Annotated in this window: 59 protein-coding genes (2 of these 59 only partly in view); 23 read left to right on the plus strand and 36 right to left on the minus strand. The window is 62.9% G+C overall.

Annotation, left to right across the window (positions count from 1 at the left end; all coding sequences use genetic code 11):
• The 8 genes in view from O0882_RS06060 to O0882_RS06095 are tightly spaced (at most 45 nt apart) and all read left to right on the plus strand, a layout consistent with a single transcriptional unit that may run on beyond the window.
• Positions 1–46: the 3' portion of a hypothetical protein gene (locus O0882_RS06060; RefSeq protein ID WP_289946131.1), read on the plus strand. The gene continues 497 nt to the left of window position 1, outside the view; the window shows 46 of its 543 coding nt (coding positions 498–543); its start codon lies beyond the left edge, outside the window; the stop codon is at positions 44–46.
• Complete coding sequence (gene pilO, locus O0882_RS06065; RefSeq protein ID WP_289946132.1) at positions 34–654, plus strand: type 4a pilus biogenesis protein PilO; 621 nt, start codon at positions 34–36, stop codon at positions 652–654. Before O0882_RS06060 ends, pilO begins: the two co-directional genes overlap by 13 nt.
• Positions 651–1187 carry a hypothetical protein gene (locus O0882_RS06070; protein ID WP_289946133.1) on the plus strand — a complete coding sequence of 179 codons (537 nt, stop codon included), beginning with the start codon at positions 651–653 and terminating at the stop codon, positions 1185–1187. The genes pilO and O0882_RS06070 overlap by 4 nt, the downstream gene beginning before the upstream one ends.
• Positions 1188–1204: 17 nt before the next feature.
• The gene (locus O0882_RS06075; RefSeq protein WP_289946134.1) at positions 1205–3085 is read left to right on the plus strand and encodes a secretin and TonB N-terminal domain-containing protein; all 1881 of its coding nucleotides are present in this window, start codon (positions 1205–1207) and stop codon (positions 3083–3085) included.
• Positions 3082–3564 (plus strand): type II secretion system protein, encoded by a 483-nt coding sequence (locus tag O0882_RS06080; protein WP_289946136.1) that lies wholly within the window; start codon positions 3082–3084, stop codon positions 3562–3564. Before O0882_RS06075 ends, O0882_RS06080 begins: the two co-directional genes overlap by 4 nt.
• A gap of 5 nt (positions 3565–3569) precedes the next feature.
• A complete protein-coding gene (locus O0882_RS06085) occupies positions 3570–3953 on the plus strand; it encodes a type II secretion system protein (RefSeq protein ID WP_289946138.1) in 384 nt (127 codons plus the stop codon).
• Positions 3940–4476 carry a type II secretion system protein gene (locus tag O0882_RS06090; protein ID WP_289946139.1) on the plus strand — a complete coding sequence of 179 codons (537 nt, stop codon included), beginning with the start codon at positions 3940–3942 and terminating at the stop codon, positions 4474–4476. The genes O0882_RS06085 and O0882_RS06090 overlap by 14 nt, the downstream gene beginning before the upstream one ends.
• 45 nt (positions 4477–4521) lie before the next feature.
• Complete coding sequence (locus O0882_RS06095) at positions 4522–5745, plus strand: Xaa-Pro peptidase family protein (RefSeq protein WP_289946141.1); 1224 nt, start codon at positions 4522–4524, stop codon at positions 5743–5745.
• On the opposite strand, the gene O0882_RS06100 is transcribed toward O0882_RS06095, so the two are convergent.
• From O0882_RS06100 to paaA, 20 genes are all read right to left on the minus strand, one after another.
• Positions 5742–7322, minus strand: a complete 1581-nt coding sequence (locus tag O0882_RS06100) for a methyl-accepting chemotaxis protein (protein WP_289946142.1) — start codon at positions 7320–7322, stop codon at positions 5742–5744. The two genes, O0882_RS06095 and O0882_RS06100, sit on opposite strands and share 4 nt — an antisense overlap.
• A gap of 61 nt (positions 7323–7383) precedes the next feature.
• Entirely contained in the window at positions 7384–7791 is a 408-nt protein-coding gene (locus tag O0882_RS06105; RefSeq protein ID WP_289946144.1) for a hypothetical protein, read from the minus strand.
• 10 nt (positions 7792–7801) lie between these two features.
• Positions 7802–9067 carry a hypothetical protein gene (locus tag O0882_RS06110; RefSeq protein ID WP_289946146.1) on the minus strand — a complete coding sequence of 422 codons (1266 nt, stop codon included), beginning with the start codon at positions 9065–9067 and terminating at the stop codon, positions 7802–7804.
• Positions 9068–9484: 417 nt separating this feature from the next.
• Positions 9485–11536, minus strand: a complete 2052-nt coding sequence (paaZ, locus tag O0882_RS06115; RefSeq protein WP_289946148.1) for a phenylacetic acid degradation bifunctional protein PaaZ — start codon at positions 11534–11536, stop codon at positions 9485–9487.
• A gap of 62 nt (positions 11537–11598) precedes the next feature.
• Entirely contained in the window at positions 11599–12213 is a 615-nt protein-coding gene (paaY, locus tag O0882_RS06120) for a phenylacetic acid degradation protein PaaY (RefSeq protein ID WP_289946149.1), read from the minus strand.
• Between the two features lie 100 nt (positions 12214–12313).
• Positions 12314–13045, minus strand: coding sequence for an ABC transporter ATP-binding protein (locus O0882_RS06125; RefSeq protein ID WP_289946859.1), 732 nt, complete (start codon positions 13043–13045; stop codon positions 12314–12316).
• Entirely contained in the window at positions 13045–13800 is a 756-nt protein-coding gene (locus O0882_RS06130; protein ID WP_086137156.1) for an ABC transporter ATP-binding protein, read from the minus strand. The genes O0882_RS06125 and O0882_RS06130 overlap by 1 nt, the downstream gene beginning before the upstream one ends.
• A gap of 1 nt (position 13801) precedes the next feature.
• The gene (locus O0882_RS06135) at positions 13802–14797 is read right to left on the minus strand and encodes a branched-chain amino acid ABC transporter permease (RefSeq protein ID WP_289946152.1); all 996 of its coding nucleotides are present in this window, start codon (positions 14795–14797) and stop codon (positions 13802–13804) included.
• Positions 14794–15672 carry a branched-chain amino acid ABC transporter permease gene (locus tag O0882_RS06140; RefSeq protein WP_289946154.1) on the minus strand — a complete coding sequence of 293 codons (879 nt, stop codon included), beginning with the start codon at positions 15670–15672 and terminating at the stop codon, positions 14794–14796. Before O0882_RS06140 ends, O0882_RS06135 begins: the two co-directional genes overlap by 4 nt.
• A 72-nt stretch (positions 15673–15744) precedes the next feature.
• The gene (locus O0882_RS06145; protein ID WP_289946155.1) at positions 15745–16896 is read right to left on the minus strand and encodes an ABC transporter substrate-binding protein; all 1152 of its coding nucleotides are present in this window, start codon (positions 16894–16896) and stop codon (positions 15745–15747) included.
• An 81-nt stretch (positions 16897–16977) separates the two neighbouring features.
• Positions 16978–18183 (minus strand): 3-oxoadipyl-CoA thiolase, encoded by a 1206-nt coding sequence (pcaF, locus tag O0882_RS06150; RefSeq protein WP_289946157.1) that lies wholly within the window; start codon positions 18181–18183, stop codon positions 16978–16980.
• 22 nt (positions 18184–18205) lie between these two features.
• On the minus strand, positions 18206–19534 hold the full coding sequence (gene paaK, locus O0882_RS06155; protein WP_289946860.1) for a phenylacetate--CoA ligase PaaK: 1329 nt from the start codon (positions 19532–19534) through the stop codon (positions 18206–18208).
• Between the two features lie 68 nt (positions 19535–19602).
• On the minus strand, positions 19603–20049 hold the full coding sequence (paaI, locus tag O0882_RS06160) for a hydroxyphenylacetyl-CoA thioesterase PaaI (RefSeq protein WP_289946158.1): 447 nt from the start codon (positions 20047–20049) through the stop codon (positions 19603–19605).
• A 1-nt stretch (position 20050) separates the two neighbouring features.
• Positions 20051–21631, minus strand: coding sequence for a 3-hydroxyacyl-CoA dehydrogenase PaaH (gene paaH / locus O0882_RS06165; RefSeq protein ID WP_289946159.1), 1581 nt, complete (start codon positions 21629–21631; stop codon positions 20051–20053).
• 1 nt (position 21632) lies between these two features.
• The gene (paaG, locus tag O0882_RS06170; protein ID WP_289946160.1) at positions 21633–22424 is read right to left on the minus strand and encodes a 2-(1,2-epoxy-1,2-dihydrophenyl)acetyl-CoA isomerase PaaG; all 792 of its coding nucleotides are present in this window, start codon (positions 22422–22424) and stop codon (positions 21633–21635) included.
• An 89-nt stretch (positions 22425–22513) separates the two neighbouring features.
• A complete protein-coding gene (gene paaE / locus O0882_RS06175) occupies positions 22514–23593 on the minus strand; it encodes a 1,2-phenylacetyl-CoA epoxidase subunit PaaE (RefSeq protein WP_096237922.1) in 1080 nt (359 codons plus the stop codon).
• A 40-nt stretch (positions 23594–23633) separates the two neighbouring features.
• Positions 23634–24161: a 1,2-phenylacetyl-CoA epoxidase subunit PaaD gene (gene paaD, locus O0882_RS06180; protein ID WP_289946861.1), complete on the minus strand. Its 528-nt coding sequence runs from the start codon at positions 24159–24161 to the stop codon at positions 23634–23636.
• Positions 24162–24172: 11 nt separating this feature from the next.
• Positions 24173–24940: a 1,2-phenylacetyl-CoA epoxidase subunit PaaC gene (paaC, locus tag O0882_RS06185; protein WP_289946163.1), complete on the minus strand. Its 768-nt coding sequence runs from the start codon at positions 24938–24940 to the stop codon at positions 24173–24175.
• Positions 24940–25224, minus strand: a complete 285-nt coding sequence (gene paaB / locus O0882_RS06190; protein ID WP_034746356.1) for a 1,2-phenylacetyl-CoA epoxidase subunit PaaB — start codon at positions 25222–25224, stop codon at positions 24940–24942. The genes paaC and paaB overlap by 1 nt, the downstream gene beginning before the upstream one ends.
• Positions 25225–25252: 28 nt before the next feature.
• Positions 25253–26242 (minus strand): 1,2-phenylacetyl-CoA epoxidase subunit PaaA, encoded by a 990-nt coding sequence (paaA, locus tag O0882_RS06195; RefSeq protein ID WP_071075427.1) that lies wholly within the window; start codon positions 26240–26242, stop codon positions 25253–25255.
• Between the two features lie 262 nt (positions 26243–26504).
• On the opposite strand from paaA, the gene paaX reads away from it, so the two are divergent.
• Positions 26505–27434: a phenylacetic acid degradation operon negative regulatory protein PaaX gene (gene paaX / locus O0882_RS06200; protein ID WP_289946164.1), complete on the plus strand. Its 930-nt coding sequence runs from the start codon at positions 26505–26507 to the stop codon at positions 27432–27434.
• A gap of 86 nt (positions 27435–27520) precedes the next feature.
• On the opposite strand, the gene O0882_RS06205 is transcribed toward paaX, so the two are convergent.
• A complete protein-coding gene (locus tag O0882_RS06205; protein WP_289946166.1) occupies positions 27521–27775 on the minus strand; it encodes a hypothetical protein in 255 nt (84 codons plus the stop codon).
• 141 nt (positions 27776–27916) lie between these two features.
• Between O0882_RS06205 and O0882_RS06210 the strand changes: the two genes are divergently transcribed.
• Together O0882_RS06210 and O0882_RS06215 are read left to right on the plus strand one after the other, a co-directional pair.
• Positions 27917–29041 carry a M14-type cytosolic carboxypeptidase gene (locus O0882_RS06210; protein WP_100874530.1) on the plus strand — a complete coding sequence of 375 codons (1125 nt, stop codon included), beginning with the start codon at positions 27917–27919 and terminating at the stop codon, positions 29039–29041.
• Positions 29042–29411: 370 nt separating this feature from the next.
• Entirely contained in the window at positions 29412–31142 is a 1731-nt protein-coding gene (locus tag O0882_RS06215) for a methyl-accepting chemotaxis protein (protein ID WP_289946169.1), read from the plus strand.
• A 62-nt stretch (positions 31143–31204) separates the two neighbouring features.
• Here O0882_RS06215 and pmbA read toward each other — a convergent pair whose 3' ends face one another.
• Complete coding sequence (pmbA, locus tag O0882_RS06220; protein ID WP_289946171.1) at positions 31205–32557, minus strand: metalloprotease PmbA; 1353 nt, start codon at positions 32555–32557, stop codon at positions 31205–31207.
• Between the two features lie 92 nt (positions 32558–32649).
• Here pmbA and yjgA point away from each other — a divergent pair, with 92 nt between their 5' ends.
• The 3 genes from yjgA (at position 32650) to O0882_RS06235 (ending at position 34652) form a co-directional block, all read left to right on the plus strand.
• Positions 32650–33246 carry a ribosome biogenesis factor YjgA gene (gene yjgA, locus O0882_RS06225; protein WP_289946173.1) on the plus strand — a complete coding sequence of 199 codons (597 nt, stop codon included), beginning with the start codon at positions 32650–32652 and terminating at the stop codon, positions 33244–33246.
• Positions 33247–33357: 111 nt separating this feature from the next.
• Complete coding sequence (gene mog, locus O0882_RS06230; RefSeq protein WP_289946177.1) at positions 33358–33987, plus strand: molybdopterin adenylyltransferase; 630 nt, start codon at positions 33358–33360, stop codon at positions 33985–33987.
• Positions 33984–34652 carry an alpha/beta hydrolase gene (locus O0882_RS06235; RefSeq protein WP_289946179.1) on the plus strand — a complete coding sequence of 223 codons (669 nt, stop codon included), beginning with the start codon at positions 33984–33986 and terminating at the stop codon, positions 34650–34652. The genes mog and O0882_RS06235 overlap by 4 nt, the downstream gene beginning before the upstream one ends.
• A gap of 56 nt (positions 34653–34708) precedes the next feature.
• Here O0882_RS06235 and O0882_RS06240 read toward each other — a convergent pair whose 3' ends face one another.
• The 5 genes from O0882_RS06240 to O0882_RS06260 all read right to left on the minus strand — a co-directional run bounded on the left by O0882_RS06240 (position 34709) and on the right by O0882_RS06260 (position 40430).
• Positions 34709–36262, minus strand: a complete 1554-nt coding sequence (locus O0882_RS06240; protein ID WP_289946181.1) for a S1C family serine protease — start codon at positions 36260–36262, stop codon at positions 34709–34711.
• A gap of 95 nt (positions 36263–36357) precedes the next feature.
• A complete protein-coding gene (locus O0882_RS06245) occupies positions 36358–36924 on the minus strand; it encodes a carboxymuconolactone decarboxylase family protein (protein ID WP_289946183.1) in 567 nt (188 codons plus the stop codon).
• Positions 36924–37772: a fumarylacetoacetate hydrolase family protein gene (locus O0882_RS06250; protein ID WP_289946184.1), complete on the minus strand. Its 849-nt coding sequence runs from the start codon at positions 37770–37772 to the stop codon at positions 36924–36926. Before O0882_RS06250 ends, O0882_RS06245 begins: the two co-directional genes overlap by 1 nt.
• On the minus strand, positions 37717–39063 hold the full coding sequence (locus tag O0882_RS06255; RefSeq protein ID WP_289946186.1) for an MFS transporter: 1347 nt from the start codon (positions 39061–39063) through the stop codon (positions 37717–37719). The genes O0882_RS06250 and O0882_RS06255 overlap by 56 nt, the downstream gene beginning before the upstream one ends.
• A 2-nt stretch (positions 39064–39065) precedes the next feature.
• Positions 39066–40430 carry a lysine 2,3-aminomutase gene (locus O0882_RS06260; RefSeq protein ID WP_289946189.1) on the minus strand — a complete coding sequence of 455 codons (1365 nt, stop codon included), beginning with the start codon at positions 40428–40430 and terminating at the stop codon, positions 39066–39068.
• A gap of 284 nt (positions 40431–40714) precedes the next feature.
• Here O0882_RS06260 and O0882_RS06265 point away from each other — a divergent pair, with 284 nt between their 5' ends.
• Complete coding sequence (locus O0882_RS06265; RefSeq protein ID WP_071075415.1) at positions 40715–41173, plus strand: cache domain-containing protein; 459 nt, start codon at positions 40715–40717, stop codon at positions 41171–41173.
• Between the two features lie 68 nt (positions 41174–41241).
• Positions 41242–42948, plus strand: a complete 1707-nt coding sequence (locus tag O0882_RS06270) for a methyl-accepting chemotaxis protein (protein WP_289946191.1) — start codon at positions 41242–41244, stop codon at positions 42946–42948.
• An 8-nt stretch (positions 42949–42956) separates the two neighbouring features.
• On the opposite strand, the gene O0882_RS06275 is transcribed toward O0882_RS06270, so the two are convergent.
• On the minus strand, positions 42957–43535 hold the full coding sequence (locus O0882_RS06275; protein WP_289946193.1) for a DNA-3-methyladenine glycosylase: 579 nt from the start codon (positions 43533–43535) through the stop codon (positions 42957–42959).
• 276 nt (positions 43536–43811) lie between these two features.
• On the opposite strand from O0882_RS06275, the gene O0882_RS06280 reads away from it, so the two are divergent.
• Together O0882_RS06280 and O0882_RS06285 are read left to right on the plus strand one after the other, a co-directional pair.
• A complete protein-coding gene (locus O0882_RS06280) occupies positions 43812–44678 on the plus strand; it encodes an HDOD domain-containing protein (RefSeq protein WP_100874542.1) in 867 nt (288 codons plus the stop codon).
• A 106-nt stretch (positions 44679–44784) separates the two neighbouring features.
• Positions 44785–45993: a hypothetical protein gene (locus tag O0882_RS06285; RefSeq protein ID WP_289946194.1), complete on the plus strand. Its 1209-nt coding sequence runs from the start codon at positions 44785–44787 to the stop codon at positions 45991–45993.
• A 14-nt stretch (positions 45994–46007) separates the two neighbouring features.
• Here the strand turns inward: O0882_RS06285 and O0882_RS06290 are convergent, their stop codons facing one another.
• Positions 46008–46550, minus strand: a complete 543-nt coding sequence (locus O0882_RS06290) for a DNA-deoxyinosine glycosylase (RefSeq protein ID WP_289946196.1) — start codon at positions 46548–46550, stop codon at positions 46008–46010.
• A gap of 91 nt (positions 46551–46641) precedes the next feature.
• Between O0882_RS06290 and O0882_RS06295 the strand changes: the two genes are divergently transcribed.
• From O0882_RS06295 to O0882_RS06310, 4 genes are all read left to right on the plus strand, one after another.
• Positions 46642–47070 carry an Mpo1-like protein gene (locus O0882_RS06295; RefSeq protein ID WP_289946198.1) on the plus strand — a complete coding sequence of 143 codons (429 nt, stop codon included), beginning with the start codon at positions 46642–46644 and terminating at the stop codon, positions 47068–47070.
• Positions 47071–47220: 150 nt separating this feature from the next.
• Positions 47221–47670: a glycine zipper 2TM domain-containing protein gene (locus O0882_RS06300; protein ID WP_046684332.1), complete on the plus strand. Its 450-nt coding sequence runs from the start codon at positions 47221–47223 to the stop codon at positions 47668–47670.
• Between the two features lie 321 nt (positions 47671–47991).
• The gene (locus tag O0882_RS06305) at positions 47992–48936 is read left to right on the plus strand and encodes an EamA family transporter (protein WP_289946201.1); all 945 of its coding nucleotides are present in this window, start codon (positions 47992–47994) and stop codon (positions 48934–48936) included.
• Positions 48933–49439 carry a GNAT family N-acetyltransferase gene (locus O0882_RS06310; RefSeq protein ID WP_289946202.1) on the plus strand — a complete coding sequence of 169 codons (507 nt, stop codon included), beginning with the start codon at positions 48933–48935 and terminating at the stop codon, positions 49437–49439. Before O0882_RS06305 ends, O0882_RS06310 begins: the two co-directional genes overlap by 4 nt.
• 295 nt (positions 49440–49734) lie before the next feature.
• On the opposite strand, the gene O0882_RS06315 is transcribed toward O0882_RS06310, so the two are convergent.
• Together O0882_RS06315 and O0882_RS06320 are read right to left on the minus strand one after the other, a co-directional pair.
• Complete coding sequence (locus tag O0882_RS06315) at positions 49735–49872, minus strand: hypothetical protein (protein ID WP_157751284.1); 138 nt, start codon at positions 49870–49872, stop codon at positions 49735–49737.
• A 28-nt stretch (positions 49873–49900) separates the two neighbouring features.
• Positions 49901–50104: a hypothetical protein gene (locus O0882_RS06320; RefSeq protein ID WP_289946205.1), complete on the minus strand. Its 204-nt coding sequence runs from the start codon at positions 50102–50104 to the stop codon at positions 49901–49903.
• Between O0882_RS06320 and O0882_RS06325 the strand changes: the two genes are divergently transcribed.
• Entirely contained in the window at positions 50103–50282 is a 180-nt protein-coding gene (locus O0882_RS06325; RefSeq protein ID WP_034746290.1) for a hypothetical protein, read from the plus strand. The two genes, O0882_RS06320 and O0882_RS06325, sit on opposite strands and share 2 nt — an antisense overlap.
• Before the next feature lie 11 nt (positions 50283–50293).
• On the opposite strand, the gene O0882_RS06330 is transcribed toward O0882_RS06325, so the two are convergent.
• The 5 genes from O0882_RS06330 to hutG all read right to left on the minus strand — a co-directional run.
• Positions 50294–51739: a glycine betaine ABC transporter substrate-binding protein gene (locus tag O0882_RS06330; protein ID WP_289946865.1), complete on the minus strand. Its 1446-nt coding sequence runs from the start codon at positions 51737–51739 to the stop codon at positions 50294–50296.
• 75 nt (positions 51740–51814) lie between these two features.
• The gene (hutI, locus tag O0882_RS06335) at positions 51815–53041 is read right to left on the minus strand and encodes an imidazolonepropionase (RefSeq protein WP_289946206.1); all 1227 of its coding nucleotides are present in this window, start codon (positions 53039–53041) and stop codon (positions 51815–51817) included.
• Between the two features lie 13 nt (positions 53042–53054).
• The gene (locus O0882_RS06340) at positions 53055–53630 is read right to left on the minus strand and encodes a HutD family protein (protein ID WP_289946208.1); all 576 of its coding nucleotides are present in this window, start codon (positions 53628–53630) and stop codon (positions 53055–53057) included.
• Positions 53630–55018 (minus strand): formimidoylglutamate deiminase, encoded by a 1389-nt coding sequence (locus O0882_RS06345; RefSeq protein WP_289946209.1) that lies wholly within the window; start codon positions 55016–55018, stop codon positions 53630–53632. Before O0882_RS06345 ends, O0882_RS06340 begins: the two co-directional genes overlap by 1 nt.
• Positions 55003–55499: the 3' portion of an N-formylglutamate deformylase gene (gene hutG / locus O0882_RS06350; RefSeq protein ID WP_289946212.1), read on the minus strand. The gene runs 292 nt beyond the window's last position; the window shows 497 of its 789 coding nt (coding positions 293–789); its start codon lies beyond the right edge, outside the window; its stop codon occupies positions 55003–55005. Before hutG ends, O0882_RS06345 begins: the two co-directional genes overlap by 16 nt.

Genomic DNA, 55499 nt, shown 5'->3' on the forward strand with positions numbered 1-55499 from the left:
GGAACACCCGTATCGTTTTCAGCTGGAGGCGCAATGGCGGCAATAAAACCGGCACTAAAAGCCAGCGCGCCCGTGGCCCGTCCACGCCTGCAGCTGCGCATGCCGCCGCGCCTGCAGTGGAAAGCGCAGCGGCTGTGGCATACGCTGGGCTGGCCTTGCGCCATCGGCGCGGCCTGCCTGGCGCTGGCCGCCTTCGCCGTGCAGCAAGGCGACGCGCTGGCCGCACACCAGCAGCAATTGACGGCGCAACTGGCCGCTGCTGCCAGACAGTCGGCGCTGCCGCCGGCGGCCATCACGCTCGATGCCGATGCCGACAGCCTGGCCGCCTTTCACGCTTACCTGCCCACGCATGACAGCATTCCCGAACAGTTGAAGGCCTTGCTGGAGGTGGCGCAAAAGAGTGGCGTCACCCTGGCCAAGGCCGACTACAAGCCGCAGGAAGACGGTAACACGGCCTTTTTGCGCTACCAGATCACCCTGCCCGTACACGCTGAATACGCGCAGTTGCAAGCCTTTATCGTCGACGCCCTGCAGGTGCTGCCCACCCTGACGCTCGACTCCGTGCTCTTCAAGCGCGAGCAGATCGAAGCGGGCGAGATCGACGCGCGCATCCAGTTCATCCTGCTGGTGAAAAAGGCGGAGGTACGCCGATGAAAAAGGCCGTACTGGGAGCCGCCGCCGTAGCGACCTTGCTGGCCGCCCTCTTCGCGCCCGAGGATGAAGGCAGCATCGTGGGGCCGGCCACAGCCACGCCGCGCCAGGTGGAACGGGTGGCGGTCGCGCCGCTCGCCGCAGTCGCCGCGCCGCAGACCAATCGCGCGCTGGCCATCCATCCGCGCCGGGCGCTGGAGGACGAGGAAGCGGCCACCCTGTTCGCCAAGCAAAGCTGGCAACCGGAGACGCCGAAAAAGATCATGCTCGACCAACAGGCGGCCCGCGCGGCACTCCCCGCCGCCAGCGTCGATGCGAACGCGCCGCCACCGCTGCCCTTTCAATTCCTTGGCCGCTTTGTCGATGAAGGCAAGGCGGCCTACTTCCTGCAGGCGGGCGAACGCAACGTGGTGGCGTGGCCCGGCGACACGCTCGAAGAGCGCTACCGCTTCGACGGCGTGGTGCAGGGCGCCCTGCAATTTACCTATCTGCCGCTCAACCTGAAACAGACACTCGCCGTAGGGGACCTCAATTGAAACGACGCGCCGCACGTATGTCTCGTACTCTCCTCACCCTGCTGCCGATGCTATCCCTGCTGGCCGCCTGTGCCGGCAACCAGGCCTATACCGATGGCCAGGCCATGCTGGGCGCGGGCCGCACGGAACAGGGCCTGGCCCTGCTGGAACAGGCGGCGCAAGCCGAGCCGACCAACGCCAAGTACCGCATCGCCGTCACGAATGGCAGGATGCGCGCGCTGAACAAGCTGAATGGCGCTGCGGAAGCGCTACGCCAGCAGGGCAACCTAGCCGGGGCGCAAGCGCTGTACCGGCAGGCACTGGCGCTGGACGCCAGCAACGACGTGGCGCAGCGGGGCCTGGCCGGCGTGGAGCAGGATGAACGGCACCGCAAGCTGGTGCAGGAAGCGCAGGCCAGCTATCAGCGCGGCGGCGAAGCGAATATCGCCCAGGCGCAGGAAGCCTTGCGCCAGGTGCTGCAGGAACGCCCCGCGCAGCGCGAAGCGCTGGCCCTGAAAAGCCGCATCGGCGACGCGCAGGCCAGCGCCCGGCCGGCCGGCGGCAAGCTCGCGGCCGCCTACCGCAAACCCGTGACGCTGGAATTTCGCGACGCGCCCCTGCGCTCCGTGTTTGACTTTATCAGCAAGGTGTCGGGCCTGAACTTCGTCTTCGACAAGGAAGTCGACCCGGCCCTGCGCGCCACCATTTCCGTGCGCGACACCAGCATCGAAGAAGCGATTGCCATGCTGCTGGGCGCCAACCAGCTGGAACAAAGCGTCACTAGCGACAAGTCGATCACGATTTACCCGAACACGCCGCAAAAGGTGAAGGATTACCAGCAACTCGTGGTACGCACCTTCTTCCTCGCCAATGCGGACGTCAAGACGGTGGCGTTTTCCATCAAGACCCTGCTCAAGGCCAAGGATGTCGTCACCGACGAGCGCCTGGGCATCATCATGCTGCGCGATACGCCGGAAATGGTGCGCATGGCCGAACGCATCATCAACGTGCAGGACCTGGCCGACCCGGAAGTGATGCTGGAAGTCGAGGTGCTGGAAGTCAAGCGCACGCGCCTGATGGAGCTGGGCGTGCGCTGGCCCGACCAGGCCAACCTGACACTGGCTGGCATCGCAGGTAGCACGGGAGGCTTGGGCGGCCTGAAGGTGGCGGACCTGCGCCGCATCAATGGCGACAATATCAACCTGGGCATCGGCGGCGTCACCCTGAACGCCAACAAGACCGATAGCGACAGCAATATCCTCGCCAACCCGCGCATCCGCGTGCGCAACAAGGAAAAGGCCAAGATCCTCATCGGCGACCGCGTGCCCGTGATCACCGTCACGACGAACAACGGCGTCAGTTCCGACAGCGTCAACTACATCGAGGTGGGCCTGAAGCTCGACGTCGAACCGAACGTCTACCTGGACGACGAGGTGGCCATCAAGATCAACCTGGAAGTGTCGAACGTCGTCAAGGAAGTGATCAGCAAGACGGGCACGCAGGCTTACCAGATCGGCACGCGCAGCGCCTCCACCGTGCTGCGCCTGAAGGATGGCGAGACGCAGGTGCTGGCAGGGCTGATCAGCGACGAGGACAGGGGCACGGCCAACAAGGTGCCCGGCGTGGGCGAACTGCCCATGTTGAACCGCCTGTTCGGCAGCCAGAAGGATGACGCCATGCGCAGCGAGATCGTACTGTCGATCACGCCGCGCCTGCTGCGCAGCATCCGCCGCCCGGACCTGCTGACGGCCGAATTCAATTCGGGCACCGAGGCAGCGGTGGGCGGCCGCGCCAGTGTGGGCGGCACGCTTGACGCCATCGCCGCGCCCGAGCAGGCCGCGCCGCGTACCGGCTCGCCCATGACGGGCGGCGACGAAGCGCCCGCCGCCGGCGACAAGGCAGGCAAAGGTGGCCAATGAGGTGGCCAGTGAAACAGCAAGGCTTTACCTTCATCGAGCTGATGATCACCCTGGCCATCATGGCGACCCTGGCCACGGTGGCCGTGCCGATGGCGCAGGTGGCCTTGCAACGGGCGAAGGAGCAGGAATTGCGCAGCGCCCTGATCGAGATACGCGAAGCCATCGATACCTACAAGCGCGCCTCGGACAATGGCCGCATCAAGCTGTCGCTGGGCGCCTCCGGCTATCCGAAAAAACTGGAGGAACTGGTCGAGGGCGTGCCCGACCAGCGCAGTCCCTCGAAGCAGAACATCTATTTTTTGCGCCGCCTGCCGCGCGACCCATTCCAGCCCAGGGAAGAAGGCAGCGCCGCCGACAGCTGGAGCAAGCGCGCCTATGCCTCGCCGCCAGACAATCCCAGCGAAGGCGAGGACGTATTCGACGTCGCCTCGCGCTCGACCAAGGCAGGCCTGAACGGCGTGCCGCTCAATCAATGGTGATCCCCATGCCCTGTTCATCCCCGCGGCGCGGCTTTACCCTGGTCGAATTGCTGGTGGTGCTGGCGATCATCTCGCTGCTGCTGACGATTGCCATTCCCCGCTATTTCGGCTCGGTGGAAAAATCCAAGGAAGTCGCGCTGAAGGAAAACCTGCAAGTGCTCAGGAGTGGTCTCGATAAATACTACGCCGACAAGGGAGAATATCCGGCCGCGCTGGCCGACCTGGTGACCCACCATTACTTCCGCAGCGTGCCGCTGGACCCCGTCACGGAGTCCGCCGCCACCTGGCAGCTGATCCCTTCTCCGAATGGCGAGATCGGCGGCGTGGCCGACGTGCGCAGCGGCGCCAAGGGCAAGACGCGTGAGGGCATCCCCTTTGAGCAGCTCTGATTTTCAACGCCGCGCGCGGGGCTTCGCGTATATCTGGACCCTGATGCTGGTCGCCTTCATGGGTGTCGGTCTGGTGTTGGCCAGCGAATTGCATGCCACGGCCGCGCGGCGCGAGAAGGAACGCGAGCTGCTGTTCATCGGCCATGAATTCCGCAATGCGCTGGGCCGCTACTACGACAGCACGCCGGGCGACGGGCGGCCCCGCTATCCCTTGACCTTGCAGGAGCTACTGCGCGATCCGCGCTTTGCCAACGCCCGGCGGCACTTGCGCCGCCTGTATGCGGACCCCGTCACCGGCAAAGCGGAGTGGGGCCTGCTGCGGCAGGAGGGGCGCATCGTCGGCATCCATTCGCTGTCGCCTCAACTCCCCATCAAGCAGGACAATTTTCTCGACGAAGACGCCAGCCTGCGCCGCAAGCAGCGCTACGCGGACTGGCAATTTACCTATCCGCACGACCTGGTGCTGGCGCCGCCCGATGCCGCCGGCGGCGCGCCGGGACTCAAGCCGAAAGGCGCAAACTGATATCATGCATCCTTTCCGTATCACGCATCGAACAAAGGAGCAGGCATGAGCATAGGTGGCACTTCCATCGAACAGGCATTGGCATCGTTGTCGGACATGACGGGCGGCATGGTCGCCATCGGCAAGGCCGAACATGCGCAACGCATCGCCAGGGCGCAGGCCTTCATGCGCGAACAGGGCATCGCCGCGATCTACCTGAACGCTGGCGCCAACCTCACCTATTTCACGGGTACCAAATGGTATGCCAGCGAACGCATGGTGGGCGCCATCCTGCCGGCCAGCGGCGAGATCGAATACATCGCCCCCGCCTTCGAGGAAAGCACCTTGACGGGCTTCATGCTCATCGAGGGCAAGGTCAATTGCTGGGAAGAACATGAAAGCCCTTACCAGCTGTTCGTCGACGTGCTGACGCGCATGGGGATAGCCCAGGATGCGGCTGCGCCGCCGCGCGTGGGCATCTGCGAAAGCGCCGCCTTCTTCATCTATGACGGCATCCGGCCGCTGGCTCCCGGCTACGCGCTGGAAAATGCGCGCGCCGTCACGGCGTACTGCCGCAGCCGCAAGTCACCGGCGGAAATCGCCCTGATGCAGCGCGTGATGGACATGACCCTGGCCGTGCACGTGGCCACGGCCAGCATGCTGGTCGAAGGCATCACGACCGTGGAAGTGGAAGAATTCATCCAGCGCGCGCACCGCAAGGTGGGTGCGCCCCGCTCGTATTTTTGCATCGTGCTGTTCGGCGAAGCGACGGCCTATCCGCATGGTGTGAATTACGTGCAGACACTGAAGGCGGGCGACACGGTGCTGATCGACACGGGTTGCCAGGTGATGAACTACATCTCCGACATCACGCGCACCTATGTGTTTGGGGCTATCAACGCGCGCCAGCGCAGCGTGTGGAACAGCGAAAAGGCGGCGCAGGCCGCCGCATTCGCCGCCGCGCAGCTGGGCGTCCCCTGCGGCGACGTGGACCGCGCCGCGCGCGTCTCGCTGGAGGCAGACGGCTTCGGCCCAGGCTACAAGCTGCCGGGCCTGCCGCACCGCACGGGCCACGGCATCGGCCTCGATATCCACGAATGGCCTTACCTGGTGGGCAACGACACGACGCCGCTCGACGTGGGCATGTGCTTCTCGAACGAGCCGATGATCTGCATCCCCGGCGAATTCGGCATCCGCCACGAAGACCATTTTTACATGACGGAAAACGGCCCGCGCTGGTTCACCGAACCAGCGCACAGCATCGACGATCCGTTCGGGCTGAAGGTTTAAGCCGCCTTCGTCAACGCCAGCCGCCGTGCCGCTGGCACGGCGGTGATCGCCGGCGTGCTTCCCTGCGCCAGCTTGAACACGGCCAGCGCCGCGCCCAGTTGCACGGCCTGTTCCTGCAGCGATTTGGCGGCCGCCGACGCCTCTTCCACCAGCGCGGAATTTTGCTGCGTCATCTGGTCCATGCTGCCGATGGCCACGCCGATGTCGCCGATGCCGGCGCTCTGCGCCTGGCTTGCGGCGCTGATCTCGGCCATGATGTCGGCCACTTTTTTCACGGAATCGACGATCTGCCCCATGGTCAGCCCCGCCTCGTCGACCAGCTTCGAGCCCACGTTGACTTTGGCCACCGAATCGCCGATCAATTGCTTGATCTCGCGCGCCGCTGCCGCGCTGCGCTGCGCCAGATTGCGCACTTCGGATGCCACCACGGCAAAACCGCGTCCCTGCTCGCCCGCGCGCGCCGCCTCCACGGCCGCATTCAAGGCCAGGATATTCGTCTGGAAAGCGATGCCGTCGATGACGCCGATGATGTCGACAATGCGTTTCGATGAGTCGTTGATCTCGCCCATGGTGGTGACCACCTGGCTGACCACTTGCCCCCCCTTCACGGCCACCGAGGATGCCGACAGCACCAGTGCATGCGCCTGGCCCGCATTGGCGGCGTTGTCGCGCACGGTGTTTGTAAGGCTATCCATGCTGCGCGCCGTCTGATCCAGGCTGCCCGCCTGCGACTCCGTGCGCGCGGCCAGGTCCGCATTGCCTTGCGCGATTTCGGCGCTGGCCACCTGGATGGTTTCGGCGGAAGCCTTGATGCCGGACACCATGCCGGCCAGCCGGCCGCGCATCTCCTTCAGCGCCGCCAGCAGACTGGCCTGGTCGCCCGCCTCCGTCTCGATGTGCATCGAGAGGTCGCCATCGGCCACGGCGCGCGCGATCTGGCGCGCGTATTCGGGTTCTCCGCCCAATTGCTGCCAGATGGCGCGCACGACAAAGTGCGACACGGCCGCCAGGCAAACAATGACGGCCAGCGCCACGGCGATGCTGGTATTGAGCGCATTGCGCACGTTGGCAGCACTGCGTTCTATGCCTTGCTTGAACTGCAATTGCGCTTGTTCGTTGGTCTTGGCCAGGTCCGTATTGAGCACCGCCAGCGCGCCCTGCATGCGGGCCACGGTCGCTTGCGGGTCGCCCTGCTCCATCTCCAGCATGATGCGCGCCGCACTCATGGCCGGCGCATAGTAGGCATCGAACTCCTTCGCCAATTGCATGCCGTGCTCGCGCTGGCCGGGAATAGCGGCAAAGGCGGCCAGCTTGGCGCGCAGCTTGACGGCCTGGCCATCGACTTGCCCGATGCGCTCCTTGTCGCCTTCGCTGACGGCATCGCGCAAGCCGTCGCCGACGGCGGCCACGTCCAGCGTCAGCGACTTGGCCAGGTCGAGCACGGGATAGTCGGTGCTTTCGGTGGCGTGAATGGAATTGAGCGCGGCCGTAGACAGGTAGGCACTGACGGCCAGTCCCAAGCCAAAGATCACGGCCGAGACGACGGGCAGCGCCCATATCTTGCGTTTGATGCTCATTGCTGTCTCCTGATTCTGATGAATTATCGGGCCGCCGCATGGCGCGCGGCCCGAGCCGGCTTTATGGCGCCGTCAGCACTACTTTGACGGTGCCGTCGACGGCACTCTTTTCGATGTAGCCGATGGCTTTCGGATCGGCGGCCACGGCCTTTTTCACGTCGGCGCTATTGGCCACCTCTTTCGGCAAGGTCGCCTTGCCCGTGAAAACCAGCTTGGACCACAGGGCCTTCGCCTGCGATGGTTCCTTGTCCGTCACCTTCTTGTAGAACTCGGCGCGCACGGGGGCGCTTTCCGGCTGGTCGATCGGCGTCATGGCCGTCGATTTGCCGAGGAAAAATTGCGCTACCTGTTCATTCGTCATCGCGCCGGCGGCGCTCTTCGGATTGACCACCACGACCACTTCGGCCATGACCGGCACGCTAATCGACAGCGCCAGCAAGGCAGCCACATTCACAATCAATGGTTTCATGCGGCGCTCCTTAGAAAACGAAATCGATGGCGGCGGCAGCCACCGTGACGGGGCCATGGAAGCCTGGCCTGGATTGCACGAACAGGCCCGGGCCATTCCTCGGCTTGATGCGGTCGATCTGCACTTTCAGCGCGGCCGAACGGTGGAAGTCCCAGCGCACGCCGATGCTGTCCGTCGATTGTTCGAGCTGGTTGCGCATATAGGCGAGGGTGTCGACGCCGGCCGACAGGGCGCGCAGGGTCGGCGTGCAGGCGGCTGGATAGCCGGCAGGGCAAGATGCGGGCACGGTGTTGTTCACGCGGCCATCGGCCTTCAGGCTGGCGTGGCTGTAGTACGGCAGGAAAGCGCCGATGCGGTAGCCCCCCATCACATACCACGACGTGCTGTCGCTGACATAGCTGTCCGTCTTGCGCTTGGCATATTCGGACTGCAGCAGCACATTGTTCCAGTCCAGGCCCAGGCCCACGGACGTGAAGGATGCCTTCTTGTCCTTGACTTCCAGCGCATCAGCCAGAGCGCCCAGTTGGGCGATCCGGTAGCCGCTGCCGGCCGCGCGCAAGCTGCCCATCAAGGTATTCAGGCTGGGCGAATCATTGATCGTCAGCTTGGTCTCGGCGCGGCCGAAACGCACGGTGAAGGGGCCATGTTCGGCCACCACGTTGAGGGCGACGATGGACTTGCCTTCCACCTGCACGGTCGAAGCGGGACCCGTGGCCAGGGTGGCTTTGGTGCGGCCCAGCGCCAGCTGCGTGGTGATGCTGGTGTCGCCCGCGCTGAACTGGTAGGTGCCATCGATGCCGTCGATGCTGTTCAGGGGCACCTGCGAATACATTTCGCCCGGTGGGCGCAGCATGGTATTGGCATAGCCCACGTTACGGTAATCGGAAATCATGAAGACGGGCAGACCCATGCGGCCAACGCGCACACTGAAGCTGTCCGACACCTTGGCCTTGGCGAAGGCCCACGCCAGTTCGGCGCCGAAATCATCCTCGCCATCCTTGCGCGCCAGGCCCTGCACGGTGGCCGACAACCAGGGATTGACGGTGACATTGGCCTGCAGTCCCAGGTTGGAATCGACACCCGTTCGGGCAGTACGACCCGCACCGGCAGCCTGGTTCGGGCGCGCGAACTGCGCGTTGTCGGTATCGGCCACAGTCAGCGCGGCGGTGCCGAAACCGCTGATCTTGACGGTCGGGCCACTGGCGACATCTTCGGCGTAGGCGTGGCTGATGGCCAGGGGTATGGCCATCAGAAAAATCAGGACGTGTTTATTCATAGTAATTAAATACCCGTAGCGGTGAACATTAATCGTGGAGTGGGCTCGAGGTCGATGGCTCACCGGCCGTAAAAGGCCGGGTCCGTTTTTTCGCGCCACCAGCGCGTCGTGGAGCGTGCTTGGCAGCGTGACCAGTGAGTAAAACCATGCTACAGAGAAAAGGTTTTACGTTGGAAAGTTTTCTTGAGGCAATGAGCGAATTCGCCCCTTTTCACGAAAAAAGCACGCGTTCTAGAGGGGTTTATCTAAATAGCACGCGGTGCAAAACCACACTTTCGCTATACTTTTCATACACTTATGGATAATTCAAGAGCGAAATGATTGGCCTGCCATTAAACCGCGCGGCGCCCATAAAAAAGGCGCCACCCGTGCGAAGATCGCGGGCAGCGCCGTTCAAACCGGTCCTGCAGGAGATGCTTATTCGCGCTTCGACACCAGGGTCAAAATATCGTAGCTGGCTACCAGTTCCTCGTTCTGGTTGGTCACCTGCACGTCCCACGCCACCACGCCCTGGCCCACGCCAAAGACGTCCTTGCGGTTGCGGTCGACCTTGCGCTTGCAGGTCAGGCGCGCGCGGATGGTGTCGCCGATGGCGACGGGGGCGACGAAGCGCAGGTTATCCAGGCCATAGTTGGCCAGCACGGGACCGACGCCAGGCGAGACGAACAAGCCGGCGGCGGCCGACAGCACGAAGTAGCCGTGGGCGATGCGCTTGCCGAACTGCGATTCCCTGGCAGCGATTTCGTCGAAGTGCATGTAGAAGAAATCGCCCGAGATGCCGCCAAAGGCGACGATATCCGCTTCGCTGACAGTGCGGCGGTGCGTGAGCAGCGAATCGCCCGTCTTCAGGTCCTCGAAGTGCTTGCGGAACGGATGGATCGGGCTTTCGTTGACATCCGCGCCGCGCACATATTCGCCCGTGATCGCCGCCAGCATGGTCGGTGAGCCTTGCACAGCCGCCCGTTGCAAGTAGTGGCGCACGGCGCGCACCCCGCCCAGTTCTTCGCCGCCGCCCGCGCGGCCAGGGCCGCCGTGCTTCAGTTGCGGCAGGGGCGAGCCATGGCCCGTCGAATCGACGGAGGCCACGCGCTCGAGCACATGCACGCGGCCATGCGTGGCCGCCACCTGCGGCACCACGCGCGCGGCGATCTTCGGATCGCGCGTCACCAGGGTACTCACCAGGCTGCCCTTGCCGCGCGCGGCCAGCGCCAGCGCCTCGTCGATATCCTTGTAGCCCATCATGGTGCTGACGGGGCCGAATGCTTCCACGTCATGCACGGCGTCGTTGCCGAAGGCGTCGCGGCACAGCAGCAAGGTCGGCGAGAAGAAGCTGCCGTCAAGGGCGCCATCGCCCAGCGGACTAAAACCGTCGGCCGCCCCGAACACCACTTCGTTACCCTGCGACAGCGTGGCGACCCGCTCCGCCACGTCGTTCTGCTGTTCCTTCGAGGCCAGCGCGCCCATGCGCACGCCTTCGATGGACGGGTCGCCCACCACCACCTTGGCCAGGCGCTCGCGCAGGCGCGTACCGACGGCATCCATCAAGTGCTCGGACACGATGATGCGGCGAATCGCCGTGCACTTCTGGCCCGACTTGCCCGTCATTTCGCGCACCACTTCCTTGACGAACAGGTCGAATTCCACGTCGTCGGGCGTGACGTCCGGCGCCAGGATGGCGCAGTTGAGCGAATCGGCTTCGCCGTTGAACGGCACGGACTGGGCGATCAGGTTCGGATTCGTGCGCAGCTTGGCCGCCGTGGCGGCCGACCCTGTAAACGTGACGAAATCCTGGCCATTCAAACGGTCCAGCAAGTCGCCCGTGGAACCGATCACCAGTTGCAAACTACCGGCCGGCAGCAAGCCCGATTCATGCATCATGCGCACGACAGCCTGCGTCAGGTAGCTCGTCGCCGTGGCCGGCTTGGCGATGCAGGGCATGGCAGCGAGAAAACTCGGCGCGAATTTTTCCAGCAGACCCCAGATGGGGAAGTTGAAGGCGTTGATGTGCACGGCCAGGCCGCCGCGCGGCACCAGGATGTGCGTGCCGGCGAAGCCGCCTTTTTTACCCAGCGCGATGGCAGGGCCTTCGTGCAGCACGTTCGACGACGGCAGCTCGTTGCTGCCCATGCTGGCGTAGGCGAACAGGGTGCCCGTGCCGCCCTCGATATCGACCCAGCTGTCGGCGCGCGTGGCGCCCGACAGGTGCGAGATCGCATACAGCTCTTCCTTGCGCTCGACCAGGTACAGGGCCAATGCCTTCAGGCGTGCGGCGCGCTGCTGGAAGTCCAGCGCCATCAGGCCCGGCACGCCCGTCTTGCGGGCATACGTGACGGCTTCGTCGAAGTCGATCTTCTCGGCATGCGTGTGATAGATCACGCGGTTGTTCAAGGCGCTGTGCAGGGGCACGGCGGCGCTTTCGCCCAGCCAGCGGCCAGCGATCAGGCTTTGCAGGGTGGATATTTGAGCCATGTGGTTTCTCCGTTAGGGGTCAGACCCGTCGGGTCTGACCCCAGCATTTAAAGGGTTAAAGGTTATTGCGCCGCAGCGTTCTTGTGCAAGTGCAGCGGCAAGGCGGATTCAAAATTGAGGCGCTGGCGGTTCGCCTCGACTTGCGTCAGGGCGTCCACTTCGCGCATCGTCTGCATGGAGCGCACGGCCAGTTCGTGGTACTGGCTGGTGCCCGAGCTTTTCCATTTGATTTCATCGTCGGTCAGCGACCGTATCACCTTGGCGGGCGTGCCCACCACCATGCTGCGCGGCGCGACGATCATGCCCGCCTTGACGAAACTCATGGCAGCGACGATGGATTCCGCGCCGATGATGGCGTTGTCCATCACCACGGCATTCATGCCCACCAGTGCATTGCGGCCGATGCGGCAGCCATGCAGCACGGCGCCATGGCCGATATGGCCGTCGACTTCGACCACCGTGTCGCAACCGGGGAAGCCGTGCATGACGCAGGTATCCTGCAGATTGGCGCCCTCTTCCAGGATCAAACGGCCGAAGTCGCCGCGGATCGAGGCCAGCGGGCCGATATAGCAGCGCGGGCCGACGATCACGTCGCCGATCAACACGGCGGACGGGTGCACATAGGCGCTGGGGTGGACGACGGGGGTGATGCCGTTGATTTCGTAGACTTTGACCATAAAAACTCCTATATGCCTTGAGATAAAGCGTGCTTTCAGCCCAAGACCTCAACTGCCGGGGTCGGCCCCTCAGGGTCCGACCCCAGTCTCTGCTCTTGGGTTACATGCCCAGATACGCGCTTTGTACCTGCTCGTTGTGCAGCAATTCGGGACCGGGGCCGGACAGCGTGATGGCGCCCGTCTCGATCACGTAACCCACGTCAGCAATCGACAGGGCCGCGTGCGCGTTCTGCTCGACGAAGAAGATGGTGATGCCTTGGTCGCGCAGTTCGGCCACGATGCGGAAGATTTCCGCGATCAATAGCGGCGCCAGGCCCATGCTGGGTTCATCGAGCAGCAGCAGTTGCGGACGGCCCATCAGCGCGCGCGCCATGGCCAGCATCTGCTGCTGCCCACCGGACAAGGTCCCGGCCAGCAGCAAGCGCTTTTCCTTCAGGATGGGGAACAGCCCATACATGCGCTCCATGTCGCCCGCCACGTCCTGCGCAGGGCGCGTAAAGGCGCCCAGGCGCAGATTGTCTTCCACCGTCATGGGGCCGAACACTTGCCGCCCTTCCGGCACCTGGCAAATGCCGCTGCGCACGCGCTTGTCGGCGCTCATGCGGCTGACGTCCTGGCCGGCGAAGGCGATGCTGCCCGCGCTGATCGGCTGCACGCCGGAAATGGCCCGCAGCAGGGTCGTCTTGCCGGCGCCATTCGCGCCCACCAGCGCCACCAGCTGCCCCTGGCGCACCTGCAGGTCGATGCCGTGCAGGGCTTGGATGCGGCCGTAATGGCTGGTCAAGCCGGCAATATCGAGCACCAGCGGAGTTTGAGGTTTTTCCATCTTCATCATGCCGCCACTCCCAGATACGCGGCCACCACGTCGGGATTAGCGCGCACTTCGGCGGCGGTTCCCTCGGCCAGCTTCTTGCCATAGTCGAGCACCAGGATATGGTCCGACAGATTCATCACCAGTTTCATGTCATGCTCGACCAGCACCACCGTCACGCCAGATTGCGCCACCTTGCGTATCAAGGCTTCGATCTCGCCCGTCTCTGTATGGTTCAGACCCGCGGCCGGCTCATCGAGCAGCAGCACCTTCGGCTTGGCCGCCAGCGCGCGCGCGATTTCCAGGCGTTTTAATGCGCCATACGACATCTGCCCCGCCTCGTCATCGATATGCCGCCCCACGCCGACAAACTCCATCAGGCCCGCCGCCTCGTCGCGACAGGCCGCGTCGGCACGGCGCACGGACGGCAAACGCAGCATGGAGGCGAACAGGTTCTGGTTCAGGCGCAAATGCGCGCCCACCATGACATTATCGATGGCCGTCATGTTCATGCACACTTGCAGGTTCTGGAAGGTGCGGCTCATGCCGCGCCGCGCCAGCGCATCGGGCGGCATGGCGGCCACGTTCTCGCCATTCAGCAAAATCTCGCCCCTGGTCGGCGTGTACACACCCGTGATCAAATTGAACAAGGTCGTCTTGCCTGCGCCGTTCGGCCCGATCACGGAGTGGATATTGCCTTCCTTGACGGTGAAACTCACATCCTGCACCGCGTGCACGCCGCCGAAGCTCTTGCTCAGATTGTTAATCGTCAGCATCTCACACCTCCTGTGCCGGTGGTTTATTTGATGCGGCGGGCGCCTTGGGCACCCCTGCCCGCTTGCGCGAACGGCTGGCCAGGCTCGGTACGAGCCCCTTGGGCATGAAGATCATGGTGGCCATCAAAATCACGCCGAAGACCACCGTTTCCCAGCCTTCAAAACTGGACAACAGTTGCGGCAGGATCGTCAGCAGGGCCGCGCCGATGATGGAGCCGAAGATCGATGCCATGCCGCCCACCACCACCATCGTCACCAGCTCGATCGAGTGGAAGAAGCCGGCCAGGTTGGGGGTAATAAAACCGATGTAGTGGGCGCTGATGCTGCCCGCGATACTGGCAATGACGGCCGACAGCACGAACACGCGCACCTTGAAGCGGGTCGTATCGACGCCGACCACGCGGGCCGCCACTTCCGAGCCATGGATCGCCTGCAGCGCGCGGCCGACGGGCGAATCGATCAGGTTCAGCGCCAGCCAGGTGACGAGCAACAGCAGCACGGCGCACACCAGGTACCACGATTTTTCACCGGCGATTTCCAGGCCGCCCAAGGTGAAGGCGGACACTCCGATGCCGTCCGGGCCGCCCGTCCATTGCGTCTCGTTGTTGATGACGATGGAAATGATGATGCCCAGGCCCAGGGTCGCCATGGCCAGGGTATGGCCCTTGAGTTTTAGCACGGGACGCGCCAGCAGCAGCGCCAGCAAGCCGGTGGCGACGGCACCGGCGGCCAGGGCGGCGAGCGGCGGCCAGCCGTAGTGCGTGGTCAGCACGGCCGACGCATACGCACCCAGGCCATAGAAACCCGCGTGACCCAGGCTGATCTGGCCCGTGTAGCCCATCAACAGGTTCAGGCCGATGACGACGATGGCGTTCAGGGCGATGCGGATCGCCACGTCATAGTAGAACGCATTGGTGAGGAACAGCGGCAGGATCGCCAGCACCAGTGCCAGCACCAGCAAGCCACCGTGACGCGAGCGTGTGAAAAAGTTGGTCATACACGCTCCGAATTTTTAGCGCCAAACAAGCCTTGCGGCAGGAAGAACAGGATCAACAAGATCAGCACGAACGGCACGGCGTCCTTGTAGGCCGAGGAGATGTAGCCGGCCGTCATGGCTTCGGCGATGCCGAGGATCAGGCCACCGGCAATCGCACCGGCGCCACCGCCCAGGCCACCGAGGACGGCGGCGACAAAGCCTTTCAGGCCCAGCATGATGCCCGCGTCATACGAGGTATACGTGATCGGCGCGACGAGAATGCCGCCCGCCGCGCCCAGCAGGGCCGACAAACCGAACGAAAACAGCAGCACCTTGCGCGTGTTGATGCCCACCAGTTGCGCCGCCAGCTTGTTGTGCGAGGTGGCCAGCATGGCCTTGCCCATCAGGGTGCGGCCGAAGAACCAGCCCAGCACCAGCACGATGACGACCGTCACGCCCAGCACCCACAGGCTTTGCGGCAGCAGGCTGGCGCCCAGAAATTCGATCGGCGCGTCGCCGGAAAAGGCTGGCAGTGTATGCGTATCCTTGCCCAGCCAGATTTGCACCAGGCCGCGCAGCACCAGCGAGGCGCCGATGGTGATGATCAACAGGGTAATGACCTGCGCGTTTTGCGCCGGTTCGATCACGGTTTTTTCCATCAACAGGCCAACGATACCGGTGGCGATGACGGCCAGGATGATGGCCAGCGGCAGCGGCACGCCGGCGGCCGACATCACGGCGGCCAGCATCCCGCCCAGCATGATGAATTCGCCCTGGGCGAAGTTGATCACGCCGCTGGTGTTGTAGATGATGGTAAAGCCCAGCGCCGCCAGCGCGTAGGCGGAACCGACCGTCATCCCGGAATACAGAAATTGTAGAAATTGAGCGACTTCCATGGTGTCTCCATTATGTTCGGCTGCGCGCGGACCGCCTTCGAGGGCCGCCCGCGCAGGTACTTCTGGCTTACATTATTTCGACAATTGCCATTCGCCGTTCTTCACTTCCACCATGCGGAACGCCGACAGGTCCAGGCCCATGTGGTCTTTGGCCGACATGTTGAAAACGCCGGTCGTGCCCACAAAACCCTTGGTCGTTTCCAGCGCCGTGCGCACTTTTTCGCGGTCCGTGCCCCCGGCGCGCTTGATGGCGTCGACCGACAGGTTCAGGGCATCGAGTGCATAGCCGCCAAAGGTCGACGGATCGATCTTGTAGCGCTCTTTATACGTCTTGTCGTAGCCGACCACGGTGGCCTTTTGCGCGTCGCTGTCCGGCAGCATGGCGCCGATCAAGAGGGCTGGCGTTGGCAGGCGCACGCCTTCGGCGGCTTTGCCCGACAGCTTCAGATACTCGTCCGACGCCACGCCGTGCGACTGGTACAGCGGCAGCGCGGACATGCCCAGCTGGCCGTAGTTTTTGGTCACCACGGCCGGACCCTGGCCCAGGCCGAAGACGAATACTGCTTGCACGCCGTTTGTATTCTTGATGCGCGTCAGCTGCGCCGTGATGTCCGTGTCTTTCGGGCCGTAGGTTTCATCGGCCACCAGCGTGATGCCATATTTCGAGGCGACGATCTGCGATTCCTTGCGTCCCGAGGCGCCGAAGCCGCTCGTTTCCGACAGCAGGCCCACCTTGCTGATGCCTCGCTTCTTCATGTCCTCGAACACCTTCTCGGCCGCCATGCGGTCCGTATGCGGCGTCTTGAACACCCATTTCTTGACCGGATCGATGATGACCACGGCGCCTGCCAGCGAAATGAACGGCATGCTGGCGCGCTCCACCAGCGGCGCCATCGCCATCGTCGCGCCGGTGGTGGTGCCGCCGATCAGCACGTCGACCTTGTCCGACTCGATCAGGCGTTTCGTGAAACCGTTGGCCTTGGCCGCATCGCTGCCGTCGTCGTAGTGCACCAGTTCCAGCTTTCGTCCCAGCACGCCGCCGGCCGCATTGATTTTCTCGATATACAGCTGCAGGGTTTTCAGTTCAGGGTCGCCCAGGAAGGCGGCAGGTCCCGTGACGGACAGCACGGAACCGATCTTGATGTTCTCGGCCGCATACGCGCCCGCGGCGGACATGGCCAGTACGCCGGCGATCAGGGTTTTCTTGAAAATATTGGCAATCATTGTGGTCTCCACCAGGTTGGCACTACGGTCAATTTTGGTTGGCGCTTTTTTACCAGCCTGCGCCTTTTTTGTTTTACTTTGTTATACGCGTTCAATCACGACGGCAATACCCTGCCCCACGCCGATGCACATAGTGCACAGCGCATAGCGCCCGCCTGTACGTTCCAGCTGGTTCAAGGCGGCCATCACCAGGCGCGCGCCCGACGCGCCCAGCGGATGGCCGATGGCAATCGCGCCGCCATTCGGGTTCACGTGGGCCGCGTCGTCCGCCAGGCCCAGGTCGCGCGTGACGGCCAGCGCCTGCGCCGCAAACGCTTCATTGAGCTCGATCACATCCATCTGCTCGATGCTCAATCCCGTCTGCGCCAGCACCTTGCGCGACGCTGGCGAAGGTCCAAAGCCCATGATGCGCGGCGCCAGGCCGGCCGTGGCCATGCCCAGCACTTTTGCGCGCGGCGTCAATTTGTATTTATCCACGGCGGCGGCGGACGCCAGCAGGATGGCGCAGGCGCCGTCGTTCAAGCCAGAGGCATTGCCAGCCGTGACCGTGCCATCCGCTTTGACCACACCTTTCAATTTCGCCAGCATCTCGAACGAGGTATCGGGACGCGGATGTTCATCCATCGTCACCATCTTCGGCTCGCCTTTTTTCTGTGGCACGGCGACGGGCACGATTTCGCGATCGAAAACGCCAGCCGCGTTAGCGGCAGCCCAGCGCTGCTGGCTGCGCAGGGCTAGCGCATCCTGGTCGGCACGGCTGATGCCAAATTCCACGGCCACGTTTTCCGCCGTTTCCGGCATGGTGTCGATGCCATACTGCGTTTTCATCTTGCCGTTGACGAAGCGCCAGCCCAGGGTCGTGTCTTCAATTTTCGCAGCGCGCGAGAATGCGCCGTCAGCCTTGCCCATCACGAAAGGCGCGCGCGTCATGCTTTCCACGCCACCGGCAATGATCAACTCCGCCTCGCCCGCCTTGATGGAGCGGGCCGCCATGCCGACGGCATCCAGGCTGGAGCCGCACAGGCGGTTGATGGTATTGGCCGGTACTGCCGCCGGCAAGCCGGCCAGCAGCGCAGCCATGCGGCCCACGTTGCGGTTGTCTTCGCCCGCCTGGTTGGCGCAGCCGTAAAACACGTCGTCGATGGCGGACCAGTCGACGGAAGGATTGCGGGCGATCAGCGCGGCAATCGGCAGCGCGCCCAGGTCGTCCGCGCGCACGCTGGAGAGTGCACCGCCATAGCGGCCAAAGGGAGTGCGCACGGCATCACAGATAAAGGCTTCGTTCATGTTTGCTTCCTTGTTCGGGCTATCAGGGGAAAAGCTTCGGGCGCTGGTCGACCACGCGGCGGGCCTTGCCCGTCAGGGTGCGTTCGATGCCGGCGGCGGCCACCAGGCGCACGCGCGTGCTCACGCCCACATGCGTCTTGATGCGGTGTTCCAGCTCGCGCGCCAGACCATCGGTCTCGCTGGCCGAGATGGTGGCGGTGAGATCGATACGCAGCTCGGCGATCACTTCGAGCTTGTCGAGGTGACCGTCGCGCGTGACCACCAGCTGGTATTGCGGCGCCAGCTTCGGCATCTTCAAAATCAGCTCTTCTATCTGGGTGGGGAAGACGTTCACGCCGCGGATGATCAGCATGTCGTCCGAGCGGCCAGTGATCTTGCCGATGCGGCGCATCGAACGCGAGGTGGGCGGCAGCAAGCGGGTCAGGTCACGCGTGCGGTAGCGGATGACGGGCAGCGCCTCCTTCGACAGCGAGGTGAAGACCAGTTCGCCCTCCTCGCCATCGGGCAGCACTTCGCCCGTTTCCGGATCGATGATTTCGGGATAAAAATGGTCTTCCCAGATGACGGGACCGTCCTTGCTTTCGATGCATTCCGACGCCACGCCAGGTCCCATGACTTCGGACAGGCCATAGATGTCGACGGCGTCGATGCCGGCGCGCGCTTCGATTTCCGCACGCATGGCGTCCGTCCACGGCTCGGCGCCGAAGATGCCCACCTTCAGCGACGATTCAGCCGGATCGAGACCCTGGCGCGTGAATTCCTCGATGATGTTGAGCATGTACGACGGCGTAACCATGATGATCGATGGCTTGAAATCCTGGATCAGTTGCACCTGCTTTTCCGTCTGGCCGCCCGACATCGGGATGACCGTGCAGCCCAGGCGTTCGGCGCCATAGTGCGCGCCCAGGCCGCCCGTGAACAGGCCGTAGCCATAGGAGATATGCACCATGTCGCCCGCGCGGCCGCCGCCGGCGCGAATCGAGCGCGCCACCACATTGGCCCAGGTATCGATGTCGTTCTGCGTGTAGCCAACCACCGTGGCCTTGCCCGTAGTGCCGCTCGATGCGTGGATGCGCACCACTTGCTCGCGCGGCACGGCAAACAGGCCGAAGGGATAATTGTCGCGCAAGACTTTTTTATCGGTGAACGGGAATTTCGACAGATCGGCCAGCGACTTCAGGTCGTCCGGATGCACGCCCGCTTCGTCAAAAGCGGCGCGGTAATGGGGCACGTTGTCATAGGCGTGCTTGAGCGTCCATTTCATGCGTTCGAGCTGCAGCGCCTGCAATTCATCCTTGCTGGCGCGCTCGATCGGCTCGAGGTCATTGGGGGCGGGAATTCGTTGGACCATCATTGTCTCCTAATTGGTTCTTTAACTATTTAAAGCTGCGGCGGCAGTTCAAGCCTGCTCTTGTCACTTCAATTGCTGATGACTTCACCGGCCACGCGTATCGACTTGCCGCGAAACAGCGCGATGGCGCGGCCATCCTGGTTGCTGACCTTGACGTCGTAGACGCCGCTTTTTCCCGCCAGCGCCTGCTCGACGGCGTCGGCCGTGAGCACGTCACCTTCGCGGCCCGGCGCCAGGTAATCGATGGTGCAGCCGGCGCCCACGGTATTCATGTTGTAGCTGTTGCAGGCAAACGCGAAGGCGCTGTCGGCCAGGGCAAAGATAAAGCCGCCGTGGCAGGTCTGGTGGCCGTTGAGCATGTCTGGGCGCACCGTCATCGTCATGCGCGCATGGCCGGGTCCCACCTCGGCCAGGGCGATGCCCATGGCAGCGGTGGCGTTATCGCGCGACAGCATCGAGGCGGCGGCCGCTTCGGCCAGAGATTGCGCGCTCATGTTGTGGTCCTTATTTGACATATCATTCGGCATGAAACGTCGCTCCAGTGGCAAGTTTGCGGCGCAGCAGCGGCGAGACACGGTAGCGGTCTTCGCCATAGCCATGCGCCAGGTGGTGCAGCACGGTCACGATGTGCGCGACGCCCACCACATCGGCCCAGGCCAGCGGTCCGCGCGGATAGTTGACGCCCTTCTGCATGGCGATATCGACGGCAGCCACCGTGCATACACCCTGGTTGACGGCGTCGGCCGCCTCGTTGGCCAGCATGGCCACCGTGCGCATGACGGCCAGGCCAGGCACGTCGTCCAGGCGCGTGACGATGAAACCGGCCGCCTGGAACAGGCCGACGACAGCCGCGTAGGCGGCATCGCTGCACTGGTCCGCACGCGCCACGGCAATGCGCTTGGCACTGGCGTAATCGAGCGCCAGGTCGAACAGCACCGTATCCGGATGCTGGTTGTCGTGCGCGCGCTGGGTGGCGCTGCGCCCATCGGTCAGATAAATCGCGGCGCCGTTGCAATGCAGGGCCGGCGCCTCGTCATGCGTCTGGCCTTCCTGCGTGACGCGGCGGCTGACGGTGATGCCCGCCTGCTCCAGGCGCTGCACCAGGCTGCGAATGACGCCGCTGTGGCCACGGCCATCGCTGCCGATGGCAGCCGACAGGGCGACGAATTCCGGGGTCGCTTGTGCGCCTTCCGCCTGCGCCACGGGGGCAGCCGCGCCTTCGCCATAAAGGTAGAAGCCACGGCCCGATTTGCGGCCCAGGAAACCGGCGTTGACCATTTCCTGCTGCAGCACGGATGGCGTGAAACGGGGGTCGTTGAAATAGGCGCCGAACACGGATTGGGTGACGGAGAAATTGACGTCATGGCCGATCAGGTCCATCAACTCGAATGGGCCCATGCGGAAACCGCCCGCTTCGCGCAGCACCGCGTCGATGGTGGCGGCGTCGCCTGCCTGTTCATTGAGCAGGCGCCAGCCTTCCGCGTAAAACGGACGGGCGACACGGTTGACGATGAAGCCGGGCGTCGATTTCGCATGCACGGGGTTCTTGCCCCAGGCGATAGACGTGTCATACACGGTGGCGGCCACTTGCTCGCTGGTGGCCAGGCCACTGATCACTTCGACCAGCGCCATCAGGGGCACAGGATTAAAGAAGTGCATGCCGACCAGGCGTTCCGGACGGCGCAACTTGGCGGCGATGGCCGTGACGGAAATCGACGAGGTATTCGTCGCCAGGATGCAGTCGTCGCTGACTAACGCTTCGAGTTCGGCGAACAGGCCGCGCTTGACGTCGAGGTTTTCCACGATGGCTTCCACCACCAGAGAAGCGTCGCTCACGTCGGCCAGGCTGCCGGCCGCCTGCAGGCGCGCCGTGGCGGCCGTGGCTTCGTCAGCCGTCATGCGGCCCTTTTCGGCCAGCTTCGCATACATCTTGCCGATATCGAGCAAAGCCTTGCTCACGGCTTCCGCGCGCGTGTCGTACAGTTTGACTGTGTAACCGGCGGCCGCGGCCACCTGTGCGATGCCGGCGCCCATGGCGCCGCTGCCGATGACGGCGACGATACTGTTGTTTGCCAGTTTGTTTGCCAATTCGGTCATATCAGTGTCCCTTGAATTGCGGTGCGCGCTTTTCCATGAAGGCGGCCACGCCTTCGCGATAATCGTCGCTGTGACCGAGATCGCTCATCATGCGCGCTTCCAGCGCCAGCTGCTGCGGCAGGGTATTGGCGCCGCTGGCGGCCAGCGCCTGCTTGGTGTAGGCCAGGCCCTTCGTCGGCGCCGTGGAAAAGTGTACGGCCAGCTTGCGCGTCTCTTCCGCCAGCTGCGCATCGTCCACGCATTTCCAGATCAGGCCCCAGTCCTCGGCCTTTTCCGCCGTCAGCTTTTCACCGAGCATGGCCAGGCCCATGGCGCGTGCCGAACCGATCAGGCGTGGCAGGAAGAAGGTGCCACCCGTGTCCGGAATCAGGCCCAGTTTGCAGAACACTTCCACGAAACTGGCCGACTTACCGGCGATGACGATATCGCAGGCCAGCGCAAGATTGGCGCCCGCGCCGGCAGCCACGCCGTTGACGGCGCAAATCACGGGCATAGCCAAGGCTTTCAGGGCCAGCACCAGCGGCGCATAGTTTTTTTCCACCGACTCGCCCAGGTCCACGCCCTTCGAGCCCGGTTCGACGGCGCGGTCGGACAGATCCTGGCCCGCGCAAAAGCCGCGCCCCGCGCCCGTCAGCACGAACACGCGCACGGCGCTGTCGGCGTTCACTTTCGCAAGCGCATCGCGCACTTCCTCGTGCATGGCTTGCGTAAAACTATTGAGCTTGTCGGGACGGTTCAGGGTCAGCGTGGCGATGCCCTGCTCGATGGTGAAGAGGATGTTTTGGTAGGTCATGGCGTCTCGCTTCAATTTTTTAAACCCAGATGCAAGTGCCGGGGTCGGACCCTGAGGGTCCGACCCCAGTCTTCGCTTGGGGTCTGATGTTATTCAGCCTGATCGAAGTCGACGACGACCTTGTCGGTCAGCGGAAAACTCTGGCAGCTGAGGACGAAGCCACGCGCCACTTCGTAGTCTTCCAGCGCGTAATTGACGTCCATTTCGACCTTGCCGTCGAGGATCTTGCAGCGGCAGGTCGAGCATACGCCGCCCTTGCACGAGTAGCGCATGTCCAGCCCCGCTCGCAGGCCCGCGTCGAGGATGGATTCCTTGTCCTTGTCCATCGTGAAGGTGGTGTGGTTGCCATCCATGATGACGGTCACTTCCGTTTCCTGCACTGCGCCCGCGTCGAACTGGGCGCGCGGTTTGTGGGCGTTTTTCGGGATGCTGGCGGCGAACAGTTCGATCTTGATATTCTGCTTGGGCATGCCGGCCGCCTGCAGCGCGGCGGAGACGCCCAGCATCATGTCTTCCGGGCCGCAGATGAAGGCGTTGTCGTAATCTTCTACCTTGATCCAGTGCTGCAGGAATTGCTCGCATTTTTCCTGCGTGATGCGGCCGTTGAACAGTTCGATATCCTGCTGCTCGCGGCTCATCACGTACACCAGGTTCAAACGCTCCAGGTACACGTCCTTCAAGTCCGTCAATTCTTCCTTGAAGATGACGGACGACGAGGCGCGGTTACCGTAGAACAGCGTGAAGCGGCTCAGGGGTTCCGTCAGCAATGTCGTCTTGATGATGGAGAGGATGGGCGTGATGCCGCTGCCGGCCGCAAACGCCAGATAGTGCTTGCGGTTGACGCAGTCGAGCGGCACGTTGAAATGGCCCATGGGCGGCATCACCTCGATGGTGGCGCCGGCCTTGAGCGTATCGTTCGCCCAGGTAGAGAAAGCGCCGCCCGGCGTGCGCTTGATGGCCACGCGCAGGGTGCCGTCCTGCACCGCCGAACAGATGGAATACGAGCGGCGCACGTCTTCCGCATTGATATTGGCGCGCAGGGTCAGGTGCTGGCCCTGCTGGAAGCGGAACTGCTGCTGCAGTTCCGCTGGCACGTCGAACGTGACGGCGATGGTGTCGCGCGTTTCATTGCGCACGTTCGCCACGCACAGCGGATAAAATTTACTCATGCTTCATCTCCAGTTTCTTCGGAACGTGTGCCTGATTTTTTTAGTGGCACTTGAAGTAATCAAACGGTTCGCGGCAAGCCAGGCATTTGTACAGGGCCTTGCATGGCGTGGAGCCAAACTGGCTGGTCAGCTGCGTATGCGTGGAACCGCAATTCGGGCAGATCACCTCCAGCGTCGGCATGGGCTGGCGCTTGACACCGCCTGCTGTTGCGCTACGAAGGCCGCTGATGTCGATCACCTGCTGCTGCGGCGGGGCGATGCCATAGCCTTTCAGCTTGGCCTTGCCCGCCTCGCTCATCCAGTCCGTGGTCCAGGCGGGCGCCAGCTGGTTCACCAGCGTTACCTTGGCCACGCCATGGCTGCGCAAGGCCTCCGTGACGGCATCGGCGATCACCTGCATGGCCGGGCAGCCCGAATAGGTGGGCGTGATCGTCACGATGCACTCTTCGCTGCTGACCACATCGACGGCGCGCACGATGCCCAGGTCCACCACCGAAATGACGGGGATTTCCGGGTCCGGCACGTCGCCCAGCCAGGCCCAGACCTGGGCCGCGTCCAGCGCTACCATGGGCGTGTTCACTACCACTCCGCCCCGGGATAGGCGCGCTGCAGGAACTGCATCTCGGCCAGGATGAATCCCAGGTGTTCCGTGTGCGTGCCCTGCTTGCCGCCCTTTTGCATCCAGGCGTCGGGCGCCGGCATGCTCAAGGTGGCTTCGGCAAAGATCTCGGCCACGTGTTCGAGGAAAGCCCGGCGCAACACGTCCGATGGCGGCGCGATGCCGGCGGCAAGCATGGCCTGATCGACGGCGTCGTACGTGAACATCTCGCCCGTGTACATCCACAGCTTGTCGGCCGCCGCCTGCGTCTTGGCATGGCTGTCCGCCGTGCCGTCGCCGAGACGCACGATCAGGTCACCGCTGCGGCGCAGATGATAGGTGACTTCCTTGATCGATTTCTGTGCCACTTCGACGATGCGTGGGTCGCTGCATTTCGCCAGTTCCAGCAACTGGAAGTAGTGCCAGGTGTCGAAGAAGAACTGGCGCATCATCGTATCGGCGTAATTGCCGTTCGGCTGCTCCAGCAGCAAGCAATTCTTGAAGTCGTGGGCGTCGCGCAAAAAGGCGATGTCGTCTTCGTCGCGGCCCGCGTTTTCCAGTTCGGCCGCATAGCTGAACCACAAACGCGTCTGGCCCAGGAGATCGAGCGCCACGTTGGTCAGCGCCATGTCTTCTTCCAGCGCGGGCCCCTTGCCGCACAGCTGCGACAGCTGCTGGCTGAGGATCAGGGCGTTGTCGCCCAGGCGCAGCAAGTAGTTAACCTTGTCATCCATTGCAGGCGCTCCCATCACAGGTTCTTGACTTCTTCCGGCATCGGGAAGAAGGTGGGATGGCGGTACACCTTGCTGTTCGACGGTTCGAACAGGGCGCCCTTGTCACCAGGGCTGCTGGCGACGATATCGGCCGCGCGCACCACCCAGATGCTCACGCCTTCATTGCGCCGCGTGTAGACGTCGCGCGCATGGTTGACCGCCATGGTGGCGTCGGACGCGTGCAGGCTGCCCACATGCTTGTGCGCCAGGCCGTGCTGGCTGCGGATGAAAACTTCCCACAATGGCCATTCTTTGCTCATGTTGCTCTCCCCTATCTGTCTTGTGTATTTACGCTGCCGCTTTATTAGCGGCTTGCTTGTCTGCATACGCGAGCAAGGCATCGCGGAACCACTCGCCGTCTTCATACGCTTTCACCCGCGTTTGCAGGCGCTCGCGGTTGCACGGACCATTGCCCTTCAACACATTGTTGAACTCGGACCAGTCGATCTCGCCGAATTCATAATGGCCCGTTTCCGCATTGAACTTCAGGTCGGGATCGGGCACGGTCAGGCCCAGGTACTCGATTTGCGGCACGGTCTGGTCAACCATGCGCTGGCGCAATTCGTCATTCGAGAACAGCTTGATGCGCCATTGCGCCGACTGTGCGCTGTTGACGGAGGCGGCATCGGACGGACCGAACATCATCAAGGATGGCCACCACCAGCGGTTCAGCGCATCCTGTGCCATGGCTTTCTGTTCTGGCGTGCCCTTGCACAGCGACATCATGATGTCGTAACCCTGGCGTGCATGGAATGATTCTTCCTTGCAGACGCGGATCATGGCGCGCGCATACGGGCCATACGAGCAGCGGCACAGCGGGATCTGGTTGATGATGGCCGAGCCGTCAACCAGCCAGCCGATGGCGCCCATGTCGGCCCACGACAGGGTGGGATAGTTAAAGATGCTGGAATACTTGGCTTTGCCCGAGTGCAAGGCAGCGAGCAGATCGTCGCGCGACACGCCCAGGGTTTCCGCAGCGCTGTACAGGTACAGGCCGTGACCGGCTTCGTCCTGGATCTTCGCCAGCAGAATGGACTTGCGTTTCAAGGTCGGTGCGCGCGTGACCCAGTTACCTTCGGGCAATTGACCGACGATTTCCGAATGCGCATGCTGCGAAATCTGGCGGATCAGGGTCTTGCGGTAAGCATCCGGCATCCAGTCCTTGGCCTCGATCTTGATGCCTTCGTCGATGCGCGCCTGAAAAGCGCGCTCTTCCTGGCCCATGTCGTCGATGGAGCGGACGTTCTTGAGGCCGGTTTCAACCATTTGTGCGTACATGATCTGTCTCCCATGTCTTTGATTTTGCGCAGCAACGCGGTGCGATGAACAGATAATACGATACAAAAAACGATTTGCATACACTTGATGTGAGTCATTTTAAAAATTCGTATCTTGTGCGGTTGTGCGTATGATATTGCATATGAGAAAACACTACGAAGCGCCACCCGCGCTTCCGGCAAATTATTGACGCGCTACCCGCGCAGCCAAGTAAACTGCTGCTTTTATTGAATCGACCGCAACACGGCCAGACCGGAACCACATGAAGAACACCCGCTGCACGGCATGGATAGCCGATTTCCTGGAAAGCGACCCACCGCGCTCAAAGTCCCTGGTGATGACGATTTTCGGCGACGCCATCGTGCCGCGCGGCGGCGCCATCTGGCTGGGCAGCCTGATCGAACTGCTGGCACCGTTTGGCGTGAATGACCGCTTGCTGCGCACCAGCGTGTTCCGCCTGGCGCAGGAGGGCTGGCTCAGCTCGCAGCGCGACGGCCGCCGCAGCGCCTATACCATACGCCCGGAGGCGCTGGCCCGCTTCGAACGCGCCTATCGCCGCATCTATGCGCCACTGGTCGTGCACTGGGATGGCAGCTGGACCCTGGTGATCGGGCCGGCCGGCAGCATCGGCGCCGCCGAGCGGGGCGCGCTGCGCAAGGAATTATTGTGGGCTGGCTATGGCTTGATCTCTCCTGGCATCTTTGGCCATCCAGCCAGCAATTCGGAGGCGCTGGAAGACATCCTCGTGCGCAACGAGGTACAGGGCAAGCTGTATGTCTGCCACACTACGGAGTTGCCGGATGTCAGCACACGCCCGCTGCGCGACATGGTGGGCGAATGCTGGGACTTGTCGGAAGTGATGGCCGGCTACGAAAAATTCATCGCCAGCTTCCAGCCGCTGCTGACCTTGCTGCAAGAAGCGCCCGTGTTCGATGCCGAGCAAGCCTTCGTCATCCGCTCGCTGCTGACGCACGCCTACCGCCGCGTGCAGTTGCACGACCCGCAACTGCCCGTCGAGCTGCTGCCCGAACCGTGGCCCGGCACGCAAGCGTATGCACTGGCGCGCGACCTGTACCGCATCACCCATGCGGCGGCCGAGGAACATATCCTGACCACCCTGCGGCGCGAGGATGAGCAGGCGGCTTCTGTCGAGCCGTGGTTCTACGAACGTTTTGGCGGCCTGACTACTTGAACCCAACGGCTTAATACCGGGGTCGGACCCTGAGGGTCCGACCCCAGCCTCTGCGTTTGGGGTGAAAATATTAAAACCAACTCAACCTACTGCTTCGCCACCACCTGCTTCGCCCCCGCCAGCAAATCCTGCCCCAGCTTTTCCAGCGCATTGGCCTGCACCAGCATGGTGTCGAGGATGGCGACGTTGAAGGTGAATTCCGCCGGCGTCGTATAGCCGGGAAAACGTATGATGCGCAGTAATTCCTGCAAGGTGGTGCCTTTGCCCAGGTGCGCCAGGGCGTCGCTGAGGGCGCTGACTTTCTTTTCCAGTTCGCGTATGTGCTTGCCGTTGTCGTCCATGATGCTCTCCCCGTGTTGGAGCTATCACGTTAGCAAAGCATGTCCGTCGTCGTTTGCGCCAGCACAAATGCGCGGCTAAAACAGGTATCATCGCGCCATTGCACACGATGCAAAACCCATACGTTTTTATCAGGAACACTCATGACCATTAAAATCAGCCAGCAATTCGACGCCGGCGCGATCGAGGTGCTGCGCGCCGACGATGCCCACTCCATCGAGCTGAACATCCGCAAGGATTCCCACGCCGACATCACGCAGTGGTTTTATTTCCGCCTGCAAGGCGCGCAAGGCGAGGCGTGCACAATCCGCTTCATGAATGCCGGCAAGTCGGCCTACCCGGACGGCTGGAAAGACTACCAGGCCGTGGCGAGCTATGACCGCGAAACGTGGTTCCGCGTGCCAACCAGCTTCGACGGCACGGTGATGACCATCGAACATACGCCCGAAGAAGAAAGCGTGTACTACGCCTACTTCGAGCCGTACCCATGGGATCGCCACCTGGCCCTGATCGACAGCGCGCAAGCATCGCCGCTGGTGCGCCTGATCGACCTGGGCAGCACGGTGGAAGGGCGCGACATGAATCTGCTGGTGGTCGGTGACGCCGATGCCGAGAAGAAAGTCTGGGTCATCGCGCGCCAGCATCCGGGCGAAACGATGGCGGAATGGTTTGTCGAAGGCATGCTCGAAGCCTTGCTGGACCAGGCCAATCCGTTTGCCCGCCAGTGCCTGCAAGACGCCGTCTTCTACGTGGTGCCGAACATGAATCCGGACGGTTCCGTGCATGGCAACCTGCGCACCAACGCGGCCGGCGCCAACCTGAACCGTGAATGGATGACGCCGACGATGGAACGCAGCCCGGAAGTATTCCTGGTGAAACAGAAAATGCATGAAATCGGCTGCGACCTGTTCCTCGACGTACATGGCGACGAAGGTCTGCCTTACGTGTTCGTGGCCGGCAGCGATGCGCTGGAAAATTTCACGCCAGCACAAAAAGCCGAGCAAGACCGCTTCATCGCCGACTTCAAGGTGGCCAGCCCCGACTTCCAGGATGAGCACGGCTATGAAGACGGCCCGTTCACGCCGGAAGTTCTGACCATGGGTTCGCCCCACATCACGCACGCCTTCGGCTGCCTGGCACTGACCCTGGAACTGCCGTTCAAGGACAATGCCAACGATCCCGACCCACAAACGGGCTGGAGCGGCGCCCGCAGCGCCGCCCTGGGCGCGGCCGTCCTGCAGCCGATCCTGTCCACCTTGCGCGCCTGAGCATCAGGGCCGGACCGGCCCGCGTGAGCCCGATGCCCCGCACGCCGGGGCATTTTTTTGACCGCACGGCAAGCGTTGCTGGTCGAATGGTTTTTTTCGCAAACATCTTGCCTGCCAGAAATTATCGTCCTACACTATTCATCAGAATCGGGCCGTGCCACGCTGCGCGGCCCCGCAAGAATATACGGCCGGGCAGGTCGCCACGACTTCCCGCCACCGGAAATACGCATCCACGGCCCTATCCCTGCCGAGCTAGCATTCTGTATCGCAAACTGACCGCATCAGCATCGTCATGCACGGACGCCGCTTGTCCTCTAGAAGATGCCCAGCGCACGCTTTCTTTCCGCTTTTCGCCGAGGATGACCGCCCCATGTCTAAGCTCAAAATCAGTACCCGCCTGGCCTTCAGTTTCGGCCTGATCATTATCCTGCTTGCCATGGTGGCATTTGTTTCCGTGAGCCGCATCCGCAACATCAATGCCTCGACGGAAAAAATCCTCAATGACCGCTATGTCAAGGTCATGCTGTCCAATACCATCCAGTCCGAGATCAATATCCAGGCCCGCCTGCTGGGCAACGCCATCATCGGCGCCAACGATCCCGACGAAGTCAGCAGTGCCGTGACCAAGATTCAGGCGTCGGTAAAAAAGAACGTGGAACTGCTGGCGCGCCTGAAAAGCCTGATCAACACGCCCAAGGGCCAGGAACTGTTCCAGGCCGTGATGACCAGCCGCGAAAGCTATGCCAGGACGCGCGATGCGAATATCAAACTGTTGCAAGAGGGGAAAACCGAAACGGCCGGCATCTTCCTGCTGACGCAGCTGCGCTATCCGCAGGAAAAATTCTTGACGGCGCTGGCGGCCATGGCCGGCTTCCAGGAATCGCTGATGGCAGCCGACGGCAAGCAAGCCCTCGCCGACGGGCGCCTGGCCATCATCCTGACCCTGTCCCTGTCGATTGCCGCGACGCTCATTGCCATCGTCCTGGCCATCCTGATCAGCCGCTCCATCAGCCGGCCCATAGGCGAAGCTGTCAAAGTGGCGCAACGCGTGGCATCCGGCGACCTGTCGGGCAGCATCGACGCGCGCGGCACCGATGAAACGGGCCTGCTGCTGCGTGCCCTGAAAGAAATGAACGACAATCTGCAAGGCATCGTGGCCCGCGTGCGTCATGGCACGGATGCCATCGCCCATGGCTCGCGTGAAATCGCCTCCGGCAATATGGACTTGTCCTCGCGCACGGAGCAACAAGCCAGCTCGCTGGAAGAAACGGCATCGTCGATGGAAGAACTGACGTCGACCGTCAAGCAGAATGGCGAAAACGCACGCCAGGCCAACCAGATGGCGCAATCGGCCTCCAGCGTGGCCAGCAAAGGCGGCCAGGTGGTGGCGGAAGTGATCACGACCATGGATACGATCAATGCCTCGTCGAAGAAAATCGTCGACATCATCGGCGTCATCGATGGGATTGCCTTCCAGACCAATATCCTGGCCCTGAATGCGGCCGTGGAAGCGGCCAGGGCGGGCGAACAGGGCCGCGGCTTTGCCGTGGTGGCCACGGAAGTGCGCAACCTGGCTCACCGCTCCGCCGCCGCCGCCAAGGAAATCAAGATCCTCATCGACGACTCCGTGCAGCAGGTTAATCTCGGCAGCAACCTGGTGAACCAGGCCGGCAGCACCATGCAAGAGATCGTCAGCAGCGTGCGGCGCGTTACGGACATCATGGCCGAGATCACGTCCGCCAGCAACGAGCAGGAAACGGGGATTGAACAGATCAACCAGGCCATCACGGAAATGGATGCTGTGACACAGCAAAATGCCGCCCTCGTGGAAGAAGCGGCAGCCGCGTCCGAAGCGTTGCAGGATCAGGCCGCCATCCTGGCCGAAGCCGTCAGCGTGTTCAAGCTAGACGGCATGCAAGCGCTGCCACCGGTTCCGGCTCCAGCCATCCGCGCGCCAGCCATCCGCGCGCCAGCCAAGCCTGCCGCCGCGCCACGCGTCACTGCCACAGCCACTGCCACTGCCACTGCCGCACCCGCCAGGAAAGCAGGCAAGGTCGTCGCACAGGCCGCGGTCGCCGAGACCGAGTGGGAAGAGTACTGAGGCACCGCCTGCCGCAAGGCATCAAGCAGCTTGCAGCGGGCGCATCGCCATAGGCCTGCGACTCAGCCGCCCGCCACCACCATGCTCTCGATGAGGATGGAACCCGTCTCTTTGGTACCGCGGCGCAGCACGTCGGCGCCCACGGCGACGATGTTGCGCAGCATGTCCTTCATGTTGCCGGCGATGGTGATTTCTTCCACCGGATACTGAATCACGCCATTTTCCACCCAGAAACCGGAGGCGCCGCGCGAATAATCGCCCGTCACGTAATTGGTTCCTTGCCCCATCAGTTCCGTCACCAGCAAGCCCGTGCCCAGCTTTTTCAGCATGACAACGAAATCATCGGTGGCGGCCGTCTGGGACGAGGTCAGATACAGATTGTGCGAGCCGCCCGCGTTGCCCGTCGTCTGCATGCCCAGCTTGCGGGCCGTGTAGGTCGACAGGAAATAGCCTTGCACCACGCCATCCTTGACGACGTCGCGGCTGACGGTTTTCACGCCTTCCTCGTCGAATGGCGCGGAACCGACGCCGCCGATCACGTGCGGATCTTCGAAGATCTGCACGTGCGACGGCAGCACTTGCGTGCCCAGGGAATCGTTCAGGAAAGTGGATTTTCGGTACAGGGCGCCGCCCGAGGTCGCTTGCACATAGGTACCCAGCAAACCGGCCGCCAGCGGCGCCTCGAACAGCACGGGACAGGTGCGCGTGCCCAGCTTGCGCGCGTTCAGGCGCGACAGGGCGCGTTCCGCGGCGTAGCGGCCGATGGCTTCCGGACTCGACATTTTCGAGGCGTCGCGCACGGACGAATACCAGTCGTCGCGCTGCATCTTCGCACCCTTGCCGGCGATGGGCGCCACGGACAGGGTGTGGCGCGAGAATGGGTAGCCGCCGATGAAGCCGCGCGAATTGGCGGACACAAAGTGCGATTGCTGCACGTGCACGCCCGCGCCTTCGCTGTTCGTGATGCGCGGGTCGACGGCAAACGCGGCCGCTTCAGCCCGCTGGGCCAGCACCACGGCTTCCTCGGCGGAAATCAGCCAGGGATAGAACAGTTGCAAGTCACGGGGGGACATTTCCAGCATGTTGGCGTCGGCCAGGCCCGCGCAATCGTCCTCGGCCGTGAAACGGGCGATGTTGTAGGCGGCGTCCACCGTGGCGCGCAGGGCCGATGGCGAGAAATCGGAGGTGCTGGCATTGCCGCGTTTCTTGCCGACAAACACGGTCACCCCCATGCCCTTGTCCTTGTTTTGCTCGATCGTCTCGATCTTGCCTTTTCGTACAGAAACGGACAAGCCACCGCCTTCGCTGACTTCGACGGCTGCGTCGGTGCCGCCCGCTTCCCGCGCAAAAGACAACACATCACGGGCCAGTTGCTGCAATTGCTCTTGACTATGGGTAAATACGGAGTCGTTCATGCGCTGTTTTCTTCGGAAAGCCGCTAAAAAGGGTATCATAGCAGTCGTTTACAGTTTACAGGTGCGGCCTACGCGGCCAATCCCGCCTTATCATGCCAAATCCAAACCGGGGAGCTTGCGGCTTCCAATCCACCGAATTCGAACAGGAATATGAACGTCCGTCGAAGTCGGAACTCAAGCGCCAGATGACCGTCCTGCAAAAGCTGGGCGAAGAACTCGTCAATGAAGCACGCGACCGCGTCAAGCGCGTCCCGATGCCGGAAGACGTGCGCGACGCCATTCTCGAATGCCAGCAGATCAAGGATCACGAAGGCCGCCGCCGCCAGCTGCAATACGTGGGCAAGAAAATGCGTACCCTGGATGAAGAAGAAGTTGCCGCCATCCAACGCACCATCGATAGCTGGAAAGGCTTGTCGAAAGCCGACACGGCCAATATGCACGCGATGGAACGCCGCCGCGACAAACTCTTGACGGACGACAAGGCGCTGACCGTCTTGCTGTCGGAAAACCCGGAACTGGACGTGCAGCACCTGCGCACCCTGATCCGCAATGCCCGCAAGGAGCAGGCCGAGAACAAGCCGCCAAAAGCCTACCGTGAAATCTTCCAGATCTTGAAAGAGATCGCCAAGAAGAAAAATGGCGGCAAGAAAGATGCCGACGAAGATGACGCAGAAGCCGACGAAGAATAAACCCCAGCCAAAGACTGGGGTCGTACCCTGAGGGTACGACCCCGGCTTTTGCACTTGGGTTGGCAAAAACCGGGATCAGCCCGGTTTTTTTACGACATAGACAGGTGTCCCATGACCACGATAGAAGACGAATTGATTATCGGCCTCGTGTCGATCTCGGACCGCGCCAGCGGCGGCGTGTATGAAGACCTGGGCATCCCCGCGCTGGAAAGCTGGCTGTCCGCCGCCATTCGCACGCCTTTCCGCCTGGAAAAACGGCTGATCCCGGACGAGCGCTCGCAAATTGAAAACACCCTGATCGACATGGTCGACCTGAGCCACTGCCATCTGATCCTGACGACGGGCGGCACGGGTCCGGCGCGGCGCGACGTGACGCCGGACGCGACCTTGTCCGTCGGGACCAAGGAAATGCCCGGTTTCGGCGAACAGATGCGCCAGATCAGCCTGCAATTCGTGCCGACGGCGATTCTGTCGCGCCAGGTGGCCGTGATCCGCGAAACGCCCGAGCGCGCTTGCCTGATCATGAACTTGCCGGGCCAGCCGAAAGCCATCAAGGAAACCCTGGAAGGCTTGAAAGATGCCAACGGCGTGCAACTGGTCAACGGCATCTTTGCCGCCGTGCCATATTGCATCGATCTCATCGGCGGTCCCTACATGGAAACCGACCCGGCCATCTGCAAGGCCTTCCGTCCCAAATCGGCGCTGCGTCCGGCGCAACCTTTACCTGAGGAAAATACATGAGCACCTTGCTGGAAACCATCGAACTCGACAGCGCACCGAACCCCACCGTCTCCATCATCTGGATGCATGGCCTGGGCGCCGACGGCAACGACTTCGTGCCCCTGGTGAAGGAACTCGATCTGCGCGGCTGCCCCGCCATCCGCTTCATTTTCCCCAGCGCCGGCACCATGCCCGTCACCATCAACAACGGCTACGTGATGCGCGCCTGGTACGACATCCGCGAAAATGACCTGGTGCGCCGCGAAGATGAGAACGGCTTGCGCGCCTCGCAGGCACAGATCGAAGCCCTGATCGCGCGCGAAAAGGCGCGCGGCATTCCCGCCAGCCGTATTATCCTGGCCGGCTTCTCGCAAGGCTGCGCCATGACACTGCAAACGGGCTTGCGCCACGCGGAACCGCTGGCCGGCCTGATGTGCCTGTCCGGCTACCTGCCGCTGGCCGACAAGACGGCGCTTGAGCGCACGCCGGCCAGCCTGGAAACACCGATCTTCATGGCGCACGGCACGGCCGACCCCGTGGTGCCGATCGCTCGCGCCCAGCAGTCGCGCGACTTGCTCACCGGCATGGGTTACCAGGTGGAATGGCACGAGTACATGATGCAGCATTCGCTGTGCCAGGAAGAGATCGACGCCATCGGCGCGTGGCTGAAAAAAGTACTGGCCTAAAATAAAACAGGCGCGGTATGCGCCGCGCCTGTTAGTGTACGGAACGCCGGGAACGATCAGTTCGCCGGCGTTTTTGCATTCCATATCTTCAACATGTCGGGCGATGCTTCCGAGCGGATGCCGTTGTCCGTCAGCACCGATTCCGTCGCGGCCAGCATGTCCTTGCGGGGCACGACGACCATTTCCGCATCGCGCTGCTGGAAGCGGAACGTCAGCAATTCATCCGTTTGGTCGCGCAGCAAGGCCACCAGGTGCGCCAGGCTGCGCACGCGCACGCCATTGACGGAATCGACGACCGAAAAGAAACGGGTACTGTAGCCATTCATCAGCTTGTGCGGGAAGAACGGCGCGGCGATCACCACCAGCTCTTCGCGCTCGCTATCGGGCGCATCGCCGCGCCGCGTGACCAGCGGGTTGCCGGCAAAACTCATGCCGCCCAACATAGCCGGGTTGCCATTTGGCGCGGCCATGAATTCCGTGCTGGCGCGCGAAAACACCATCGGGCCAAAGATGAAATAGGATGGGTAATTGCCCTGCAGGCCGCTGATGAGCATCGGGTGCGCCGCCGAGACGGGTACCTTGATTTTCAGGGGTGCGCCCTGGCGCACCACCGTCAACGGCAATTCGCCGTCTTTCGCCAGCTGCTGCACCCGGTACTGGAAGCGCACGCGGCTGTTGGCATTCAGCTTGACCATGCCCTGGTTATCGATGGGAAAATCGCCGATATGCGTGATGACATCCCACTCCTTGAGCGGATAGGCGGCGTCCTTGCTGGCCGGTGTCATCACGACGGCGCCCTCGACACCCTTGGCCAGCTTCAGGTAGGTGCGCAGCGCGGGATTTTCCAGCGTTTGCGTCACATCACGCATGGCCGGCTTGCCCTTGGGCGCACCACTTTCCTGGTCGCGCAGGAACAGCTCGATTTCCTCGTTGGGGATGATGTAGCCGATGTTTTGCGCATTGAGCATGCCGGCAAAGGCCAGGCCGATCATCTTCTCGCCCGCAATCACGGGGCCGCCGCTATTGCCCGGGTTGATGGCCGCATCGATCTGGATGCGCAAGCCCGAGACGGGGAAGTTGTAGCGCACGAATTCGATGCGCGAGACGATGCCCTTGGTGATCGACAGCGAGGTGCCGCCCGTCGGATAGCCATACGCCAGCACGGCATCGCGCACATCCGGCAAGACATTCGCGCGCGGCACGGCTTTATGGCTGGCGAAAAAACTGTCATCGTCGATTTTCAGCAAGGCCAGGTCCATGCCGCGCGAGATGGCCAGCACGGTCGCCGGTATCTTGTCGCCGGCGCCATTGGCCTGGATCTGTACCTGGCTGGCATAGCCGACCACGTGCGCATTCGTGAGGATGCGGCGGCCTTCGATGACGACGCCGGAGCCCGTCACCTCTTGCGGCGCGGCCTTGCTCCAGGGTTTATAGGGGTCCGGCCCGCGCAGGGTGGAAAACACCTTGACGACGGAATTTTCCAGGGCGGAAGCGCTGGCGCCAGCAGTGGTCTCGGCGGCCAGCGCACGCAGCGTCATCAAGGGGGAAAAAGAAAGGGCCAGCGCCAGGAAGGCGCGGCCCATCAGGGTGAAGCACGGACGAGTTTTCATTGAGCTTGTTGGCAATGGAAGGGAAGCAAAATTATATATTGAATAATTTCAACTTCATTACACTTTGTCCATCTTTGCCCGAAGAACTATTCTAATCAGATGGGCAAGGGCGGCACGCCCAATGCCGGCACGGCCGTCTGCGCCCCATTCATGACCATGGCCAGGAAAGTGTAATAGCCGTTGATGCCCATCAAGTCGACCACGCCGTGCTCGCCGAACAGCGCCAGAGCGCGTGCATACGTGGCATCGCTGACGCGCTTGTTCTGCTGCAACTCGATGCAGAAGTCGTGCACGGCTTGCTCGTCTTCCTTCAGGGCAAGCGGCGCGCGCCGCGCGGCGATGGCGTCCACGGCCGCCTGCGCGATGCCGTTCTGCACGGCCAGCGGCGCGTGGATGGCCCACTCGACCTGCTGGTCCCACTGCCGCGCCGTCACCAGGATGGCCAGCTCGGACAAGCGCGTACCGATGGCGCTGCGGTAGCGCAGGTACTCGCCCATGCGCTGCGCCGTTTCCATCAGCTCGGGGCTGCGGATCAGCGGCACGAAGGGGCCGTACAGCGCCCCGCGCGGACCATCGATGATGGCTTGCGCGGCAGCACGCTGCTGGGCGTCGAGCAGGTCCAGCGGCAGCGCGGGCAAACGGTCGATATCGCCCCCTGCCATCAGGCAGTCCAGGCGACCACGTCCTGCTGCTGTTCGCCGAGGCCGGGGATACCCAGGCGCATGCTGTCGCCTTTTTTGAGGAAACGCTGCGGCTTGCGGCCCTGACCCACGCCCGGTGGCGTGCCTGTGGCGATGACGTCGCCCGGTTCCAGTGTCATGAATTGCGACAGGTAGCTGACGATCTGCGCCACCGTGAAGATCATGGTTTGCGTATTGCCGGTCTGCATGCGCTTGCCGTTCACTTCCAGGTACAGGTCCAGGTCTTGCTCGTCGATGACTTCATCGCGCGTCACCAGCCACGGGCCGATGGGGCCAAAGGTGTCGCAGCCCTTGCCCTTATCCCATTGACCGCCCCGCTCCAGCTGGAACGAGCGCTCGGAAATATCGTTGACGACGCAATAGCCGGCCACGTATTTCAAGGCATCCTCTTCGCTCACGTACTGTGCGCGCGTGCCGATGACGACGCCCAGCTCCACTTCCCAGTCCGTCTTTTTCGAGCCTTTCGGCAACACGACATTGTCGTCCGGGCCATTCAGACAAGTGATCGCCTTCATGAAGACGATGGGTTCGGCGGGAATCGGCATGCCGGCCTCGGCTGCGTGATCCGCGTAATTGAGGCCGATACCGATGAACTTGCCGACTTTCGCCAGCGGCACGCCGAAGCGGGGATTGCCGCGCACCAGGGGCAGCGTCTTTTCGTCCAGCTTGGCCAGCTTGCGCAAGGCCTTGTCGGACAGTTGTGCGCCGTCAATATCGGCAATCACGCCGGACAGGTCGCGCAGTTTGCCTTCTTCATCGATCAGGCCCGGTTTTTCCTTGCCTGGACGTCCATAACGAACGAGTTTCATAGTCTTCCTTGGAGTTGATCATTGCCGCTGTGCAGGCTGCCATTTTACCGGATGGCCCGGCACGCCTGTAGCGGCGAATGAAAAACATCGCAAGTCCCGGCAGCTGCAAGGCCGCCAGCACGCCAAACGCCACCTGATACGCTTGCGGCGGATACTGCTGCAAGCTGTTCAGGGGCCAGCAGCCGAGGATCAGGCCAAAGCCCGCCTGCACCAGGAAAGCGCCCGTGAAAATGAGCAAATTGAGGCAAGTAGCCGCCCTGCCCGTCAGGCTGGCCGGCATGCTTTGCGCGACGATCGCATACTCGAGGCCAGTCACCGTGCCCAGCAAGGTAAACAGCACGGACAGCATGGGCAGGCTGGGCACGACGTTACACGCCATCGCCACTTGCACGGCGACAAACAGGACGATGCCGGCGCCCGCCACTTGCATGGGTGCAATACCGCGCCGCCCGGCCCACTCCGTCAGCATGCCCATGCCGATGGCGCCAAAGATGACGGCCGCCATGCCCAGGTACAACAGATACGCCACGCTATCGTCGGACATGCCGCCCACGTCGGCCAGCCAGCGTCCCACCCACAAGCCCTGCACGCCAAAGAACACCGTGTGCGGCAGCAGGATCAGCGCGATGGTGCGGCGAAAACCGGGATCGCGGTACACGCTCCAGACGCTGACCTTGCTCACCGAGTGCGCGGTGGCGGGCCTGGGCATGGCCGGCGACAGCAGGCGGATCAGCACGCCGATGGCCAGTGCCGCCAGCGCCAGGCCCAGGAACACGCCGCGCCAGTCCGTGTAGTGCAGGGCCAGCTTGACGGGTATGGTGGCGGTGGCCGCGCCCAGGCCGCCCACGGCGATCAGGTAACCATGCACGGAAGGCAGGCGCGCGGGCGCGACGGCGCACGAGATCGCTTTCACGGCGGCCATGAAACAGCCGCCCAGGCCTGCCCCCATCAGGGCGCGTGCCCACATCAGCTCGGCAAAGCTGTGGCCCCGGCTGAACAGCCATACACCCAGAGCCGCCAGCGCCAGCAGCCACAGTTGCACCGTGCGGGGGCCGTAACGGTCGAGCGCCATGCCGATCGGCAGTTGCACCAGCGCAAAGGCGAGAAAAAAGGCGCTGGTCAGCAGGCCCAGCTGCGCTGGCGTCAGGGCGATGGTGCCCAGCAATTCCGCCGTCAGCACGGCATTCACGCCGCGCAGCAGGCACGACAGGTAATGCCCCAGCGCGAACGGCAGGAACACCAGGCAAAACACGGCTACGCCGGAACGGGAAGAGGCGCCGGCGCCGTGCATGCTCAGGCGGCCTGTGCCAGGCGGATGATTTTATGCGGCAACTGCGGCACAGGTTCATCCGTCTCGAAGAAAAATTTATCGTGGCCGAATGCGGGCTTTAAATCGTCCATCCACGTCGCTTCCGCATCGAACTTCGCATAAAAAGGCCGGCGCACCCAATCCGGATTGCGCGCCTGCAAAAATTGCAGGGCAAACAGTTTTTCGCCATTGATGCTGACGATGCCATCGATAACGATCTTGCCGGGAAACGCGCTCATGGAGGGCCCGCGCACCGTGCGCGACAGGCCGGACACCATCTGGTAGGCGGCCTGGAAGATTTCATGTGCCTTCGCCAGCGGCAATTCGAAATAGCCGCGCGGCCCCGTGTCCCGTTCGACAAACATGTAATACGGAATCGCTCCCAGGCGCGTGCCCGTCTGCCACAGCTCGGCCCAGCTAGCCGGATCTTCATTGATATGGCGGATCAGCGGCCCCTGCATGCGCAAGGTGGCGCCCGTGGAGACGATGCGTTTCACCGCTTGCTGGGCGATATCCTGGCGCAACTCGACGGCATGGCTGTAATGGCCCATCACGGCCAGGTTCTTGCCCGCCTTGACGATGCGCTCGAACAGGCGCAGCAAATCGTCCGCATCGCGGTCGGAGACAAAACGCTGCGGCCAATACGCCACCGCCTTGGTGCCGATGCGAATGTTCTGGATGTGTTCCAGGCCCGGCGCCAGCAGCGGCTCCAGGTAGGCGGCCAGTTGCCGCGTGTTCATGATCATCGGGTCGCCGCCCGTGATCAGCACATCCGTCACTTCCGGATGCAATTTCAGGTAGGCGGCCAGCTCATGCGACTCGCGCGCATCGAATTTCATGTCATCCATGCCGACGAACTGGGGCCAGCGGAAGCAGAAGGTGCAATACGCGTGGCACGTCTGGCCGGCGCTGGGGAAAAACAGCACCGTTTGCGCATATTTATGCTGCAGGCCGCGCACGGGTGCATCGTTGACTTTCGGCACGTTATGCGTCATCTGCCCGGCCGGATGGGGATTCATGCCCAGGCGGATACCATGCACATAGGCATCGATGGCAGCCTTGTCCCGCTGCACCAGCACCAGGTCGCGCAGGTGCGCATACTGCTCCGGCGGCAGCATGTCGCGGTGGGGAAAGACGAGGCGGTAGATGGGGTCGTCAGGAATGTTGTTCCAGTCGATCAGCTGGTCAAGCACATAGGCGTTGGTGCGAAACGGCAAGACGTGCGACACCACTTGCACGGCTACACGTTGCTCTTCCGGCAGCCATTCCCACTGCCGCGCCTGATGAATGGTTTGCCGCGTATACGGCTTGAACTTGGGTGAAAACGGCTCGGTAATGAGTGCGGACACGATCGGCTCCTTGCCAATAAATAGCGATAACTTTCATGAAATTGACCCTATATCGGCCAATTCCAGCCTCTTTCTCCCACAGGCCATGCCAGCTCGGCATGCTGTGAAAGTCATCATAATTCTTGCCATAAAGAACCAAATTGCTACACATCAACAAGCATTCCGATACGTTGCTCGCTGCCTACAAGCAACACCTTAGTTTGTTCCATCGCAATTTGATGGGACCCTCGACGACGTAAATTACGGCTGTGCAACACATCCCTCGATTCTCACAAGGAGCTGTCATGAAACGCTTATTCACGGGTAGCCTGCTGTGCCTGGCCTTTGCCGGCGGCAGCGTCAATGCCGCCGTCGAACCAACGGAAAAAGACGCCATCGCCATGGCCGAACGGGGCGCCGCCTTCATGAAGGCGCATGGCAAGGAAGAAATGATGAAGAAAATCACGGCGAAAGACCCCGACTTCGTGCAGGGCTCGCTGTATGTGGACATGCGTGACATCAAGACGGGCATCGTGCTGGCCCACCCCATCAATCCTTCCATCGTGGGCAAGGATTTGACGGATGTTCCTGATGCGAATGGCAAGAAATATCGCCGTGAAATTATTGAGCTGGCGCAAAAGCAGGGCAAGGGCTGGGTCGACTACCAGTACAAGAATCCCACCAGCGGCAAGATCGAGCCGAAGACCACATACATCCTGCGCGTCAACGACGTGGTGCTGGAAGCGGGGATCTACAAAAAATAAGGCAACGGCGGCGCACACGAACGCCGTGCGCCGCCTGCGGTTGGAACAGCCATAGCCAGGAGTCAAGCATGCTCAATCAATTACGCATCGGACCAAAATTATTGCTGGCGCCCGCCCTGGTCCTGCTGCTGCTGATACTCAGCTCGAGCGGCGCCTGGTATGGCATGGTGCGGCAAAATACCTCGCTGGAAAACATGGTGCTGGTGCGCATCGCGCATCTGAAAGCGGCCGCCGACGTCGTCGGCGAGGCTAAACACGTACACGGCAATATGTACCAATTGCTGTCGTGGACGAATGGCAGTTTCGCCAAGGCCCGCATCGACGCGCTGGAACAACAAATCAAGGCGCGTCACGCGGCCATCGGCACCCAGCTGGCCACGCTGCGTTCCACCGCCACGGGTGCCGAACGCAGCCTGGTCGATGCCGCCATCACGGCCCTGGCCGGCTATCGCAAGGCCGTGCTGGAAACCATGGAAATGGCGCAGATGGACCAGTCGATCGCCACCAATTCCATGCTCAAGGCGGAAACGCAATTCGGCCAGTTCAATATGCAGCTGGCGCAGCTGTCGGCCCTGGAAACGACGCTCAGCAGCCAGGCCCATGCGACGGCCAGCGCCGAGTTTCGCAGCCTGGGCTGGAGCCTGCTGCTGACCGTCATGCTCTCCATCCTGGCCTCCATCGTGGTGACCATGCTGGTGCGGCGCGCCATGCTGGTGGAAATCCGCGGCATCGCTGACGCCGTGCAAGACCTGGCGGCGGGCAAGCTGATCGCCGGTGCGCCCAAGCAGGGCAATGACGAGATCGCCGCCACCTCGCGCGTGCTGGACCAGACCATCGCCCACCTGAACCAGACCTTGCGCACCATCATGGGCGCCGTGCAATCGATCGACACGGCGTCGCGCGAAATTGCCACCGGCAACCTGGATCTCTCGGCGCGCACGGAAATGCAAGCCAGTTCGCTGGAAGAAACGTCGAGCGCCATGGAAGCGCTGACGCAAGCCGTCAATGACAACGCCGACAACGCCCAGTTGGCCTGCGAGCTGGCGGGGCAAGCCTCCACCCTGGCCGTGCAAGGGGGAGAGTCGATGCAGCAGGCGGTGACGACGATGGCGACGATACGCGCCAATTCGCGCCAGATCGTGGATATTATCGGCGTGATCGATGGTATTTCCTTCCAGACCAATATCCTCGCGCTGAACGCCGCGGTGGAAGCGGCGCGCGCGGGCGAGCAAGGCCGCGGCTTTGCCGTGGTGGCGTCCGAAGTGCGCACCCTGGCGCAACGCTCGGCGCAGGCGGCCAGGGAAATCAAGACCCTGATCGCCACCTCGGTCACTACCATCGATGGCGGCAGCGTGGCCGTGCAGCAAGCGGGCGACAGCATGGGCGCCATCGTGGCCTCGGTGCAGCAAGTCAATGCAATCATCCAGCGTGTAAAAGAAGCCAGCGCCGAGCAGGCGTCGGGTATTACGGAAGTGAACCAGGCCGTCACGCAAATGGATGACGTCACCCAGCAAAATGCGGCCCTGGTGGAACAGGCAGCGGCAGCGGCGGCCAGTTTGCAGGACCAGGCCGTCAAATTGTCGGCGGCCGTGGCCGTGTTCACCCTGGACGAGCGCCCCGCTACGCCGGCCGGCCACAGCGGAGACGAGGCATTCCAGCATCCGGCCAGCCCAGTCAAGGGAGAAGGCAAGGATAGGCGGGCTCTGCACAGCCCGCTGCGCGGCATGCCCGGCCTGCGCGGCGCCAAGGATGCGCCGCAGCGCCGGCGCGGCTAGCGAGGTAACTAGCTGACAGGCGCGCGCATCGTTTTACTGAGGTAGGGCGAGCCGGCCAGCACGAAGCGCCACGGCGTGTCCATCGCCCTGGAAATGCCGATGCGCGGGCCCGCCTGCACAGCAAACTCTTCCTCGCGGGCCAGCAGCGTGAACGGTGGCGCATCGAGCGCCAGCCGGTTCTGCAGATGGCTCACGCCGAGCGCCTGGCACACCTTGCCCGGGCCAGAACACAGCAGCCGCAGTTCCTCGACGCCGCGCCGCTCGCGCATGGCATCAATGCCCGCCAGCGGCTCGATGGCGCGGATCAGCACACCCGCTCCATGGCCCGCTTCGCGGCACACAAAGTTCAAACACCAGTGGATGCCGTAGGAACGGTAGACATAAGCGTGCGCGGGCGGGCCAAACATGGCCGCATTGCGCGGCGTCATGCCGCCATACGTGTGCGAAGCGGGGTCCAGCCGGTCATACGCTTCCGTTTCCACGATGCGCCCGCCCACGCCGTCGACCAGCACGGTCACGCCGATCAGCTGGCGCGCCACGCTGCTGGAATCGTCCGCAAAATCGATACCGGCCAGGAGTTTTTTCATGCGGCAATTGTAGCGCCACGCTTGCCCGCACGCACCGGCTGCTGCCTTAAAAACAAATACATCTTACTTTTTTCACCATAAAAACAGGGGCTGATTGCGTGGCCAAATGAGCAACATCGGTGGCAATCACGGCAAAAACAGGAATTTTTCCACAATCTATTGTAGAGATGAACTATTGCCATGCATAAACAGGGATAATCATCGGGCATTGCACAAGGCGTCCATGAGGCCGTCCGTGCGCAGCGCACGACCGAATAACCAGCGGGCAAGACAATGATGATGAGAGCGGCAGCGCAAAAGCAGGTAGTGCAGGAAGATCCGGTTGACGCCTTGATGCGTTCCATCCGCATTCCGCCGCGTCCCAGCCTGCTGGTCGACTTGCAGCGCGAACTGGCGGAGCAGGACCCGTCGCCGCGGCGCATCGCGCGCATCATCGCCGACGATGTCGGCATGTCCGGCGCCCTGCTGAAACTGGCCAATTCGCCGTTCTATGGCGCCGCGCGCAAGGCCAAATCCGTCGAGCAAGGCATCAACTTTCTCGGCATCAACCAGTGCAGCGCCATGATGACGGGCTTGCTGGCGCGCCAGGCGCTGGAAGCGGAAGGCGTGGAACTGACCAACTTCTGGGACGTGTCGGCCAAGCGCGCGCGCGCCCTGGTATTTACCTCGCGCAAGCTGCGCATCGCCCCGCCCGACATCGCCCACACCTTCGGCCTGTTCTGCGATATCGGCGTGCCCCTGCTGATGAACCGCTTTCCCGACTACGTCAAGACGTACGCGGCGGCGGCCAACGATGCACACAATTGTTTTACGTCACTGGAAGACGCGCGCCACCAGACCAACCACGCGGCCATCGGCTGCTTGCTGGCGCGCAACTGGGGCCTGTCTTCCGATGTCTCCTGGGCGATTTTGCACCACCACGACTACACGGTGCTGGCGGACCCGTCCACGGACGACGCCATCCGCTCGCTCGTCGCCCTGTCGCTGCTGGCCGAAAAGGGCATTCAGCGCTACCATGGCAACAGTACCTCGCTGGAGTGGGACAAGGGCGGCGAACTTGCCTGTCAACATCTCGGCCTGTCGCAGGAAGAAGCCGCTGACCTGCTCGACGAGTTGCACGAGATGTTCGATACCGACCATTGAGGTATCAGGCGGCCGCGTCCGCCTGTATGATCCGTCCCGGCGCCTGGCAGAGCCATGGCGCCCGTTTCCGTTTGCCTGACCTGTATTTCTTAACCTGTTGATCGCCATGCCCAAAAATAAGCGCCCTGTCCCCCGTAAATCCGCCAACACGCCTGAAGACAAGGATGAGTCCGTCACGCGCATGCTGTGCACGATGGCCCTGAACCTGGCGGAGCAGGAAGACAGCGAATCGCAGGGCACGGTGCTGGCCGAGCAAGCCGTCGAATTCGGCCGCCTGATCCGCAAGGCCTTGAATCAAAAGAAGGATGAAATCCTGTACGACGCCATCGAGCGCGCCAAGTACGAAGACGTGGGCGCCTACCAGTACCTGCGCAGCCATATCGAGGAAGCCGCGTCCGTCGTGACGATCCGCCGCGACAATGCCCCGGCCATGGAAATCAACGCTTTTGTCGTACCGCTGCTGGTGCAAAGCACGGGCGGCCTGCGGGAAGCGGACAGTTTCCAGGACCAGGACGCGTTCGAAGCGCTGGTGAAGAGTTTTCAACAGGCACAGCTGGAAAGCGCCAAGGCCAAGGTGGTCTTGATGAGCCATGCCTACGACCTCGATGAAATCGACCGCATCACGTATAGCCATTTGCACGAGATGGTGCGCGATGCGTACTCGTCGATAACGGACAAGAAAATCGTCGCCACGCCGGGCCTGGAAAGCAGCATCGTCGGCTGGAGCGAAACGGCGTTCGGCCCGCAAGACACGGCCATCGAACTGCGCTTCCTGCTGGGCTTTGCCTTGAAGCGCGTGGACGACCCTTTCTATGCGGAACCGAAGGATGAAGCGGCACTCGACGCCTGGTTCGACGCGCGCATGGCCCGCTACCAGCAGTGGACGACGGAAGTGGGCGACCTGGTGAAACGCTGCCTGGCACCGGCCGCCAGCGCGCTGGAAGTGAGCTTTTTGTACCAGGATCTGTTCCACGGTGGCAAGGAACAAGGCATGAGCGAGTATGCGATGCTGCAGATGATGTCCGGCATCAACCACGCGCTGGCGGAAAACAAGGTGGATGCCGCGGATGTGTCGGTGGTCGTCGGCCCGGCCGATGAACACGGCGAAATGCTGTTGCGCGTCAATGTCAGCACGGCGGGCGGCGAGCTGCTGCACAGCGCCGACAAGCCGCTGGACCTGGCTGCCGACCTGCAGGACGAAGTCGACGATATCTGCGATGCGCTGGCCACCATCGGCGTGACGCAACTGTCCGTGGCGCTGAAGTTTGATGCCAAGGGACAGCCGCTGGAAGCACAGCCGTACGCGCCGGCGTAAAACCGGCGACATAATCAGTGCGCGGCCAGCTCCTGTTGGCCACGCAGCGACAGCCATGCCTGCAATTTCTGCGCATACGCCAAGGTGTAGGCGGGGCTGCTCGACGGCAAGCTGACGATGCGGTAGCGCTGCGCGTGCTCGCCCAGCACCTTGATGCCCAGCTTCGCCGCCGTGCCGCCGTTGAAGGCGATCGTCTGCAGCCGTGGCAGGCTGGCGGCCAGGGCCACCAGATCGTTGTCGTCGCGGAAGCGGATATTGCTGTCCAGGCTGCCCGCGCGCTGCGCCTGCGCCACCACGTCCCACAGGCCCACGCCGTGCGCCAGCAAGGTGCTCAACCGCGCCTCATAGGGCAGGCTGGTCAACTCCACACCCAGCACCTCGCCCAGCAGCCGCCAGAACTTGTTTTGCGGATGCGCATAGTACTGGCTGTGCGCCAGCGATTTTTCGCCGGGCAGGCTGCCCAGTATCAGCAAGCGCGTATCGGCGTCGACGACGGGATCGAAACAGCGTTTAAGCGGGTCGGCGCTTTCGTCTGGCAGGAGGACTGGGCTAATCAAATGAAATGTCCGGAAGGGAAGATGAAGGATCATTTTACCCGGCCACGCGACGGTGTAGAATTCCCGGACAACCCCACACAAGAGACCGCCCATGCGCACCATCGACACCCTGCTGGCCCAGTATGGCGAAAGCCACCGCAACCACGTCAATGAATGGGTGCACATCGTGTGCGTGCCGCTGATCGTTTTCAGTCTGCTGGGGCTGCTGTGGAGCGCGCATCCCAGCGTGGCGCTGCTCGGCAGTGTTCTCGCCTTATACTATTATTACAAGCTGTCGCGTCCGTTTGCGGCAGGCATGCTGCTCATGCTGGCCATCATGCTGGGCCTGCTGCTGCTCATGCCGGCGCTGACCATCCTGCCCGTGTCGCTGGCGCTGTTCGTGCTGGCCTGGATCGGCCAGTTCATCGGCCACCAGATCGAAGGCAAGAAACCGTCGTTCCTCGACGATGTGCGCTTTTTACTGGTGGGTCCGCTGTTCGTGCTGGGATTTTTATACCGGCGCCTGCGGCTGGCGTATTGAGCGGCAGGTGGTCCCTTGGTCACGCGGAACCGGTAACAGATTTTTACTATTCGCAACTAGTTATCTGAGGCAAGTGTCCTTATGATAAGTCAGCATCTTTACTGCCGGTCGACGCAATCGGCAACTAACTTTTGTCCAAGGGAGTCCTACATGAAAGCACCAATTATTGCAGTGGCATTGCTCGCCACCCTGGCCGGCTGCGCCGTACAACCGAACTCGGCGAATGTGTACAACGCGCGCCAGGCGCAGAATGAACAATCGGTTCGCATGGGTACGGTTGAATCCGTGCGCCAAGTCACCATCGACAAGGGCGAAACGGGCACGGGCGTGCTGGCTGGCGCGGCACTGGGAGGCGTGGCCGGCTCGGCAGTCGGCGGCGGCAAGGGCGCCATCGCGGCCAGCATCCTCGGCGCGGTTGCCGGCGGCATGGCCGGCAAGAGCATCGAAGCGAATGCCTCGAACAAGCCCGGCCTGGAAATCACCGTGCGCCTGGACAATGGCGATATGCGCGCCATCGTGCAGGATGCGGACGAACTGTTCCGCCCGGGCGAACGCGTGCGCCTGCTGTCGGATGGCCGCAAGACCCGCGTCACGCATTGATCTGCTTGCCGGCGCATGCGCTCAGCCGAATGCGCCGGCAGCGAGCAAGGCAGACGGGTGCAGCCAGATGGCAATCACAGCGGTCACAACGACATACACAAGCAGGCTCCAGACTTTGATCTGCAGTGAGGCTGGCATGGCGGTTCCCTTTCAACGATGCAATTCAGAAAATATTTACTTGATAATAAAGTAAATATTTTCATAAATTCAACATTTTCCAGAAGCACTGCGCAGGCTCAATGCCCGAGTGTCTCCTGACCGCTCGTTAAGCAAGCTCGACCAAGACTCGCCATCCCCGCGCGATGCCCGTATACTTGCGCGATGTCATCTCCTCTCCTGTTCATCATTGCCTGCCTGATCTGGGGCTCCACCTTCTGGGCCATCACCTTGCAGCTGGGCGATGTCGCCCCCGCCGTTTCCGTGGTCTACCGCTTCGGCCTGGCTTCCGCCACCCTGTTTGCCTGGTGCGCCTTGCGCGGCGACACCCTGCGCCTGCCCTGGCGCGCGCAAAAATGGATGCTGCTGCAAGGCCTGGCCTCGTTTGCCCTCAGCTATGTGTGCACCTACAGCTCGGAGCAATACCTGGTCTCGGCCCTCGTCAGCGTGCTGTTCGCGCTGATGGTGTTCTGGACGCCCTTGCTCAACCGCATCGCCTTCGGCACGCCGATTACCTGGAGCACCTGCTGCGCGGCGTTTGTCGCCATCTGCGGTATCGTGCTGCTGTTTTACCAGTCCATCGGCGCGGCGCTGCACGATATTCTCGGTGGCGGCAAGGGGCATTTCCTGCTCGGCTTTATCCTGGCGCTGGTGGCCACCATTTCCAGCACGGCCGGCAACGCCCTCGTCATGAAAGTGCGCGAACACTCTGGTAACGTGATGCTGACCATGGCCTGGACCATGTTGTGGGGCACCTTGATGGTGGCCGCCTGGGCCATCGCCACGGGCCAGTCCTGGCAGTTGCCGACACGCCCCAGCTACTGGATGGGATTGGTATATCTGGCCATCTTCGGCTCGGTGATCGCCTTCAGCGCGTATTTCACTTTAATCGCCCGCATCGGCACGCAAAAGACCGTGTACATCGGCGTGGTCACGCCCGTCATTTCCGTGCTGCTGTCGGTGCAATTCGAACATTACCGGCCCGCCCCCATCGAATGGGTGGGCATGCTGCTATGCCTGTCCAGCGTGGCCTGGGCCCTGACCTCGGGCGCGCGCAAGACGGCTGCCGTCGCCTCCATTTCCACCACTTCATCAGCAAAGGCAACATGAGCACCTCTTCCTCCCTCGCCATCCGTCCCGCCCAGGAAACCGACGTGGCCGCCATCTTCGGCATGATCCATGAACTGGCCGTGTTTGAAAAACTTGAACACATGATGATCGCCAAAGCATCCATGCTGCACGACAGCCTGTTCGGCAAGCACCCCGCGTGCGAAGCGCTGGTCGGCACGGAAAATGGCGAGGTGGTGACGTTCGCCCTGTTCTTCCATAATTTTTCCACCTTCCTGTGCCGCAAGGGACTGTACCTGGAAGACCTGTATGTGAAGCAATCGGTGCGCGGCAAGGGCTATGGCAAGCAGATGCTGGTGGCCCTGGCGCAACTGGCCGTCGAACGCGATTGCGGCCGCTTCGAATGGTCGGTGCTGGACTGGAATGAAAACGCGATCAACTTCTACAAGGGCATGGGCGCGGACGTGATGCCGGACTGGCGTATCTGCCGGGTCGCTGGTGATGACTTGACGCAATTGTCGGCGGGCACGCCGAAAGCGGCCTGATTGGAGGGGGAACTGTAGCGAGCGGATGCGATTTGTGGCCGAGAAGCGGAACTGTACGCTAGGTACAGTGAGCATCGCAGGCCGCAAGGCGCGCCGCGCAGTAAGTTCCCAAAAAAATCCCCGCGGGCTAGCGGCACCGCGGGGTGAACCCAGTGTCAAGTGGGAGGGGGAGAATGCAATCAACGGTTATCAATATAAACGCAACGACTTGCCACCGCGTCGACCTTTACATTTGCTTACCGGGCCTTACATTTGACTTAAATCCGCTAACCAAGTGTCGCTTGGATGACACTGATTATTTCCGTGGTTCAATCAATGTGCCGTGCAAGCCGATATGTTGTTGTGCAACCCCACTGCCACCCTGCGCATTTTTATAGATTTGGTACACTGTCAGGCAGGCGATGCAGCCAGCAACCACGGCAAAAATGACCATGCGACGCTCCTTGAGTTTTTTGTAGGTATCAGGGAAAACAGAGCCTGCGGCCGATGATGGCCAGGCAGGGAAGATTCAGTGTGGCATCTTCTGCTGGTGGGGCATTGCGCAATATCAAACGCGTCAACGTGACGGCGCGCTGGCGTTTGATGCGACGCAAAATGGCGGCAATGCGCTCACACACAATGAACGAATCAATGAACGAATCGTTATGCAACGGGAGCCACATCATGAATGTCTCTGCCAAACCGCTCGTCATGAAAATCTACCGCGCCTACCTGCGTTCCCGCCTGGAACGCTACACGCGCGACTTGCAAGCCATCGCAGAACAGCGCGAGAACGACTTCCAGGCCGAACGCATCCTGCACCAGGCCGTCGTCTCGGTGCGCTCCAAACTGCACTCGCTGTAAACGTGATGCCGTCAGCGCTGCCGGCCGGCCACGGCCCAGCGCTCCACCAGCTCGAACAAGCCTTGCGTCAGCAGGGCCAGCACGGCTGCCGGGATCGCGCCGGCCAGCAGCATGTCGTTGTCGTTCAGCGCCAGGCCGATGGTGATGCGTTCGCCATAGCCGCCTGCGCCGATGAAAGCGGCGATGGTGGCCGTGCCCACGCTCATCACGGCCGCCGTTTTCACGCCCGCCAGCATGACGGGCAAGGCCAGCGGCAAGTCCACGTGCAGCAGGCGGTCGCGCCGGCTCAAGCCCAGTGCCAGCGCCGCCATGCGCAAGCCTTGCGGCACCTGCAAGATGCCCGTGCACGTGTTGCGCACGATGGGCAGCAAGGCGTACACGAATAGGGCCACCAGCGCCGGCACGGTGCCGATCATGCCCAGCACGGGGATCAAGATCGCCAGCAGGGCCAGCGACGGCACCGTCTGCAGCACGCCGACGAAGGCCAGCACCGTTTGCCGCAGCGGCGCCGAAAACGCCGCCAGCACGCCCAGCGGAATGCCGATCAGGCACGCCAGCGCCACCGACAGCAGCACCAGGGTCACATGCTGGCGCGTCAGTGGCCACAAATCATCGCCGATGACTTTATCAAGCAGCTTGCTGCGCGCGGCGGGCGGTTTATCCACCTGCGTGCCGGACGCCAGCCACTGGCGCGCCACGTCAGAAAAACGCTTGCCATCGATTTCCACGGCCGCATTCATGGCGATCATGTCGCCCTCGCTGATGCGCCCCTGCAGCCCTTGCAAGGCTTGCCAGGCGGCGGGAAAACGCGGCGGCAAGTCGAGCCGGTACAGCAGCATGGCGTCGTAGCGGGGAAAGTACTGCCGCGTGTCGGCCAGCACGCGCAAGCCGTACTGGCGGATCTTCGCGTCCGTCGAATAAATGTCGATCACGTCCACCTGGCGCTGCGCCAGCGCTTCGTAGGCGATGCCGTGATCGAGGCCGCGCGGGCGCTGCGGCAAGCCATAGCGCGCGGCCAGGCCCGGCCAGCCATCGACGCGGCCGATGAATTCATGCGACAGCCCAAACTTCAGGGCCGGGTGCTGCGCCAGCTGTCCCAGGCTCGTGATGGATTTTTCATCACCGCGCATCGCCAGCGCATAGGTATTATTAAAGCCCAGCGGCACGGCCACGCCCAGCCCCAGCGCCGCCAGTTCGCGCCGCATCTGTTCCAGATCAATGGCTTTGTCGTGCTTGAGGATTTCGCTGGCGATCGTACCCATGTATTCGGCATATACGTCGATGCTGCCCGCCTGCAGCGCGGCCAGCACGATGGCCGTATTGCCCAGTCCCTGGCGGTGCTGCGCCTTGACGTGCGGCGCGGCGCTCTGCTTGACGATTTCACCGAGAATATACGATTCCGTAAAACGCTTCGAGCCCACCTTCAAGGTGCCGCCATCCATGGCAAGGGAGGACATGGGCGCGGCGGCGAAGACAAGCAAGAACAGCAAGTAAAACGGCACAGCACGCACGCGGCGCTCCAGGACGAATGATCAGTCCGGCAAGCTTACCACCGGCGCGCGCCAGACACCGCCATGCACCACGCCCGCGCACGGGTTCAGGCCCAGCGCATACGCCAGGTCGGCCGGGCGCGCGATGCGCCACAGGGCGAAATCGGCGCGCTTGCCCACCACCAGGCTGCCCGTTTCATGCTGCAGGCCCAGCGCGCGCGCCGCATGGAGCGTGCAGCCGGCCAGCGCTTCCTGCGGCGTCAGGCGCCACAAGGTGCAGGCCATGTTCATCGCCAGCAGCAAGGACGTCATGGGCGACGTACCCGGATTGCAATCGGTGGACACGGCCATCGGCACGCCAGCCGCGCGCAAGGCCGCGACAGGTGGCGGCTGCGTCTCGCGCAAAAAGTAATACGCGCCCGGCAGCAGCACGGCCACCGTGCCGTGGCGCGCCATCGCGGCGACGCCCTCGTCCGACAAGAACTCCAGATGGTCGGCCGACAGGCCGCCATGGCGCGCCACCAGCGCCGCACCACCCAGATCCGACAGCTGCTCCGCATGCAATTTGACGGGCAAGTCCAGCGCCGTCGCCGCCTCGAACACGCGCTGCGTTTGCGCCGGCGTAAAACCGATGCGCTCGCAAAACGCGTCGACGGCGTCGACCAGGCCATCGCTGGCCAGCCGGGGCAGCATCTGCGCGCACAGCAGGTCGATATACGCATCGGCCCGGCTCGCATATTCAGGCGGCAGCGCGTGCGCGCCCAGGAAGGTGGTGCGCACGGACACGGGCAGCTCTTGCCCGATGCGGCGCGCCACGCGCAGCATCTTCGCCTCGCTATCCGCATCCAGGCCATAGCCGGACTTGATCTCCAGGGTGGTCACACCCTCGGCCAGCAGCGCCAGCACGCGGGGCAGGCTTTGCCGCAGCAACTCGTCGTCGCTGGCCGCGCGCGTGGCGCGCACGGTGGACATGATACCGCCGCCGGCGCGGCTGATGTCTTCATAGCTGGCGCCATTCAGGCGCGCCTCGAATTCGTCGCTGCGGTTGCCCGCGTGGACGATATGCGTATGACAGTCGATCAGGCCGGGCGTCAGCCAGCAGCCCTGCCCATCGAGCAGCACCGCGCCGCTGGCCGGCAGCTCGTCGCCGGGACCGAACCAGGCGATGCGACCATCCTTGACGGCGATGGCCGCGTCCAGCAGCTCGCCATAACCGTGCTCCATGGTGGCCAGGTGGACGTTGTGGATGACCATATCCCAGTCTTGCATGGTGTTTTCCTCGTTAGATGAACAGGTCGACGCGGAACACGGCCGTGCGCTGCAGAGCTTCCAGCCGCCATTCCTGCGCATCGTCGGCGTCCAGCAGCAAGGCGTCGTAGCGGGCCAGCGCGAATTGCTGCTCGCCACCGCGCGCCAGCACGGCACCTTCGCCGGCGACGAACAGCAGGGTCGCCGCGCTGCGCCGCGCCAGCCTGCCCGGCGCCGTGATTTTTTCCAGCTGGTGGCGGCAGCGGTCGCGCCGCGTCATCACATTGAAATCCGTCGTCGGTCCCTTGACCTGCGCCTCCACGGCGGCCTCGCCGGGAAACCACAGCATCGGTTGCGCCGCGCTCAAGGTCACCTTGCGCGCGCCCTCAAACGTCAGCTGCACGCTGTCGCCATCGACCAGCATCAGGCTGCGGTCGATGCCGGGAAAACTGGAAAACGGCCCGCTGGCCGTGATCGTCGCCAGGCTGATACGCCAGTCGAATTCCATCAAGCTGGCGCCGGGCGGAGCAATGGCGATTTCCATCGTGCTGCCGCCGCCGTTTTTCCACGGCGCGGCGCGCAGGCATTCCTGCGGGATGAAGGTCGCCATCAGAGCGCCCTCAGTTGCGCGAGCGTGCGCTTGTAGGCACTGGCGATGGCATCCTGCGCCACGTGGCGCCCGCCGCGCACCTGCCATTGGCCGCCGCATAGCACGTCGCGCACCAGGTTATCGTTGCCGCAGAAAAGTACGCTGCCCAGCACATTTTCGATGGCCACGCCGCACAGGTTCACATGCGCGTCGTCGAGCACCAGCAGGTCGGCGCGGCAGCCGGGCGCCAGCGCGCCCAGCTTGCGCCCGGACGCCTGCGCGCCGCCGCGCAAGGCCGCCTGCCACAGATAGTCACCCACATGGCGCTGGTCCGGCGTGGCGGCGACATTGCGCTGCTGGCGCTGCAAGCGCTGGCCATATTCGAGCCAGCGCAATTCCTCGACGGGCGATTGCGATACATGGCTGTCGCTGCCGACCCCGAAACGCCCGCCGGCGGCGATGAATTCGGCCAGCGGGAACAGGCCGTCGCCCAGGTTCGCTTCCGTCGTCGGGCACAGGCCCGCCACGGCGCCGCTGGCGGCCATCAGCGCCACCTCGTCGGGCTGCACATGCGTGGCATGCACGAGGCACCAGCGCGCGTCGACGTCGACCTGCTCGTACAAATACTGCACCGGGCGCCGGCCGCTGTAGTCCAGGCACTGGCGCACCTCGCCCTGCTGCTCGGCGATGTGGATGTGGATGGGGCGCCCTGCCGGCAGCGCGTGCGTCACTGCGCGGATCTGCGCCACGCCGGCGGCGCGCAGCGAGTGAGGCGCAAAGCCCACTTCCACCTGCCCGCCGCGCTGCGGCGCCAGCGCCTCGATAATGGACAACACGTCGTCCGCATCGGTGCGGAAGCGCGCCTGCTCCGGCTTGAGCGGCTGCTCGCCAAAACCCGCATGGCTGTACAGCACGGGCAGCATGGTCAGGCCGATGCCGCTGATGCGCGCCGCCGCCAGCACCCTTTCCGCCGTTTCCGCGGGACGCGCATACAGCGCGCCGGCCATATCGCGCTGCAGATAATGGAATTCGCACACGGCCGTGTAGCCATGGCGCAGGCATTCCGCGAACAGCTGCGCGGCGATACTCTCCATCTGCTCCGGCGTGATGTGGCGCGCAAAGCGATACATCAGGTCGCGCCAGGTCCAGAAACTATCCGCTACATGATTAACCTCGTCCCCGGCGACTTCCGTCATGCCCCCCAGCGCGCGCTGGAAGGCATGCGAATGCAGGTTGACCATGCCGGGCAAGACATACTCGGCCACTTCCACGCCGGCAGGCAGCGCGGCATTGTCCGTCACCGCCGTCAAATCACCGGCCGCATCCCACTCCAGTAGCACGTCGCGGCGCCAGCCCTGCGGCAGCAGCGCGTGGCGTGCGAACAGACAGCCGCTCAACGCGCCACCCATGCCACGGCCGCTTCCATCATCCGGCGCAGCAGCGGCTGCACCCGCGCAGCCAGGTCGGGCCGGTAGCCGAACGGCGCCGCTTCATCCATGTACACGCACTGGCACATCTCCAGCTGGATCGCATGCACGCGCTTGTCCGGCTGGCCGTAATGGCGCGTGATATGGCCCCCCTTGAAGCGGCCATTCAGCGCCACGGTAAATGCATCCTGCGCGCGCGCGATATCGACCACGGCGGACGTCAGGCCGCTGTCGCAGCTGGCGCCATCGGCCGTGCCGAAGTTCAGGTCGGGCAGCTTCCCCTCAAAAAAACGCGGCACGTGCGAGGCGATGGAATGGGCATCCCACAGCACCACGGCGCCATGCACACGCAGCAGGCGGTCCAGTTCCCCGCGCAGCTGCGCATGATACGGCGCCCAGTAGCGCTGCAGACGGCGCTGCACATCAGCCGCATCGGGCTCCTTGCCGGCCAGGTACAGCGGCT

This window comes from Janthinobacterium sp. SUN073 (genome assembly GCF_030397665.1).
Taxonomy (GTDB): domain Bacteria; phylum Pseudomonadota; class Gammaproteobacteria; order Burkholderiales; family Burkholderiaceae_D; genus Janthinobacterium.

Excerpts from the sequence above, each read along its gene's own strand:
- pilO (WP_289946132.1), top strand. The coding sequence starts at position 34 with ATGGCGGCAATAAAACCGGCACTAAAAGCCAGCGCGCCCGTGGCCCGT.
- O0882_RS06070 (WP_289946133.1), top strand. The coding sequence starts at position 651 with ATGAAAAAGGCCGTACTGGGAGCCGCCGCCGTAGCGACCTTGCTGGCC.
- O0882_RS06075 (WP_289946134.1), top strand. The coding sequence starts at position 1,205 with ATGTCTCGTACTCTCCTCACCCTGCTGCCGATGCTATCCCTGCTGGCC.
- O0882_RS06080 (WP_289946136.1), top strand. The coding sequence starts at position 3,082 with ATGAGGTGGCCAGTGAAACAGCAAGGCTTTACCTTCATCGAGCTGATG.
- O0882_RS06085 (WP_289946138.1), top strand. The coding sequence starts at position 3,570 with ATGCCCTGTTCATCCCCGCGGCGCGGCTTTACCCTGGTCGAATTGCTG.
- O0882_RS06095 (WP_289946141.1), top strand. The coding sequence starts at position 4,522 with ATGAGCATAGGTGGCACTTCCATCGAACAGGCATTGGCATCGTTGTCG.
- O0882_RS06100 (WP_289946142.1), bottom strand. The coding sequence starts at position 7,322 with ATGAGCATCAAACGCAAGATATGGGCGCTGCCCGTCGTCTCGGCCGTG.
- O0882_RS06105 (WP_289946144.1), bottom strand. The coding sequence starts at position 7,791 with ATGAAACCATTGATTGTGAATGTGGCTGCCTTGCTGGCGCTGTCGATT.
- O0882_RS06110 (WP_289946146.1), bottom strand. The coding sequence starts at position 9,067 with ATGAATAAACACGTCCTGATTTTTCTGATGGCCATACCCCTGGCCATC.
- paaZ (WP_289946148.1), bottom strand. The coding sequence starts at position 11,536 with ATGGCTCAAATATCCACCCTGCAAAGCCTGATCGCTGGCCGCTGGCTG.
- paaY (WP_289946149.1), bottom strand. The coding sequence starts at position 12,213 with ATGGTCAAAGTCTACGAAATCAACGGCATCACCCCCGTCGTCCACCCC.
- O0882_RS06125 (WP_289946859.1), bottom strand. The coding sequence starts at position 13,045 with ATGAAGATGGAAAAACCTCAAACTCCGCTGGTGCTCGATATTGCCGGC.
- O0882_RS06130 (WP_086137156.1), bottom strand. The coding sequence starts at position 13,800 with ATGCTGACGATTAACAATCTGAGCAAGAGCTTCGGCGGCGTGCACGCG.
- O0882_RS06135 (WP_289946152.1), bottom strand. The coding sequence starts at position 14,797 with ATGACCAACTTTTTCACACGCTCGCGTCACGGTGGCTTGCTGGTGCTG.
- O0882_RS06140 (WP_289946154.1), bottom strand. The coding sequence starts at position 15,672 with ATGGAAGTCGCTCAATTTCTACAATTTCTGTATTCCGGGATGACGGTC.
- O0882_RS06145 (WP_289946155.1), bottom strand. The coding sequence starts at position 16,896 with ATGATTGCCAATATTTTCAAGAAAACCCTGATCGCCGGCGTACTGGCC.
- pcaF (WP_289946157.1), bottom strand. The coding sequence starts at position 18,183 with ATGAACGAAGCCTTTATCTGTGATGCCGTGCGCACTCCCTTTGGCCGC.
- paaK (WP_289946860.1), bottom strand. The coding sequence starts at position 19,534 with ATGGTCCAACGAATTCCCGCCCCCAATGACCTCGAGCCGATCGAGCGC.
- paaI (WP_289946158.1), bottom strand. The coding sequence starts at position 20,049 with ATGTCAAATAAGGACCACAACATGAGCGCGCAATCTCTGGCCGAAGCG.
- paaH (WP_289946159.1), bottom strand. The coding sequence starts at position 21,631 with ATGACCGAATTGGCAAACAAACTGGCAAACAACAGTATCGTCGCCGTC.
- paaG (WP_289946160.1), bottom strand. The coding sequence starts at position 22,424 with ATGACCTACCAAAACATCCTCTTCACCATCGAGCAGGGCATCGCCACG.
- paaE (WP_096237922.1), bottom strand. The coding sequence starts at position 23,593 with ATGAGTAAATTTTATCCGCTGTGCGTGGCGAACGTGCGCAATGAAACG.
- paaD (WP_289946861.1), bottom strand. The coding sequence starts at position 24,161 with ATGGTAGCGCTGGACGCGGCCCAGGTCTGGGCCTGGCTGGGCGACGTG.
- paaC (WP_289946163.1), bottom strand. The coding sequence starts at position 24,940 with ATGGGAGCGCCTGCAATGGATGACAAGGTTAACTACTTGCTGCGCCTG.
- paaB (WP_034746356.1), bottom strand. The coding sequence starts at position 25,224 with ATGAGCAAAGAATGGCCATTGTGGGAAGTTTTCATCCGCAGCCAGCAC.
- paaA (WP_071075427.1), bottom strand. The coding sequence starts at position 26,242 with ATGTACGCACAAATGGTTGAAACCGGCCTCAAGAACGTCCGCTCCATC.
- paaX (WP_289946164.1), top strand. The coding sequence starts at position 26,505 with ATGAAGAACACCCGCTGCACGGCATGGATAGCCGATTTCCTGGAAAGC.
- O0882_RS06205 (WP_289946166.1), bottom strand. The coding sequence starts at position 27,775 with ATGGACGACAACGGCAAGCACATACGCGAACTGGAAAAGAAAGTCAGC.
- O0882_RS06210 (WP_100874530.1), top strand. The coding sequence starts at position 27,917 with ATGACCATTAAAATCAGCCAGCAATTCGACGCCGGCGCGATCGAGGTG.
- O0882_RS06215 (WP_289946169.1), top strand. The coding sequence starts at position 29,412 with ATGTCTAAGCTCAAAATCAGTACCCGCCTGGCCTTCAGTTTCGGCCTG.
- pmbA (WP_289946171.1), bottom strand. The coding sequence starts at position 32,557 with ATGAACGACTCCGTATTTACCCATAGTCAAGAGCAATTGCAGCAACTG.
- yjgA (WP_289946173.1), top strand. The coding sequence starts at position 32,650 with ATGCCAAATCCAAACCGGGGAGCTTGCGGCTTCCAATCCACCGAATTC.
- mog (WP_289946177.1), top strand. The coding sequence starts at position 33,358 with ATGACCACGATAGAAGACGAATTGATTATCGGCCTCGTGTCGATCTCG.
- O0882_RS06235 (WP_289946179.1), top strand. The coding sequence starts at position 33,984 with ATGAGCACCTTGCTGGAAACCATCGAACTCGACAGCGCACCGAACCCC.
- O0882_RS06240 (WP_289946181.1), bottom strand. The coding sequence starts at position 36,262 with ATGAAAACTCGTCCGTGCTTCACCCTGATGGGCCGCGCCTTCCTGGCG.
- O0882_RS06245 (WP_289946183.1), bottom strand. The coding sequence starts at position 36,924 with ATGGCAGGGGGCGATATCGACCGTTTGCCCGCGCTGCCGCTGGACCTG.
- O0882_RS06250 (WP_289946184.1), bottom strand. The coding sequence starts at position 37,772 with ATGAAACTCGTTCGTTATGGACGTCCAGGCAAGGAAAAACCGGGCCTG.
- O0882_RS06255 (WP_289946186.1), bottom strand. The coding sequence starts at position 39,063 with ATGCACGGCGCCGGCGCCTCTTCCCGTTCCGGCGTAGCCGTGTTTTGC.
- O0882_RS06265 (WP_071075415.1), top strand. The coding sequence starts at position 40,715 with ATGAAACGCTTATTCACGGGTAGCCTGCTGTGCCTGGCCTTTGCCGGC.
- O0882_RS06270 (WP_289946191.1), top strand. The coding sequence starts at position 41,242 with ATGCTCAATCAATTACGCATCGGACCAAAATTATTGCTGGCGCCCGCC.
- O0882_RS06275 (WP_289946193.1), bottom strand. The coding sequence starts at position 43,535 with ATGAAAAAACTCCTGGCCGGTATCGATTTTGCGGACGATTCCAGCAGC.
- O0882_RS06280 (WP_100874542.1), top strand. The coding sequence starts at position 43,812 with ATGATGAGAGCGGCAGCGCAAAAGCAGGTAGTGCAGGAAGATCCGGTT.
- O0882_RS06285 (WP_289946194.1), top strand. The coding sequence starts at position 44,785 with ATGCCCAAAAATAAGCGCCCTGTCCCCCGTAAATCCGCCAACACGCCT.
- O0882_RS06295 (WP_289946198.1), top strand. The coding sequence starts at position 46,642 with ATGCGCACCATCGACACCCTGCTGGCCCAGTATGGCGAAAGCCACCGC.
- O0882_RS06300 (WP_046684332.1), top strand. The coding sequence starts at position 47,221 with ATGAAAGCACCAATTATTGCAGTGGCATTGCTCGCCACCCTGGCCGGC.
- O0882_RS06305 (WP_289946201.1), top strand. The coding sequence starts at position 47,992 with ATGTCATCTCCTCTCCTGTTCATCATTGCCTGCCTGATCTGGGGCTCC.
- O0882_RS06310 (WP_289946202.1), top strand. The coding sequence starts at position 48,933 with ATGAGCACCTCTTCCTCCCTCGCCATCCGTCCCGCCCAGGAAACCGAC.
- O0882_RS06315 (WP_157751284.1), bottom strand. The coding sequence starts at position 49,872 with ATGGTCATTTTTGCCGTGGTTGCTGGCTGCATCGCCTGCCTGACAGTG.
- O0882_RS06325 (WP_034746290.1), top strand. The coding sequence starts at position 50,103 with ATGAATGTCTCTGCCAAACCGCTCGTCATGAAAATCTACCGCGCCTAC.
- O0882_RS06320 (WP_289946205.1), bottom strand. The coding sequence starts at position 50,104 with ATGATGTGGCTCCCGTTGCATAACGATTCGTTCATTGATTCGTTCATT.
- O0882_RS06330 (WP_289946865.1), bottom strand. The coding sequence starts at position 51,739 with ATGTCCTCCCTTGCCATGGATGGCGGCACCTTGAAGGTGGGCTCGAAG.
- hutI (WP_289946206.1), bottom strand. The coding sequence starts at position 53,041 with ATGCAAGACTGGGATATGGTCATCCACAACGTCCACCTGGCCACCATG.
- O0882_RS06340 (WP_289946208.1), bottom strand. The coding sequence starts at position 53,630 with ATGGCGACCTTCATCCCGCAGGAATGCCTGCGCGCCGCGCCGTGGAAA.
- O0882_RS06345 (WP_289946209.1), bottom strand. The coding sequence starts at position 55,018 with ATGGGTGGCGCGTTGAGCGGCTGTCTGTTCGCACGCCACGCGCTGCTG.